This window comes from Brevundimonas sp., from assembly GCF_036402095.1.
In the GTDB taxonomy this organism is placed as follows: domain Bacteria; phylum Pseudomonadota; class Alphaproteobacteria; order Caulobacterales; family Caulobacteraceae; genus Brevundimonas.
In genome coordinates this window covers 1-52,824 of the sequence record NZ_DASWTO010000055.1, presented here as the reverse complement: position 1 = coordinate 52,824, position 52,824 = coordinate 1, and the positions used below count along the sequence as shown (strand labels likewise).

Genomic DNA, 52,824 nt, shown 5'->3' with positions numbered 1-52,824 from the left:
TCCAGTCGAGCCCCCCTTCGAGAAGCATCGGACGCCCCGCGTTGATTGTGCCGGCGTGGCTCTCGTTGATCTGTGACCGGAGGGTCTCGAACTGCTCAGCCGACAGCCGCTCACCATCCTTGGAGCCGTAGACCAACGCCCCGCTGGGCCGCGCCGCATTGTCCAGCAACGCCTTGTTCCACGCGCTGGATGCGTTGTGCACGTCGATCGCCGACGCCGCCGCCTCGAGCGGTGAAAAGCCGTAGTGATCGTCTGTCGGATGAAACAGCTTCAGCTGCATCACCGGCATCCAGCCGTCCGCCTGCCGACCGATCCGCAGAGAGCGGCCGTCGACGGAATACTCATAGGCTTCGGCCCAGCCCGCGCGCCCCGGGACCACCTTCACCCGATCCGGCCGCAGCGCCCAAAGCTCTGCGGGCGCGTCTTCCCCCACGGCCTCGGCATAGGCGTTTCCCGCCGTTTGCAGGCCGCCGTACAGCGCCTCCAGCCATTCCGTGCCCGACTGCTCGGGGTTTGGCTGCGCCAGCAATCTCGCCAGCGGATGATCGTCGCGTCTGGCCCCGTCGATGAAGACGGTCAGGGGCGTCGACGCCGCGGCTTCGGCGACCATTCGCACGCAGCGGTAGGCCACGGCGTTCCGGGCAAAGCCCTCGTTCGCCAGGTTGGCGTAGTCTCTCGGCGTCCACCGCGGACGCCCTGCGCTGGTCAGGGCGATCAGGGGGCCGACCCGGCTATCCTTGATCTCGGGCGCAACGACGCTCCGCCGCCCCCCGAAGGGGCGCCGCCAGTTCAGCATGGTGATCTCCGGTGTGGCGCCCGCGCGCGGGGAGGGCTCAGCTCAGGTCGGCCCCAGGCGCGCCCCTCCCCTACGCGATGGGGACGCTCACCTGTCTCTCCGACGTTCCCACATTATGCGCCCACAGCGTTCTCAGGATGAAACATTGACTCGAGAAATCGCTAAGTGACTGATTTTGCGAAATTTCATCTCGCCAATCCGACTATAGATTCCCGAAAGGTAAGCACAGCGTCACGGTCAGGCGCCGTGGCGCCGTCCCGGTCCGCCGCCCGCTGTCCCAGCCGTGCAGCGATCACCCGCAACAGCTCCGCCACCTGGATGGGCTCCCGACATGATCGTCATGCCCCCCCGCCAGCGCCGTTCGACCTGCTCCCGTTGCACGTTCGCGGGCGGAGGTTGCGATCCCGGCATTGTGCGGATGAACAACGAGACTTCGGTTAGCGCGGCTTTCCGCCCCGTTCGGCCGCCCATTCCGGCGCCTCGAAATCGAGCGCATCCTCGGGGTCCCGCAGCGCCAGTTCCGAAACCGTCTGCCCGCGTACCGATACGCCGGCTTCATGCACGCTCTCCGGATCGCCCGACACCAGCGGATGCCAGTCGGCCAGGGGCCGTCCCTCGTGGATGCGACGGTAGGCGCAGGACTTCGGCATCCACTCGAGCGCCTCGATGTTCCAGGGGGTCAGCTTGATGCAGTCAGGCACATGCTCCCGCCGGTTGGCGTAGTCTGAGCAGGTGCAGCGCACGGGATCGAACAGCCTGCAATGTACGCGGGTCGGCACGACCTCGCCCGTGTCCTCGTCCTCAAACCGTACGAGACAACACAGACCACAGCCGTCGCACAGGCTTTCCCATTCCTCGCGCGTCATCTGCTCAAGGCGCTTGGTTTGCCAGAAGGGTCGTTCCATCGGCGGCGTCATACGCCCAATGACAGAGCGTGTCGCCAGCGCACTTCCACCCGTCTTCCCATCAAGCTAGGGAATAAAGCGAGTGGCGTTCGGGGGATACGCGTGATTATCGGCATCGATCTGGGCACGACCAACAGCGCGGTCGGCATTTTTCGCGACGGCAAGGCGGAGCTGATCCCGAACAGCCTCGGCCATGTCCTCACGCCATCGGCGGTCAGTTTCGATGAAACCTCCGGCGAGCTGATGGTCGGCCTGTCCGCTCGCGAGCGGCAATCAACCCATCCCGAGCTGACCGCCACCGCCTTCAAGCGCTACATGGGCTCAAGCCGGATCACGAAGCTGGGCAAGAGGAGCTTCACGGCCGAAGAGCTTTCGGCTCTGGTGCTCGCCCGGCTCAAGGCGGATGCGGAGGCGTTTCTCGGAGAACCGGTCACCGAGGCCGTCATCACCGTCCCCGCCTATTTCAACGACAAGCAGCGCAAGGCGACCCGACGCGCGGGCGAGCTCGCCGGGCTGAAAGTCGAGCGCCTGCTGAACGAACCCACCGCCGCGGCCCTCGCCTACGGCATCCACGAGCTGGGCGACGCGAGCCGGTTCCTCGTCTTCGACCTCGGCGGCGGGACGTTCGACGTCTCGGTGCTGGAAATCTTCGAGGGCATCATCGAAGTCCGCGCCTCGACCGGTGACAACCGTCTCGGCGGAGAGGACTTCAACGACGTTCTGACGGAGGAATTCCGCCGGACAGCCGGAAAAGATGTCCCGGAGAAGGATCGGTCCGATCCCCTGTTGCGCGAGCGGATCCGGGCCGCCGCCGAACGCGCGCGCCGGGCCCTGAGCGAGCATCCTTCGGCGACCATGACGGTCATCTGGAAGGACAAGGCCCTCGAACGGCAAGTGACCGCCGATGATTTCGAGGCCCTCTGCCAAGGGCTGCTGACCCGCCTGCGCGACCCGGTTCTTCGGTCTCTGCGCGACGCCAATCTGCGGGCCGAGGACCTGTCCGAGATCATCCTCGTCGGAGGGTCAACGCGGATGCCGATCGTGCGCCGCGCCATCACGCGCATGTTCGGCCGCTTCCCCGCCAACGCCGTTAACCCGGATGAGGCCGTCGCCGTGGGCGCCGCCGTGCAGGCCGGTTTGAAGGCCCGCGACGTGGCGTTGAAGGAAGTCGTCATGACCGACGTCTGCCCCTACAGCCTGGGGGTCGGCGCGAGCGAGCATGATGCCGCCGGTCGCTCGCTGGGGATCGCCTTTTCCCCGATCATCGAGCGCAACACCGTCATTCCCGCCAGCCGGGTCCAGTACTACCAGAACGCCGCCGCCAATCAGCGCATGGTCAATATCCCGGTCTACCAGGGTGAGTCCCGTAACGTGGCGGACAACATCCTCCTCGGCCAGTTGGAGGTGCCGATCCCGGCCGGCCCGCTGGGCAGCGTGCAGATCGAAATCCGTTTCAGCTACGACATCAACGGCCTGCTCGAAGTCGATGTCCACATCCCGAAGACCGGGGAAAAGCGCGAGCTCGTCATCGCCGATGAGGCCGTCATGGCTGACGCCGATTTCGAAAAGCGGCGCCTGGCCCTGGCCGCTCTCAAACAGCACCCGCGCGACAGCGACGCCAACAAGGCGGCCATGAGCCGCGCCAACCGCTGTTACGAGGAGTCCCTCGGGGACCAGCGGGCCTTCATCGCCGACCAGATCCGCGAGTTCGAAAGCGTTCTGGACCGCCAGGACCCGCGCGACATTGAGCATGCCCGAAACCGGCTGACCCAGGTCCTCGATCGCTTCGAGGGCGAGACCTGGCTGTGAGCCGATCCATCTGGACCACGCTCGGGATCACCTCGACCAATGACGTGGATGAAATCCGCCGCGCCTACGCCCGGCGTCTGAAGCAGGTCCATCCCGAAGATGATCCGGAGGGCTTCCAGGCCCTGCGCGCCGCCTATGACCAGGCTTCCAGCCTTGCCCGGAACGGCTGGGCCGCGCCGCGGCCGCTCCCGCCTGGAGGCGAGGACGATCAGGACGACCCCTACGATGACGCCGATGACGTCTGGCCGGACGAGGCGGGCGATCGCTGGCGCCCGGCGGCAGGCTACACGCCACGCGGTTGGGCCCCGCCTGAGGGAGATCGCTGGACCCGCCCCGAGCCGGTCGAACAGGCCGCCGCCGAAGCCGATCTGCCCGACGACATCCGCGCCGAACTGGCACGCGAGCGCGACCTCGCCGAAGCTCACCAGGCCCTGTGCGACCAGCTGACGGCCCTCGTCGCCCGGGCCGACGGCGATCGGCACGAGGCGCTGTCGGCGATGATCCGCATCTTCCGATCGCCGGCCATGGACTCACTGACCACCTACGCCCGCACCGAGCAGTGGCTTGCTCAGGTGGTCGGCTTCGGCGGCCCCGTCGTCGACGAGATGGTCGAGCCGGCGATCCAGTTCTTCGGTTGGGAATCCAGCCGTGTCGGTATCGACCTTCGCCACGCCGAGCCCGTATTGCGGCGGCGCGAAGCAGGTCTCCTTCTGCGCCGTCTTGAACGGCGCAGCGCACCGGAAAACGAGGCCTGGCGAGCGCTTACGGAGCGGCCGACCCCGATCAGCCGCGTCCGTGAACGCCTGACGCCTCGGCTCGCCGGCCGCATTGAATCGCTGCTCCAGCGCCTCGAGCACGAACACCCCGAGATCATCGAGCGCATGAACCCTGAGGCGCTGGCGCGCTGGCGGGCGCGGCAGACGCGACCGGTGCTGGCTCCGGTGTTCCTCTGGATTCTCATCATCGCCCCACCCGTCGCGGCGATGATGTTGAACAGCCTCGGCGACTTCGGTCCGCCGACCCTGCCGACCTTTTTCGCCTTCTGGACCGTTATCGGCTCGACCCTTCTCGCGGCGGGCGCGGGCTATGTGTACGGCGTGAGCCGGCCGCGGGCGGCCTGGTCGTCATCGGCTCCCTGGCATCGTCCGCTATGGCAGCGGTTCGGCTGGGCCCCCGCGGCCCTGCTTCTACCAGTCGTCGCGGGCGTCGCGCCCCCGGCCTGGTGGTTGCCCCTGTGCCTCCTGCCCATATCGCTCGGCTTGTGGGCCTGGGTGCGGATCACCACCAGCCATGTCCTGCTTCCCTATGGATCGCCCCGCGACTGGAGCCGGTATGCGGGCATTGCGCCCGTACTGGGCTATCTGATGGTGCAGGGCGACGTGGTCGGACAGGCGGGGACCGCCCTGCTGGTCGCCTTTGTTGGAGCCGCTCTCGTATTGCAGATCGGCGCCGAGGCCATCGCCGACGAAATCGCCCAGTGGGGGCCGGTCGGCCGCCGGCGCATCGGAGCCGCCGGGATGGCGGCTGTGGCGATCACCGCCGTTGCTGTCACGGCAAGCGCTTCGTCCGGCCGGGGCATGGCCGCCGCCTGCGGCCTCGTCATCGCCGTCGCCCTTGCTGACCGGGCCCTGATCTGGAGCCGAACCGGTCCATTCGTGGTCCCGAGGCGCTTCCTCATGCTTGGCGGGTGGCTCGGAGCATTGGCTGTCGCCGCCTTCCTGCCGTTCACCGACTTCGCCGTACGGGCGTTCATCGGCCTGAGCTTCTGGCTGCTGGCGGCGGCGGTTCTGACAGCGGTCGACGGTCTGTTCGACGGCAGGACCATCCTCCCGCACTGGTTCGGGCGCAGAAAAAATCGGCGCGCGCCGGGCGACCTCGCCTGACGGGCCGGGTGGCGGAGCGCGGTCGCCCGGTCTATAGCCCGCGCCTCATGGCCGCCAAGTCCCCCGGAAGACCCCCTCTCGTCGCCCTCAAGGACGTCCGCCTGCAGGACGGACCGCGGCCGCTGTTCGACGGCGTCGACATCGCCATCGAGCCCCGCACCCGGGCCGCGCTGGTGGGTCGGAACGGCGCCGGCAAATCCACCCTGATGAAGCTGGTCATGGGTCTGATCGAGCCGGACGCCGGCGAGCGGTCTGTCCAGGCCGGGACGCGCTTCGCCTATGTGCCGCAGGAACCGGTCATCACCGGCGAGACCCTGCTCGACTACGCCGTGTCGGGCGGCGCCCAGCCGTGGACCGCCGAGGCCTGGCTGACCACCTTCGGCCTCGACCCGGCCAAGCCCGCCGTGAACCTGTCGGGCGGCGAAATCCGCCGCGCCGCCCTGGCCAAGGCTTTCGCCGAAGAGCCGGACCTCCTTCTGCTCGATGAGCCGACGAACCACCTCGACATCCTCGCCATCGAATTGCTCGAGAACGAACTGCTCGCCGCCCGCTTCGCCGTGCTGGTGGTCAGCCACGACCGCGCCTTCCTGAACCGGGTCACCCAGTCCTGTCACTGGCTGGAAGGCCGGCGCGTGCGCACGCTGAACAAGGGCTTCGCGGCCTTCGACGAATGGGCGGCCAAGGTGATGGAAGAAGAGGCGGAATCCCTTCGCCGCCTGACCAAACGGATCGAGAGCGAAACCTACACCTTCTACCGCTCCATCACCGCGCAGCGGACCCGCAACGAAGGCCGCGCTCGCGCCCTTCAGGCGATGCGCGCCGACCGCGCCGAACGCGTCCGCGATCTGCCGCGCGAGCTCAACCTCGGCGTCGACTCCGGCGTCGCCTCCGGCAAACTGGTCGCCGAGTTGAAGGGCGTGACCAAGAGCTTCGGCGACCGCATCGTCATCGAGCCCTTCACCACCCGGGTCATTCGCGGCGACCGGCTCGCCATCGTCGGTCCCAACGGCGCCGGCAAGACCACCTTGGTGAAGATCCTCCTCGGCCAGCTCGAACCCGATGGCGGCACCGTCCGGCTCGGCGCCAACCTCGACCCGGTTTACCTTGACCAGTCCCGCGAGGGCCTGCGATCCGACATGACCCTGTGGGACGCCCTCACGCCGGGCGGGGGCGACTCCATCCTCGTGCGCGGCGTGTCGAAGCACGTCGCCGCTTACGCCAAGGATTTCCTGTTCCAGGAAGGCCAGCTGCGTCAGCCGATCTCCACCCTTTCCGGCGGCGAGCGCAACCGCCTGCTGCTGGCCCGGGCGCTGGCAAAACCGGCCAACATGCTGGTCCTCGACGAGCCGACCAACGATCTCGACATGGATACCCTCGACAGGCTTGAGGAGTTGCTCGAGCAGTACGACGGCACCCTCATCCTGGTCAGTCACGACCGGGATTTCGTCGACCGGCTCGCCACCTCGACCATCGCCATGAACGGCCGCGGCGACATCGTCGAGACCCCCGGCGGCTGGACGGACTTCATCCGCCAGAACCCTGGCTTCCTCCAGCCCGGCGCCAATCCGCGCCCGCAGGACAAGGAGGCGGCCCGCCGCGCCGCCGACAACCCCGCTCCCGCCGCCGCCCCGCCGCCCGCGCCGAAAAAGCCCGCCAAGCTCAGCTTCAAGGACGCCCACAGGCTCAAGGAACTCGAGAGTCTCCTGGAGAGCCTTCCCGCCGACATCGCGCGCCACGAAGCGACCCTTGCCGACGCCGATCTCTACGCCCGTGACCGCAAGGCCTTCGACCGCGCCACCGCCAATGCCGACCGCGCGCGCGCCCTGCTGGCCGCCGCCGAGGAGGAATGGCTGGAGCTCGAGGCGAAGCGGGAAGCGCTGGGCGGCTGACCTGTCGCATGGCGTCGCCCGCGCCTGGGCCTAGGCTCAGCCCATGACCCTGACCGTTCACACCCTCTCGCTGACGCCGCCCCAGAAGCGGGCCGCGCGGCGGGTGAACGCGGCTCTGGCGCTGACTCCGCGTCTCAAACCCGCCGGATGGCGCCTCGCTATCGGGCAGCGGCTCAACGGCGTGCTCAGCCAGGCGGCGGGCGTGGTCACCGAGGCTGCACTGAAGCGACGCGGGGTTCGACTCTCGGCCGCGACAATCCCGGGTCCGGGCGGAGCGCTGGGGGTCAGGCTGCTTCAGCCTCCCGGGCCTGCCCGGGCTCTCGTCGTTGACCTGCACGGGGGCGGCTGGGTCGTCGGCAGCGCGGCCCTGAACGACCGGTTGACCGGCCATCTGGCTGAGGCCGGTTTCGCCGTCGCCTCGATCGACTATCGACTGCTGGACGAAGGGCGCGGCGTCTGGATGCCGGACGCGGTGGCCGACTGCGTCGCGGCGCTGCGCTGGGCGCTCGGTGAGGGCGCTCGCCAGTTCTCCACGAACCGGGTCTTCGTGATCGGCGAGTCCGCCGGCGCCCATCTGGCGGCGCTCGCCATGCTCGCATTGCGAGACAGTATCGCCGTCGCCCTGCCTGCGGGATGCATATTTGTTCAGGGCGTCTTTGACTTGTCTGGCACGCCTTCGGTCAGATCGGCCGGGCCGGAGACGCTTCTGTTCGACGGGCCGAATTTGGAGCGCGATCTGGGTCGGCTGACGCCGGAGCGCGACGAAGCGGCCCGCAAGCAGCCGGATGTCTCCCCGCTCTATGCGGACCTGACGCGCATGCCGCCGGCCCTGTTCGTGATCGGCGATATGGATCCATTTCAGGATGACAGCCGCCTGATGGCCGAGCGATGGGCGGAAGTCGCATCGACGACGCGGCTGGATGTGCCCGACGCTCCGCACGGCTTCCAGCACTTCGGCGCCCCGACCGCGGCGCTCGCCCAGGCCTTCATCCGCGAATGGATCGCTGCACAGCTTGGGAATGAACCGCTTTCTGTGGAAAACCCAAGCGCCTGATTCGCTTTCACGAAATCCAGCCGCCCACAGATATGCACAGGGTTATCCACCGGGGCCGGGGCGGTTCCGCACAGCCGGCCGGATTCGGGCGCTTGCCGTCTAACGGATTTGGCGCGAACGTCAACAGGCCGAGGGACACGGCGGCGCGGAAATCCGGGGAGACCCGGGGCTCAAAGCGGACCGGCCCGGCTCTCTGACCTGACGCACCGGGGGGTTTCGACCTTAACGGACGGGGGGCAGGATCAAGGCCCAAAGGCTCCTTCGAAGGCTTCGGCCCCAGAAGACCGGCGGGAACCGGATCAGGATCGATGGACGGCGCGGGGCTCGACCTCGTGGAACGCCGGAGACCAGGAGCGCGACAGAATACAGCCGACCATCACCGGGGTTCGCCTCGCTGATGCTGAGGCCAAGGTTCTGAACCTCAATGGCCAAGTCCAACCCGGACTTGGCGAGGGGACGAGGAAAGCCGCTTGCGGTGATCTTCGTCCCCTCGCTCAATTCCGGCGCCCGTTTTGGCCTTTCCTCCGCATCGACATTCCCCGCCGTCGCGGTAAGCTTCAGCATCCCTGTGCTGGAGTCCCGCCGATGCGTCCGTTCCTCTTCGCCTGCGCCGTTCTCGCGGCGGCCGCGGCCACGACGTGCGCGGCGGCCCAGGAGCCTCCTCCCCCGGCGCTCAAGGGCGCCGAGACCTGCATGAGGGACAATGCCGGCCTGGCGGTTCAGTCCAGTTCCGGCGCCGCCGACGCGGCCGCCTTTCTGGTCGGCTATCTGTGCGCAGGACCGGTCGAGACCGCCGCCCTCTACGATCGCAACAGCGCCACCCTCCGAAACCTGCGCCTCATGCTGGAGAGCTCGGACGAAGCGAACGAAGACGCCGACTGGATGGCCGGCATGGTCGTCGACCCGGTCACCGGTGAACTCGATCTGAAATCGGCCAAGGGAGAGGACGCCCAGTCCGGCCTGATGGCGATGCAGATGTTGTCGGGCATGGGCATTTTCGGCGGCCGCTCGGGCAATGAGGCTCCGGCCTTCATCCGCGAGACCGCGGCCCGTTTCGTGATGGAGCATCGGCGCTGAGCCCGTCGCGTCCCTCCCGCCGCGCCCTTGTGGCCGGCGCCGGCGCCATGGCGGCGACGGGCGCGCTCGCCGCCTGCGGCCGCTCCGAGGCGCCGGTGGACGACGACGGCCGGGTGCGGCTTCGCTTCGCCACCGACTGGCGCGCCCAGGCCGAACACGGCGGCTTCTACCAGGCGCTGGCCTCCGGCGCCTACGAGAAGCGCGGCCTCAACGTGCAGATCATCCAGGGCGGGCCGGCCGTCAACGTGCCGCAGTTGCTCGCGTCGGGGGCCGTCGAGCTCGGCATGGGCTCCAACAGCTTCATCCCGATGAACCTGGTCGCCGAGGGCGCGCCAGTGAAGGCGGTCGCCGCCTTCTTCCAGAAGGACCCGCAGGTCCTGATCGCTCATCCCGACCCGTCCCTGAGCTCCATCGCCGATTTGCGCGACCGGCCCATCCTGCTCGCCGACGCCTCGATCAACGCCTTCTGGGTCTGGCTGAAGGCGAAATACGGCTTCACCGACGACCAGGTGCGCAAATACACCTTCAATCTGGCTCCGTTCCTGGCCGACGAGCGGGCGGTGCAACAGGGCTATCTGACCAGCGAGCCCTACACCATCGAGAAGGAGGCCGGCTTCACGCCCAAGGTCTTCCTGCTGGCCGACGAGGGCTATCCCTCCTACGCCACCATGGTGCTGGCCCCGAACGCGTTCGCCCGCGACAACGCCCGGGCCCTGCGCAGTTTCATCGCCGCCTCAGCTGAGGGTTGGCGCGACTACATCCAGGGCGACGGCAAGGCCGCCGACGCCCTGATCCGCCGCGACAATCCGGACATGACCCAGGACGTCCTCGATCAGGCCCGGGCCAAGCTGAAGGCCAACGGGATCGTCGACGGCGGCGACGCGGCCCTTTACGGGCTCGGCGCCATGACGCCGGAGCGCTGGCAGGCCTTCTTCGAGGTCACCTCGGCGGCCGGCGTCTATCCGACCAGCCTCGACTGGCGTCAGGCCTTCACGACCCAGTATCTGCCCGGCCGTGGCTGACGCCGGACCGGCGTTCGCGGCTGCGCTCCGGGACGTCGTCGTCCGCTATCCTGGCCGGGCGCCCCTCGGGCCCGTCGACCTGGGCGTCGCACCCGGCGAAATAGTGGCTGTGGTCGGCGCTTCGGGCGCTGGCAAGTCGACCCTCCTGCGGCTCCTGGCGGGACTCGAGGTTCCTTCCCGGGGCGCGGTGATCCGGGGCGCCGGCGGCGGTCGCACCGGCTTTGTTTTCCAGGCCGCCACCCTGATGCCCTGGGTCGACGTTCGGGCCAACGTCGCCCTGCCTCTCGAACTCGCCGGAGTTCCCCGGGCGGAGGCGCTGCAACGCGCCTCGGCGGGTCTGGCGGCGGTCGGCCTCGGCGACCGCCTGTCCGCCCGCCCCCGGCAGCTGTCGGGGGGCATGGCGATGCGCGCGTCGCTGGCCCGGGCCCTGGTCACGGAGCCGGATCTGCTGTTGCTCGATGAGCCGTTCGCCGCCCTCGACAGCGTCACCCGCCGCCGCCTCATCGAGGATTTGCACCATCTCTGGTCCGGACGCGCGCCCCGTCCGGCGGTCGTCTTCGTCACCCATGACGTCGAGGAGGCCGTCTATCTGGCCCAGCGCGTGGTCGTGCTGGACGCCGCAACCGGCCGGGTGGCGGTGGAGCTCCCCTCCCCGGGCAGCCTGCCCCGGCCCGCGGGCTGGCGAACCGACCTCGGCTATCGCGCGGCCGTCGAAGAGCTCGCCGACCAGCTGGCCCGCAGCATGACCCCGCCTCCCTTCCCGGCCGCCGAAGAGGAGGTTTCATGAGCCGCCTTCTTCCGCCGCTGCTGCTGACCGTGCTCCTGCTGGCCGCGTGGGAGATCGCCTGCCGCGCCCTGCAGACGCCTGTCTATCTGCTGCCGCCGCCAAGCGCCGTCGGTCTCGCCCTCGTCCAGCGTGCGCCCCTGCTACTCTCGTCCGCGGCGGCCACCTTCTGGATGGCCTTCCAGGCTCTGGTCGTCGCGTTCGCCCTCGGTGGAGGACTCGCTCTCGCTGTATCTCTCCACGAGACGGCCGAGCGGGCGGTCCGACCGCTCGCCGTCGCCCTGCAGGTCACGCCCGTGGTCGCCATCGCGCCGCTGGTGCTCATCTGGACCGGCCTTGACCATGCTGACCGGGCCGTCGTCGCCCTGGCCGCCGCCGTCGCCTTCTTCCCGCTGTTCTCAGGCGTGCTGACCGGCCTCAGGTCCGCCGATGCGGATCTGGAGCGGTTGTTCGATCTCTATGGCGCCTCGCCACTGCAGCGGCTGATCCGGTTGCGACTGCCGGCCGCGCTTCCGTTCGTTCTCGAGGGCCTGAGGGTCGCCGCCGGCTTGTCGATTATCGGGGCTGTCGTGGCCGAGTTCGTCTCTGGCTCGGGCGCGACGCAAGGGCTGGCCTGGCGGCTGCTTGAGGCAGGCAACCGCCTGCGCACGGCGGACATGCTCGCCGCCCTCTTCTGCCTGATGTTCATGGGTCTGGCGCTGCACGCCGTCGTCGGTGCGTTGGAGCGCGCCGTGCGCCGCCGGTTGGCCTGAACCGACGCCGCCCGTTAGCGGCGGGTTAAGTCCCGCACGGCTACCGTGGCGCTCCAGTTTCCGCGTCCGGAGCCCGCCCTTGCGTCGCGCCTCGACCCTCGCCGCCGCCGCCCTCGCCGCCTCCGGCGTGATGGCGCTCGCCGGCCCGGCCTCCGCCCAGTCGCCCGGCCAGCCCGCCCCGACCGCGGGCCAGGCGCAGGGTCTTCGCTACCTGTCGTGGCAGGGTCGCGGAGAGGCGATGCCCGCGGCCCGCGACACGGCGCAGCCTGAACCGCCCCGCGCCGATCTTCGCCGCCCAAGCCGCGTCATTCCCCATGGCGGCTTCGCGGCGTCCGGGCCGCCGGCGCCCCGCCGCCTGTCCGATGCGCCCGAACCCGCGCGCCGCACCCTGACCCCCGCCAACGCCTGGCTGCAGCCGCGGCCCGTCGCGCCTGAACCTGCGCCCGTTCCGGTCTCCGCGGCCGTCGCCCCCGACGCTCCGTCAGCGCCCCCGCCGCCGGCCGCCGGACCCGAATACCTGCCGGATCAGGGCCGGCGCGGCCAGCCGGCTCCCGCCGAAGCCGTCTATCCCGCTGCGGCCCCGCCTGCGGAAGGCTCGTCCGCCCCGGACCCCATGGCCCCGCGCCGCGACGCGCCTGTCTTCCGGATGCAGCAGGCGTCCCCGCCGCCACCCGCTGCTGCTGCTGCTGCTGCTGCACAAACGGCGCCGCCCGCCCTGTCTTCCGCCGAGGCGCCGCAGCCCGACCGGTTGACCCCGGCGACCGATCCCGACGCCGCTGCGCCGCGTCAGGGCGGGCGCTACTACTCCGTGCATCGCCAGAATGGACGTGAGCCGGACGCCCTGACCATGCCGGCGCCGACCGTCGTCGACGCGCTTGTCGTCAGCGGCATCGACACACTCGCCTCCCAGGATCTCGCAGAACCGGCGCAGGGCCCGACCCTCATCCGGGATCGCAACGGCTCGATCCGCCCCGCGCCGGCCGCCTCCGACGGGGACCACCAGTGAGCGAGGCGACCACCCTGTCCCGCCTGCCCGATCTGATCGCCCTTGCGGAGGAGGACTCCAGCGAGAAGCGCCGGACCCTGCTGCGGGAACTGACCGATCATTTCTTCGGCGGATCGCCGCGCTCCGCGACCGAGGACACCCTGTACGACGCCGTGCTGGTCAAGCTGGCGGACGACATGGAAACGGCCGTGCGGGCCGAATTGTCCGCCCGTTTCGCTAACGCGCCCGACGCGCCGCACACCCTGATCCGCCGCCTCGCCCATGACGAGGCCGCCGTCGCCGGCGCCGTTCTCGCCGCTTCGCCGGTCCTCACCGACGAGGACCTGCTGGGCGTGGTCCGTCGGCACGGTCAGGACCACCTGCGCGCCGTCTCGGCCAGACCCTCGGTGTCGGAAGCCGTCTCCGAGGTTATCGTCGAGCGCGGTGACGATGAAACCCTCGGGACCCTTCTGCGCAACGACGGCGCACGCCTGTCGCGCAAGGCTTCAGAGGCCGCCGTCGAGCGCGCCAAGGTCAATCCCGCCCTGCACGAGGCCACGGTCTCGCGCGCCACCCTGCCGCCCGACCTCCTCAACGACATGTATTTCGTGGTCGAGGCGAGGCTGCGGAGTCGGATTCTCGAACAGAACGCCAGTCTCGATCCCGCCTTGCTGGAAAGCGCGCTCGCCGCCGGCCGCGCCCGCATCGCCACCGACGACGGCGCCCTGCCCGCCGACTACGCCGAATGCTCGGCCTACGTCGAGGAACTGAAGGCCGCGGGGCAGCTCACACCCCAGATGCTGGCGCGCTTCCTGCGGTCCGGAGATCGCACGGGCGGCCGGACCGCCTTCCTGATCGCCCTGGCCCAGCTGGCCGACGTCGATTTCCACACCGCGCGCCAGATCGTCGAGCGGCGTGAGCTGGACGCGCTCGCCGTGGTCTGCAAGGCCGCCGATCTCGATCGGGCGCTGTTCCTGACCTATGCGGTGGTCCTGCTCAACGATGACGGCGACGCCATGGCCAAGGCGCATTCCTACGCCCGCATGTATGCCGAACTGACCCGCGAGGCTGCGCTCAGGACCCTGCGTTTCTGGCGCATGCGGCGCGGCGCCCAGGCCGCCTGACGGCAACAGCAAAACGGCCGCCCCGTCACCGGAGCGGCCGCTTCAGCCCATCGTTCTGGCCGGCTTATTTCTTGGCGCGTCCCGCGGCGCGGGCCGGTTTGCGGCCGCCTTGGCCCAGGCCCATCTGCTTGGCCAGGTCCGAACGCGCCTTGGCGTAGTTCGGCGCGACCATCGGATAGTCCTTCGGCAGACCCCACTTGGCCCGGTATTCCTCGGGGCTCATGTTGTATTTGGTGCGCAGGTGGCGCTTCAGCGACTTGAACTTGCGGCCGTCTTCCAGACAGATCAGGTAGTCCGGCGTGATCGACTTGCGGACCGGGACGGCGGGCTCCTTGGGCTCGGGCTCGGGTTCGACGGCCCCGCTCGAAACCTGCGACAGGGCGGCGTGAATGCTGGAAATCAGCCCCGGCACTTCATTGGCCTGAACGTTGTTGTTGCCCACATAGGCCGACACGATGTCGGCGGTCATCTCGAGCAGTTGCGAGTTGTCTTCCATACGCGCGGCCTCACCTTTTGATCTGGTTGTCTTGGCTGAACGTTCGCCGGCAGCCTGTGGCGCGCTCAATATAGACCAAGCCTGATTCACGCAATAGCGTATTCAGGGACGACAGCGCGGCCGATTATCAGACTAGCGACACTCTACTTGAGGCGCAGATCAGCGACCGAAGTTTTCCGCCAACGCCAGCATGGCCGCGCGTTCAGGCGCCGAATAGTCGTCCACGCCGTCTTCCTCGCCATCCCGGATGGCTCTCAATAGAGCCGGCGTCAGGGCCGAAGACAACGACCAGTTCCAGTAGCGCAGCACCGTCTGCGCCCGGTCGACGGCCAGCATGTCATAGGTGATCTGGACCCGCTCCCAGGTGCGATGCGGAGAGCCGTCGGCTTCGGTCTCGGGACGCCGCATCGACCGCCACAGGCCGGTCAGATCAGACTTGGCCAGGCCGGTCGCCTTGCACAGGATAGCCAGGGGCTCGCCGCCTGCGTCGCCCAGGATCTTGGCCCCGGTGATCGGTTTGACCCCGGACAGATAGGCGATTTCCGTCGCCACCTCGCGGGTCAGGCCGTGGCGGGCGGCCGCCTCGACAGCCTGTTCGAGACCGCCGTAGGGGCTCTTCTCTATCGCCGCCCGGTTTCTCTGCCGGCGCTCGATGAACTGCAGGGCCTTGCGCGACACCGGGTCCTGCCAATTCTCTTCGGCCGCCATCGCGAACACATCCTCCGCGACCTCCTGCATCACTTCGCGCGAGACGGCGAACCGTTGCAGGATGGTCCGGCGATCGTCCGGCTCGCACCACCAGAACATCACATACGCCCCGGACGGCCGCAGCTCGGGCCGCCTCAGCAGATGGGGGCACAATCCGCGCTCGGTGCGGCTGAGGCTGACCACACCCTCGACCGCGACCTGGCTCAGCCGGGCGGTCGTGTTCCTCAGGACGGCCTCGATGACTTGGCTCTCACCGAAGCTCATCAGGGTCTCGGTGACCACCTCCGACAGACCGCGCCGGTTGGCCATCAGGAACCGGTGCTCGACTCCCGCGTCCCGGGCGCAGGCGACGAGGTCGGCGTCCGACAGCGACGCACACTGTTCAATGAGCAGGCCCGCGATATCGGGTTCGTCCCGCAGCAGCATCCGCGCCAGCGCGTTGGGCAGTTCGGCCAGCGGGGCCAGCCGGGCCGCCACCCGTTTCCGGTCCTCGTGCGACGCCAGCCGCAGCATTTCGACCAGAAGATCGCCAGTCACGGCCCGTTCGAACGAGTTGATCCGGCTGGTCGGCAACGACACCACGTCGGCCAGACGCTTCAACAGCGCATGGCGCGCGCGGAAGCCGCCTTGCGGCGCGACCTCCTCTGGCGTGGGAGCGGACTCGGACATGTCGCCCGAAAGGCTAAGGCGCGCCGGTTAACCGCCTGTGACGGACATGCGCGCCGGCCTAGCTTCCGAGCGCTTCGAGCAACTCGGCCTCCGGGAGATTCGGATCGGCGAGAGGGTTGGCGCTCACCTGACCGTACCAGTCCTGCCGGACACGCGGCAGCGGGCGAGCGAACCGGATCCAGTCCACCTCAAGCACCATGTCGACCCGGGCGTCGACGTTCACGGTGCGGTTGATGGCTTCCGCATTCTCGGGCCCCGGTGGCACGTCGTCGCTGGTGGTGTAGGCGATGAGCCCCACCTGCATCACCGGATTGTTCTCCATCCGGTAAAACCGGTCGCGCACCTGCCAGAGCGTCTCGCCTTCCGGTCGAGCAAGCGCGATCAGCACCATTCCGACCCGCACCAGCCGGAGTTCGACCCAACCAGTTGGAAACGGTCGCAGCTTCAGCGATGAGTAGCTGTTGAATGTTGACTTCGTCTCGGTCATCGGCTCGCCCGCGACCTGGCCGACGCCGGTGGTGAGGAAGTGCCAGTTCTCGTATCTCGGGGCCCATCGTTCCGCAGTGGTCCGGCCCGGTACGCGCGCCATCAGCCCACCCAGCGACCAGGTGCCGCCCGGTATGTCGCTGTCGCGCCCCCGGACCCGGACCCGCGCTCTGACGTCGAAGTCTCCGGCCACGTCCCTGTACAGGAACGGGGCGTTCAGATCCCGCACCCAGGCCGAATGGTAGGGCTCGATGTGCAGGGCGCCCGGCGTGGTTTCGCCGACATCCAGCGCCTTGATCTTGTCGGGCCAGCCGAACACCTCGTCGAAACGCGTCCAGCCAGTCAGGGCGCCGCCGTTGAATTCGTCCGAGAGGGCGGTCAGGTCATCCTGCGCCAGAGCCGGCGTGGCGGCGAACAGACTCAGGCAAGCGATCAAGGCGCGCATGGCGGCTCCGGGGGTTGAAGCCTCAATCCGCCGCGTCCCGCCGGCCCTGTAAAGTTAAGCTTCCTTAAGCCGGGGCCTGGGCCCGGCCACACCTTCGAAATACGCTGGCAACAAACCCGTGCCTAAAGCCCTTCGAACAGCGCCGTCGACAGATAGCGCTCGGCGAAGCTGGGAATGATGGCCACGATCATCTTCCCCGCATTCTCGGGCAGGCCCCCCTGACGGAAGGCGGCGACCAGCGCGGCGCCCGAGCTGATGCCGACGGGAACGCCCTCCATGCGCGCGGCCTTGCGCGCCATGTCGAAGGCGTCCTCGTTACTGACCTGCTCCACCCCGTCGATGACCGAGCGGTCGACGTTGGCGGGAATGAAACCGGCGCCGATGCCCTGGATCTTGTGCGGCCCGGGTTCGCCGCCGGACAGCACCGGCGAGGCCGTCGGCTCAACCGCGATCATCCGCACCGATGGCTTGCGGGCCTTCAGCACCTGGCCGACGCCGGTGATGGTGCCGCCCGTGCCCACACCCGAGACGACGATGTCGACCTCGCCTGCCGTATCGTTCCAGATTTCTTCGGCGGTGGTGACCCGGTGGATGGCGGGGTTTGCGGGATTGTCGAACTGCGAGGGGCTGACGGCGCCCGGGGTCCGGTCGAGCAGATCCTGGGCCATGGCGATCGCCCCCTTCATGCCCTTTTCGGCGGGGGTCAGGACCAGTTCGGCGCCTAGCAGGGCCAGCATCTTGCGGCGTTCCATCGACATGCTTTCCGGCATGACCAGGATCAGCCGGTAGCCCTTGGCCGCCGCCACGAAGGCCAGGGCGATCCCGGTGTTGCCGCTGGTGGGTTCGATCAGCACCGAATGCGGCCCGATCCGGCCCGCCTGTTCCAGAGCGTCGATCATGGCCACCCCGATCCGGTCCTTCACCGAGCCGATCGGATTGAAGAACTCCAGCTTGGCCAACACCGTCGCCTTCGGCCGGTATTCGGCCGACAGCCGCGGCAGCCCGACGACCGGCGTGTCGCCGATGGTGTCGAGAATGGACGGATAGATCTTTCCGCGACCGGATTTCAGTTGGGCGGAAGCGTCATAGGCGGGGGCGGCGTCGGACATCGCTAGGTCTCTCGACGGAAGGGCGGAACGCTACAGATAGGCGTTTCGGCGCGTCCGCAAGGGCTGCGGTCGAAATGACGACGAGACGCCGGGACGATGTTGATCGCCCCGGCGTCGTCGCCAGCCGGACCGCGCCAGACTACATCCAGTCGTCCAGACCGTCGATATGCCGCAACAGGCCCGCCGGCTCCGCCACGAACGCGTCGTCCATGTCGAACAGGCTGAGCATCCGATCGGATGCCCCGCCCCACCGGCCCTGCGGGACCAGATCGGCCGACAGCCCGTCGTCGGGCAGGATCAGCGGTTCGTCGCCGCCCTTCACCATGATGAAGTCGTCGTCCGTCAGGCCCGGCAGTATCTGGGCGTCGTAGGACTTCGCCGACAGCGTGGGGGCTGCGGCCGGAGCGGGGGCCGGCGAGGCGGCGACCAGGTCGGACAGCAGGGCCGTCGTCCCGTCGCTGAACCGCACGCGCTCGACGCCGGTCAGAAGGTCGACGCCGTCCCGCGCCGCGACCGCGTCGGTGACGCGGAAAGCGCCGCCCGCCTCGGCCGTCACGGTGTAGTCGGCCCGAACCCCGGCCAGAAGAACCAGGTCCTGGCCGGCGCCGCCGTTCAGCGTGTCGTTTCCGCCGCCGCCGGTCAGGGTGTCCGACCCCGCGCCGCCGGTGATCACATTGGCCGAGGCGTTGCCGACTCCGGCGAAATTGCCGGACCCGGTGTAGAGCAGGTTCTCGACATTGGCCTTCAGGGTAAAGCCGCCCAGCGTGGTCTCGACGGTGTCAAGGCCCTCGCCGGCGTTCTCGACCACGGTGTCGCCAATGGCGCCCACGACATAGCGGTCATCTCCGGCGCCGCCGTACATCTCGTTGGCCGCGCCGCCCCCGCCGCTCAGAACGTCATCGCCGGCCAGGCCGATCAGGGTGTCGCGTCCGGCGCCGCCATCTAGCCGGTTGGCGACCGCGTCCCCGGCCAGCATGTCGTCGAAGGCGGAACCCACGACATTCTCGATGCTCGTCAGCAGGTCCTGGGAGCCGTCGCCGTCCGAGGTCGCCACGCCCCCGGCCAGCTTGACCGTGACCGCGGCCGCGGCGGCCGCGTAGCTGGCCGTGTCGCGCCCGACTCCGCCACGCAAACTGTCCGCGCCGCCCCGACCGATCAGGATGTCGTCTCCCGCTCCACCGGTCAGGACGTTGGCGAGCGCATTGCCGGTGCCGGTCGCTCCGCCGGCGGCGGTCAGGACCAGATTCTCGATGTTGGCGGCCCTGAGTTCATACGCGGCGAGGCTGGTCTCGACGGTGTCGGTCCCTTCGCCGGCGTACTCGATCAGAGTGTCGCCCATCACATCCACCAGGAAGCGGTCGTCGCCGAGGCCGCCGTACACGGTGTTCGCCTCGCCAAGGCCGCCGCCCAGCACGTCGGCGCCGGCGTTGCCCATCAGGGTGTCGCGTCCGGCCCCACCGAGCAGCACGTTGGCGGAGGCGTCGCCGAACAGGGTGTCGGCGAAGGCCGAGCCCGTGACGTTCTCAACGCCGTTCAGCACATCGACCGCGCCGGATCCGTCATTCAGAACCCGTCCGATCGACAGCCGGGCGCTGACGCCGGCCGCCGCCGAAGCGTAGTTTGCGGTATCCGAACCCGCTCCGCCGGTCAGCGTATCCGCACCGTCGCCGCCAGCCAGGGTGTCGTCACCGAGCCCGCCGTCGAGGACGTCCGTCCCCAGGCCGCCGGACAGGATGTTGGCGGCGTCGTTGCCGGTGAGAGCGTCGTTCCCGTCCCCGCCGGTCGCCCGTTCGATGGTCACGCCATTGGCGATGGTGAAGCCGGTCCAGGCGCCGAGGGCGTAGGACACCCGGCCGCCGCCGCCTTCCTCATACTGGAGCGTGGCCGCCCGCAGGTCGATCGTGGCGTTCCGCGAGCCGGCATAGCGAATCTCGTCGTCGCCGCCGCCGTCCCAGATAGCGCGGTAGTAGTGGCCGGCCCCGTTGACGTCGTCGATCGTGTAGACGTCGTCACCGGTCGCCCACTCCTCGTTGACGCCGTACTTGTCCTGCAGCAGCGCGATGTCCAGCGCGCCCAGAGTGCCCATCCAGCCGAAGTGGTCGGCCTGCATCTCGAGGCCGCCCGAGCTGGGGCCGCCGTGGCCGGCCGGGCGGCCGCCGACGCCGCCGGTCTCGTTCCAGCCGTCGTTGTACGACATGATCGTGTACATTTGCTGGCTCAGGCCGAAGTCGCCGTATTGGCCGCCGATCGCACCCTCGACCGGGTCCTCGCTGGGTCCGGCGCCGCTCATGACGGGGCCGCCGCCGCCGGTGTCATGCGGGTGCTTCATGCCGTGGCCGTGACCGAATTCGTGCAGCAGGGTCGGGAAGAAGAAGCCGCCGGGGCTGACGCCTTCCTCGGTCCAGCGGTAGTCGCCGGCGTTGATCTCCATCTGGCCTTCATTCTGTTCGCCGGGAGGGCTCATGCGGCCAAGCAGACTGGCGCCGGCGCCCGGCGTGCCCTGATAGATGATGATCTTGATGTCGGCATCCGCGCGGTTGTCGACCTCGACGTACTGCAGGTCGGTGACCTGTTCGTAGAGGTCCATGCTGGCGCGGAAGGCGTCGATCTCCCACTGGAGCATGTTGCGGGCCTGGAGGGAGGTTTCGAGCCCGGGATTGAGGGGATCGTCGCTCAGGAAGACGTCGCCCTGCTTGGCAAAATACACCTTCATCACGTTCTTGCCGACGATGCCGTATTCGGTGTTCGTGATCGGCGTCCCGCCGTCGGCGACGCCATTGTCCGTGCGCGTGCCATTGTCGCCGTCAGGGTTACGGACGGTGTGGTCCCAGGTGCTGCCCCAGTCCAGCGAGTCGAGCAGGGGGTTGGGCGCCTGGCCGGCGGCCGAATAGAAGCGCGGCAGGGGGGCTTCCGAAGCCGCCACGGCCTGGACGGTCAGGGTGTAGTCGCCAACGTGGTCGCCGTCCGTCCCATTCGTCCCGTCCTGGTCGAAACTGCGGGCGTTGATGTAGTAGGTGCCCGTGGTCGTCGCAGTGAAGAACAGCTTGGCGTCCAGGCCCGAGGGCGTGGTGTTGCTGCCGCCGTCCGCTGAGGCCAACAGGGTCGTGCCATCCGCGCCGTAGAGCTCGATGAAGGCGTCGGCCAGCGGAACGCCGCTCAACAGGGTTCCGTCGCCCGTGGCGGTGCCGCCGACATGCAGCAGCTGGGAGATCGCATAGGTCTGGCCCGCGACCAAGGTGACGGAGAAGAAGTCCTGGTCGTTGAAGTCCTCGATCACACCATAGGTCGTCGAGCCGACGGTGATGGCCTGGGCCGCGCCGGCGCTGTCGCCGCCGACAGTGTCCAGCAGCAGGGGATTGGTCACCGTGTCCACCCCGACGGTTCGAACCCGGTCGCCGACCCCGTCGCGGAAGAAGTCCGTCCAGCCCTTGCCGCAACCGCAGCCGCAACTCAGGCTCCACGACGCCACAGCGGTCTCGCCCTCGCGATTGTCGTTGGCCGCGAAGGCAAGGGGCGCGGGAGACGCGCTGTGCAGCGCCGCGGACAGATCGAGTTCGGCGAAGGCCAGCGGAGACACGAGACGCGTGTCGGACACAGCCGCGCGAGCGGCTCCGGAAGAAGCAGCCATGGGAACAACCCTCCTGATGCGAGCGACGGCCCCGCGCCAGTCGCGGGCCTCGCCCCTGATGGTCTCAACGACCGGCGTTCCAGGTTTCATCCCGGACGGGCCGATTGAGCGTGAGACGTCCGGGGAGACGGACGCACGCCGGGGCTCCCGATCGCCGCCCCTCCCAGGCGGTTGGTCGATCAGTGTGATCCGGCGGCCAGATTAACTTGAAGCGTGAAGCTTGGTTCCAGCGAACCACGCCCGCGCCCTCCGCAAGCCGATTTTCACCCCCCGTTAACCACGATGGCGCATCCCTGAACGCCTGTTCCCGGGGCTTTCCGCTTGCGCAATCTCGCCGCCGCCGTCGAAGCGATCGATCCGCTGGTCGTGACCGGCAAGGTCGCCGGCGTAAACGGCCTGCTGATCGAATCCAGGGGCGGCCTCTCCCGCCTCGCCGTCGGCGCCCGCGCCGAGATCGATCGTCGGCATCTCTCGCCCCTCCCGGCCGAAGTGGTCGGCTTCCGCGACGCGAAGGCCTTGCTGATGCCGTTCGGCCCGGTCGAAGGAGTCGCCCCCGGCGCGGACATCCGCATCATCGCCGCCGCCGCCGCCGTGCGTCCCACCACGGCCTGGCTCGGTCGGATCATCGACGCGTTCGGCAATCCGATTGACGGCAAGGGCCCGCTGCCGACCGGACCCGCCGCCTATCCCCTGCGTGCGCCGCCGCCGCCGGCCCATTCGCGCGGGCGGGTCGGCGAGCGACTGGATCTCGGCGTGCGCGCCATGGACGTCTTCACCACCACCTGCCGCGGCCAGCGCCTCGGCATCTTCGCCGGCTCCGGCGTCGGCAAGTCTGTGTTGCTTTCCATGCTTGCCCGTCAGGCCAGTTGCGACGCCGTCGTCGTCGGTCTGATCGGCGAACGGGGCCGTGAGGTTCGCGAATTCATTGAGGAAACTCTCGGTGAAGAAGGCCTGAAGCGCGCCATCGTCGTCGTCGCCACCTCCGACGAACCGGCCCTGAAGCGCCGTCAGGCCGCCTACATGACCATGGCCTGCGCGGAGTTCCTTCGCGACCAGGATCTCGAGGTTCTGTGTCTGATGGACTCGGTCACCCGATTCGCCATGGCCCAACGCGAGATCGGCCTCGCCGCGGGCGAGCCGCCGACGACCAAGGGCTATACGCCGACGGTCTTCACCGAGTTGCCCAAGTTGCTGGAGCGGGCCGGGCCCGGTCCGATCCGTCCCGACGGCACCACCGCCGGACCGATCACCGCCCTCTTCACCGTCCTGGTCGACGGCGGCGATCACGACGAGCCCATTGCCGACGCCGTCCGGGGCATCCTCGATGGTCACATCGTCATGGACCGCAGGATCGCCGAACGCGGCCGCTTCCCCGCCATCGACGTGCTCAAGTCGGTCAGCCGCACCCTGCCCGGCTGCCAGACTCCGCCCGAGCGCGAGCTGAACCGGCGGGCCCGCCAGTGCCTGTCGGCCTACGCCAACATGGAAGAGCTGATCCGGATCGGAGCCTACCGCACCGGCGCCGATCCGATCGTCGACCGCGCCATCGCCCTGAATCCTGCGCTTGAGGCCTTCCTCGGACAGGATCACCATGACGTGACGCGGCTGACCGATTCCTTTGACCGTCTGGAAACCATTCTGAACCAGGGAATGGTGCAGTGACCGGAGACGCAGCATGACCGCCTGGGCCCAATCCCTGATCCGCATCTCCAGCTACGAGGTCGAGACGCTGCAGAAGCGCCTCGCCGAGATCACCGCCCGCCGGGCCTCCGCCGAGATGCGGGTCGCCGTGCTGGAGGCCGAGGCCGAGATCGAACAGGGACGCGCCCGCGAGGACGCCGAGGCCGCCCTGCTTCTGCAGGCCTATCTGAACGGCTGGAAACTGCGCAAGTCCGCCGCCGAGGCGGACGTGGTCGAGATCGGCGCTGAGGAGGAAGGGGCCCGTGACGCTCTCAGCGGCGCCTTCGAGGAGCTCAAGAAGTTCGAGCACGTCGCCGAGACCACCCGGCTCAACCGCCTGATCGCCGCCGGCAAGCGCGAGACCGCCGCCTTCGACGAACTGGGCCTGAGGCGCCGTGCGGGCTGACCCGCCCCACCTCAATCGCCGCGCCCTCCTCGCTGCGCCCATAGCGCTGGCCGCCTGCGACCGCTTCGCGACCGCCCAGCCTTCCGTCGGCGCCGCAGCCCCGCCCCTGAAAGCCCTCGCGCCCTTCCCGTTCGGCGCCGCCGCCATGACCTGGCAGCTCGAACAGCCCGGATGGGTCGCGCAGGTTCTGCGCCACTGCTCCCAGCTGACACCCGAGTGGGAGCAGAAGATGGAGCGCACGCTCGGCGCCGGCTTCACCCATGACTTCTCCGCCTCGGACCGGGTCGTGGCCTTCGCCGGCGACAACGGCCTGCGCGTCCACGGCCACACCCTGATCTGGTACTCGCAGGGCGCCGAGGTCTTCGACGACCGGACGGTCCCCCGCAACCGCTTCGCCGCCGAGTACGACCGCTACATCTCCGCCTTCGTCGCCCGGTATCGCGGACAGATGGCCGGCTGGGACGTGGTCAACGAGCCGGTGGCCGAAGACGGCGACGGTCTGCGCGATTGCCACTGGAGCCGGGCCCTGGGAACGGAGGGCTACATGGTCCGCGCGTTCGAGCAGGCCAAGGCCGCCGACCCGGACGCGGTCCTGTTCCTCAACGAATACAATCTCGAGAACATACCGGCCAAAGGTGCGACCTTCCTGCGGCTCGTCGAGCGCCTGCTCAATCTGGGCGCTCCGATCGGCGGGATCGGAACCCAGTCGCACCTGAACATCGAGATTCCCTCCGGCCGGATCAGCGCCTTCATGCGCGACGCCGCCTCGCTGGGCCTGCCCATCCACGTCTCCGAGCTCGATTTCCCGCTGCGGCGCGACGGCGGCGTTCGGCCGGACCTGCGTTCCACCCCCGAGCGCCGCGCCCAGCAGGTCGCCCGCGTCGGCGAACTGGCCGAAGCCTTCATGGGCCTGCCCGAACGCCAGCGCTACGCCTTCACCACCTGGGGTCTGCGCGATGTGGACAGCTGGCTGGTCCGAGAGGAAGGCAAGAACCGCTCTGACGAAAGCCCGCTGCTGCTCGACGCGGCCGGACGGCCCAACCCGGCGTTCCACGCTCTCGCCGACGCCTTCACCGGCCGGGCGGGCGGCTGATCGGGTCTAGAGCCGCGCCAACTCCCGGTCCTTGCCGGCCCTGAAGATCTGGACGGCGCCGGTCAGGAACATCCCCGCCCCTCCGAGCGCCGCGGCGTAGGTGTAGACCAGAAAGCCGCCCTCGATCATCAGCCAGAGGGACGCCGCGGTCCCGATCGCGAAGATCAGCAGACCGAACATCAGGTTGGTGAAACCCCGCTTGCGGTCCCGGCTGCGGATCCGGTTGTGAACGCGCATGACGGCGTCCTCGGCGGCCTTCGGCTCGCAACCCTCGATGATCAGCTGATCCATCAGCGCCTGCACGTCCATGCCGCGCCGGTAGCGTACCATCGCCTCGAAATTCGCGTCCATGAAAGCCCCCTCGCCGACCACCCACACAAGCGCAGGTCCGCGCTCCGGTCTATGGGGCCTGGACGGTGACCGCCTCGATCCCGGCCATCTCCAGCTCAGCCAGCAGGGCGACCACGGCCTCGTCGACCGCCTCTAGGTCGCGCCCGCGCACCACCAGATTGGTTCCGATCTCGCCCACCGTCCCGGCCCCGAACGGGTAGCTGCCGAAGCTGAGGTCGCGGTTCGCGCGCGCCGCCGCCGTCAGGATATCGGCGACCGCGCCCTCCCCGACGCCCGACACCCGCACCGTGCGCGCGTGCACCACCGCGCCCCGCCTCAACCGCGGCGCGACGTCCTCCAGCATGGCCGTCATGATCTTCGGCACGCCTGCCATGACGAAGACATTGCCGATCTGGAACCCCGGCGCGTCCGTGACGGGGTTGGCGATCAGCGTCCCGCCCTCCGGGATTCGCGCCATCCGCCGCCGCGGGGCGTTGAACTCCGCGCCATAGCGCCGCTCAAGGATGGCCAGGGCTTCCGGATGTTCCGGCAGGGCTGCCCCGAACGCCGTCGCCACGGCGTCCGCCGTGATGTCGTCATGGGTCGGCCCGATGCCCCCGGTGGTGAAGACATAGTCATGACCGGCCCTCAGGGCGTTCAGCGACTCGACGATCTGCTCCTTTCGGTCGCCGATCGTCCGCGCCTCAAGCAGCTCGATCCCCAGCGCCGCCAGGAACCGGGCGATGGTGTTCAGGTTGGTGTCCTGCGTCCGGCCGGACAGTACTTCGTCGCCGATGATCAGCACGGCGGCGGTCGGCGGCGATTCGGTCATGGGTCTACGCTAGGCTGTCTGAGACGCTCCGTCATCGTAACGCCTTGAGCTTGTGTGCTATGATCGCCATCTGAACGCGCCGACCGAGACGCCCCGAAAGCCCCGCCTGATGTACGAGACCCCGGAACTGGACGACGACGCCTTCGTCCGCACCCATGAAATCCGCGTCCACGACGCCGAAGCCTTCGAGGGAATGCGCAAGGCCGGTCGCCTGGTCGCAGAGGCGCTCGACATGATCACGCCGTTTGTCGTTCCCGGCGTGACCACCGGCGAACTCGACGACCGCATTCGCGAATTCACCCTCGATCACGGCGCCCTGCCGGCCTGCCTCGGCTACAAGGGCTATGAGAAGACCATCTGCACCTCGATCAACCATGTCGTCTGCCATGGCATTCCCGGCGACAAGGTCTTGAAGGATGGCGACATCGTCAACGTCGACCACACCGTCATCGTGGATGGCTGGCACGGCGACTCCAGCCGCATGTTTGCGGTCGGCCAGATCAACGCGCGCGCCAAAAAGCTGATCGACGTCACCTATGACGCGCTGGAGGCCGGCCTCGCCGTCATCAAGCCCGGCGCGACCTTCGGCGACATCGGCTACGCCATCCAGCAGGTCGTCGAGGCGAACCGCATGTCGGTCGTGCGCGACTTCTGCGGCCACGGCATCGGCCGACTGTTCCACGACAGCCCGAACGTCCTGCACTACGGCCGCCGCGGCGAGGGCGCCACGCTCCGCACCGGCATGTTCTTCACCGTCGAGCCGATGGTGAATCTGGGCAAGCCGCACGTGAAGGTGCTGTCCGACGGCTGGACGGCCGTCACGCGGGACAAGTCCCTGTCGGCCCAGTGCGAACACACCATCGGCGTGACCGAGGACGGCGTCGAGATCTTCAGCGCCAGTCCGGCGGGGCTGTTCCGCCCCAAACTCTAGCGTCTCGCACCGCTGGACGTTCCTCTTACGTTCTGACATGGTCCGGCGCTGAGCTGGAGGTCGCCATGTCCGCCGTGCTGCCCTTTCCTGTTCCCCTGTCACAGCGCGTCGCGCCCCCGAAGCCGATCGCCCGCACCGGAGCCGGGGTCGAGACGGGGCTGTCCGGCCATCGGGCGCGTCTCCGCAACCGCGCCCGCGGCGCCGGCCTGCATCACCTCCCGGACTACGAACTGCTCGAACTCTTCCTGTTCCGCAGCCAGCCGCAGGGCGACGTCAAACCGATCGCCAAGGCCCTGCTGGCCCGCTTCGGCTCGCTGGCGGCGGTGCTGGCCGCTTCGGTCGAGGATCTGATGACCGTCAGGACAGCGGACACGCGCGGGCGGACCAGGGGTATCGGGGCCGAAACCGCCCTCGACCTCGCCGCCCTGCATGAGGTCGCCCGCCGCGTGACCCGCGAGGAGGCCGGCAAGCGCACCGTCATCTCCTCCTGGACTGCCCTGCTGGCCTACGTCCGCCTCTCGCTCCAGCATGAGCCGCGCGAGCAGTTCCGCGTCCTCTACCTCGACAACCGCAACCAGCTGATCCTCGACGAAATCCAGAATCGCGGCACCGTGGACCACGCCCCGGTCTATCCGCGCGAGGTGGTGCGCCGGGCGCTGGAGCTGTCGGCGAAGTCGATGATCATCGTCCACAACCATCCGTCCGGCGATCCCACGCCGTCCCGACCCGACATCGAGATGACCCGCCAGGTCATCGAGGCCGCCCGGGCGCTCGATCTCTCGGTGCACGATCACCTGATCGTCGGCCGCGACGGCGTCGCCAGCTTCAAGCAACTGGGGCTGATGTGAGCGGGCCTTCGCGCCGGGCCGTCCTGGGCGCCGCCCCTGCCGCCGCCCTCGCCGGAGCCGCGGTGGCGCAAGACGCTGTCCCGGCCGTCATGGTCTCGACCTGGGACTTCGGCGCCGCCGCCAACGCGGCGGGGATGGCCGTGCGGGCCGCGGGCGGCTCGGCTCTCGACATGGTCGAGGCCGGCGGCCGGGTGGCGGAAGCGGACGAGAGCAATTCCTCCGTCGGGCTGGGCGGCCTGCCCGACCGCGACGGACGGGTCACCCTCGACGCCTGCGTCATGACCTGGGCCGGCGACATCGGCGCCGTCTGTGCGCTGGAAGACGTGGTCCACGCCGTCTCCGTGGCCCGGCGGGTGATGGAGAAGACGCCTCACACCATGCTGGTCGGCGAGGGCGCCCGGCGCTTCGCCGTCGACCAGGGCTTCGACACCCGCAACCTGCTGACCCCGCGGGCCGAGGCGGCGTGGCGCGAGTGGCTGAAGACCGCCGACTACGCCCCGCGTCCCAACAGCGAGAACGCCGACTGGCGCTCGACGCCCGGCGGCCCGGGCAACCACGACACCATCGGCCTGCTCGCCATCGACGCCGCCAATCATATGGCCGGCGCCTGCACCACCTCGGGCATGGCTTTCAAGTTGCGCGGCCGGGTCGGCGACAGCCCGATCATCGGGGCCGGCCTCTATGTCGATGACGAGGTCGGCGGGGCCACCGCCACGGGCGTGGGCGAGGACGTCCTCCGTGTCGCCGGCTCGCACGCGGTGGTCGAGGCCATGCGCGCCGGTCTGGATCCGGCCGCCGCCTGCCGCCGGGTGATCGAGCGGCTGGCCCGGCTGCGCGGGGCAAAGGTCGCCAACTCCCAGGTCGCCCTGCTGGCGCTCGACAAACAGGGCCGCGCCGGAGGCTTCGCGCTTCAGCCCGGCTTCACCTACGCCGTCACCGGCGCGGACGGCCAGACCCGTATCGAACGCGCCGGAGCCCTGTTCGCCTCCTCATGACCAGCACCCTGATCACCGAACGCCTGACCCTGACCCCGGTCGCCGTCTCCGACTACGACGACCTGCGCGCCCTGTGGGCCGACCGGGCCTTCATCCGCCACATCTTCCCCGAACCCCTGACCGGCGAGGACGTCTGGTTCCGCCTGCTGCGGGACATCGGTCACTGGGAGGCGCTGGGCCACGGCAATTGGACCATCCGCCTCAAGGACACCGGCGAGCACGTGGGCAGCGTCGGCGTGCTGGACTTCCACCGCGTCCTCGAGCCCGCCTTCGACGCGCCCGAACTCGGCTGGGGCGTCCACCCCCGCTTCCAGGGCCGGGGTCTGGCCTTCGAGGCCCTGTCCGCCGCCCTGGCCTGGTGCGACGATGCCCTCAACGCGCCGCGCACAGTCTGCATGATCTCGCCCGACAACGGCCCCTCGATCGCCTTGGCGCGTCGGGCCGGCTACACGCCGTACGTGGAGACGACCTACAAGGGCGAGGCCGTGACCCTGTTCGAGCGCACCGCCGCCTGAACCGCCGGTTACCCAGAGGAGGCGAGCGATGACCGCACCCGACTACGACGCCTGGTTCCGGTCCTATGCCGACGCCTACACCCGCTCGCTGAAGGGGGACGTGGAGGTGGATCTCATCCGGAGCTTCTTCGCCGAAACCGTGCTGGCCCTCGGCGTGGACGGCTCGCTCAATGCGGCCGCCACGGGCGATCAGGCGTTCGGCGACATGCTGATCGGGATGTACGGCTTCTACAAAGCCATGGGTACGCGCCGGATGACGGTGGACCGGGTCGACGTTTCGCCGCTGTACCAGAACCACGACCGGGTCCAGGTCTTCTACCGGGCCGACTTTCTCAAGCCGGACGGAAGCGCCGTCACCATCCCGTTCGACCTCGTCTACCTGGTCCAGCGGCGCGACAGCGGTCCAGCCATCTTCGCCTTCATCAGCGCCGACGAGATGGCGCTCTACCGCCGCCACGGGCTCGTCGGCGACGACGGCCAGTCCCCAGCGGGCCCGTAGCCAGCCATTAAGGTTTACGCGGCATTCTGGCCGGTGAAATCGAGAGAGACCGCCCGCCCCATGCCCATGCCCGTCGAAGAGCTTCGCGGCTGCCTGACCGAAGCCTTTCCTGACGCCGAGATCGTCATCGACGATCTGGCTGGCGACGGCGACCATTATCGCGCCCGCATTGTCTCTCCGGCTTTCGCCGGCCTGCCGCGCGTGCGCCAGCACCAGCTCGTCTATGCGGCGTTGAAGGGCAAGATGGGCGGCGAACTGCACGCGCTGGCGCTCGAGACTTCGGCCCCGGCCAATCCCTCCCCGGCAGGAGACTGAACCATGCGCTACCGTCCCTTTGGACAGGCGGGTCAGGCGGTGTCGGCGCTGACGCTGAGCCTCGGCCCCCGCGACATCGCCCAAGGCCCCGAGGCCGGCCGCGAACTGATCTATTCGGCGCTGGAGGCCGGCATCAACAGCTATCGGCTCGAAACGGCCGATCCCGTGCTGGCCGAGATTCTCGGTCAGGCCCTGAAGCACGTCGACCGCAAGCTGGTCCAGGTCGCCCTGACCCTCGGGGCCGGCGATGGCCGCCGCGGATCGGATCGCGACTTCTCGGCCGAGGGCATCACCTCGGCCATCGACCGGGCCCTCGGCATCTCCGGTCTCGGCTGGTTCGACCTGGCGGTCCTCGACGAGCCCGCCGAACACGAACTGCCGCAGTCGACGCTCGGCGCCCTCAAGGCCTTGCGCGCCACCGGACGGGTTCGTCTGCTGGGCATCTCCGGCGAGGGCGAGGTGATGGATACCTACGTCTCGACCGGCGCCTTCGACGTCCTGACCACGCCGTTCCACGTCAACTCGCCGTGGCAGATCCGCTCACGCCTGCGCGCCGCCCGCGAGGCGGACATGGCCATCTTCGTCTACGACTACTTCCCCGAAAGCCTCGACACCGCGAAGAAGGCGGCGGCCGTGCACCAGCCGAAGAAGAGCTTCTTCGGCTTCGGCGGCGGCTCCAGGCCGAAGGAGGGGCCGCTGGCCCATGCCGGCACCTTCGCCTTCCTGCACCGGACCAACAACTGGCCGGCCGAGGCGATCTGTCTGGCCTACGCCCTGACGGACCCCGCCGTGTCCAGCGTCCTGATCCGCGCCAGCGACCTCGAGCGGCTGAACATGCTGGCCATGGTGCCCGACCGCGACATGCCGCCAGGCCTCGCCGCCCAGATCGAGATGGCCCGGGTCGCGGGCGCCAAGGCGGCCTGACCGGTCGCCCTGAGACCTTTCGGCGCCTTGACCCCGCCCTCCCGGGCGCCTAGCTGACGGCCTTCACCGAAAGGCCAGTTCCAGTGACCGATCAAGCCGTCGCCAATCCCGTCCAGACCTTCATCGCCGATACGGTGAAACAGCATGACGTCGTGCTGTTCATGAAGGGCACGCCGGACGCGCCGCGCTGTGGCTTCTCCTCGCTGGCGGTTCAGATCCTCGATCACGTCGGCGCGCCCTTCGTCGGCGTGGACGTGCTGCAGGACGAGGCCCTGCGCGACGGCATCAAGATCTTCAGCGACTGGCCGACCATCCCCCAGCTCTACGTCAAGGGCGAGTTCGTCGGCGGTTCCGACATTGTCCGCGAGATGTTCAACGCCGGCGAGCTTCAGACCCTGTTGACCGACAAGGGTGTGTCCCTCGGCGACGCCGACGCCTGATGGCCAAGGCCCAGCTCGAGCCCCGGGCCGACCGCGAAATCTTCGTCGTCCCCCTCGAGGTCAGGCCCGAGCACATCGACGACAACGGCCACGTCAACAATGTCGTCTATGTCGGCTGGCTGCAGGACGCCGGCACGGCGCACTGGAACGCCCGCTTCGACGCCGAAACCCGCGCCCGCTGGTCCTGGGTCGCGGTGCGGCATGAGATCGATTATTTCCGCCCCCTTCTCCCCGACGCCACGGGCGTGAAAGCCCGCACCTGGGTCGGCGATCCCCAAGGCCCGCGCTTCAACCGTTATGTCCGCATCGAGGACGCAGAAGGGCGGCTGTGCGCCCAGGGCGTCTCGGAATGGGTGCTGGTCGACGCCGCCACGATGCGCCCGCACCGCATTCCGTCCGATATGCTTCCGGCCTTCGAGGTCCGCTGAGCGGCCTCAGCCCTGCGGCAGCTGGTAGGGATTCTCGACCGAGACGCGGCTGCCCGGCGCCAGTCCCATTTCCTGGAACGTCCAGCGCATCTCCACGCCTTCGGCGCGTGGCTGCAGGCAGCGATCTTCCTTGATCCGGCGCAGGGTGATCACCGAGGCGTCGCCGGTGCGGCGGATCACCGGCGTCAGATCGGACTTCTGCGTGCAGCCGTTCGAGCTGACCCAGAACACCGCCTGGTCCTGAACGATGGCGGCGGCGTGGACGGGCTCGATCTGCCCCGGAGCCTCCGCGGTTTCGATCGGGGCGTCCGGCATGAACCGCTCCACCAGCGCGCACCCCGGCAGGGCGGCGGCCAGCATGGCGGTCCCGGCCAGCGTGACGATCCGTTTCATTCCCGGCCTCCCGCGCCGAAATCCTGAACCCGTCCAGTGTGCGCCTGTTCGCCCGCGAGGGGAACCCGTCGCAGGCGATGCGAAAAGGGCCCCGGATCGCTCCGGGGCCCTCATTTCGCGTCGTGGTCGCGTAGCGCTTACGAGGAGTAGTATTCCACGACCAGGTTCGGCTCCATCTTCACCGGGAACGGAACGTCGGCCAGTTCCGGCACGCGGACGTAGCGGACCGAGAAACCGCGGTCGCCCAGCTCGAGGTAGTCGGGCACATCGCGCTCCGACGACTGCTGGGCTTCCAGCACCAGCGCCATCGAGCGGGACTTTTCCTTGACCTCGATGACCTGGCCCGGCTTGACCCGGTACGAGGCGATGTCGACCTTCTTGCCATCGACGGTCACGTGGCCGTGGTTGACGAACTGGCGCGCGGCCCAGGGGGTCGGCACGAATTTGGCGCGGTAGACGATGGCGTCCAGACGCGATTCCAGCAGGCCGATCAGGTTCTCCGAGCTGTTGCCCTTGCGGCGCGCGGCTTCCGCATAGGTCGCGGCGAACTGCTTCTCGGTGATGTTGGCGTAGTAGCCCTTCAGCTTCTGCTTGGCCTTCAGCTGCAGGCCGAAGTCCGAGACTTTCGACTTGCGGCGCTGGCCGTGCTGGCCGGGGCCGTAGGAACGCTTGTTGACCGGGGATTTCGAACGGCCCCAGAGGTTTTCACCCATGGCCCGGTCGAGCTTGTACTTGGCGCTGTGGCGCTTGGACATAAGTCACTCTCTATATGATGCGGCCCGGTCCCTCCCCAACTGGAGGGACGATCTCAACGGCGGTCCACGCATCGTCCGTAGTGGATCACGCAACGCGGCGAGCCGGTGGCGTGAAGGCGGGGCTTATGACGACAGAAGCCGGTCAGGTCAAGGCTCCCGGGCCAGAAGGTCGTTCAGGAACGCCTCCTCCGGGTGCAGGAAGATGCTGTCGATCCGCCACGCTCCATCGTGGCATCCCAGATGCAGTCGGCGATAGACGGTCTCGCCCTCGGCGTTTGTGAACCCCAGACCCATGACGATGTCGTCCACCCCGCTGCGGTTCAGACTGTAGAGTCTGACGTCGGTCACCGCGTCCATGCGGCCGCCTCCGCTCAGCCATTCGCGGGACAATCTCGGGACCTCGCCCCGCTCGCGCCGCCGCTGCTCGTCCGCGAGAGCGGAGGCCAGCGGCTCCGCGAAGAAGCGGGATGCCGGTTCGCCGTCGTCCCCCGTACTCCCGATCATGCCGTTCACCACCGCATAGGCGGCCTGGTCGATGTGCGGCAGGTCGGTTGCGCCGCAGTCCTGGGATGTTCCGATCAGGGCGATGAGGAAGGCGGCCGGATGCATGCCCGGAGGGTCGCCGACCGACGTTCCCCAAGCAAGCGTCAAAATCTGACGCCTATTCTTCCTGGCCCCAGACGAAGCCGTCGTCGCGACGCCGGAACTCACCGAGCCCGGGGAACGGGAAGTGGACCCCATAGATGCGCAGGCTCCCCGAGGCCCCGCGCTCCAGCAGGCCCTGCCGGGTGCGGATCGCGGCCGCGCTGTCGCCGTCCCAGGCGTTGACCAGCTCAGGCCGCTGCACCGACACCAGCGAACTGTGCAGGGCGTCGCCGATATAGAGCAGGCGATCCCGGCCGGAGACGATCTCATAGCCGCTATGCCCCGGCGTATGTCCCTCCAGCGCCACGGCCCGGATCGAGGGCGTCACCTGCGCACCCGGCGCGAACGTCTCCACCTTCGGCGTGATGGCCGCCAGCAGCGGCCCCGCCCCCGCCTCGGCGGCGCCCGCCTTGGCGTACTCCCACTCCGCCGCGCTCATCCTGATCACCGCATTGGGGAAGGCCAGGGCGCCGTCCTTGCCGGCGAGACCGCCGACGTGGTCGCCGTGGGCGTGCGAGATCAGCACGTCCGTGATCTGTCCCGGCTCCACGCCCGCGGCGCGCAAGGAGGCCAGCAGATTGCCCTCCGTGCCCATCTGGCCGCCGGCGCCGGCGTCGATCAGAACCACCCGGTCGCCGTCCCGCACCAGCAAGGGCTGGATCGACAGATGGATCTGGCCCTCCGCCTGTCCGGACGTCGTCAGCAGCGCCGACACTTCGGCGGTGTCGCTCCACGGGCTCATCTCCCGGTCCGCCGCCGGAAAGGTCAGCTCGCCGTCCCGAAGCGCGGCCGCCTGCAGCTCACCGATACGGAAGGTATGAACGTCAGGGTTCGCATCGACCGCCGGCGCTTCAGCTGGCGTCACGGCCTTCTCGGCGGGCGGGGAGCAGGCGCCGAGAACGGCGGCGAGGATGAGGCTGGTCACGGCGAGGCGGGCATAGAAGGTCATGACGACTCCGGCGGTGGCTTGGCTACGCTCAAGCTGGGAAGCCATGGCGCCCGGCGCCACCACCCCGGGCGCCTTTTCGGCTCAGGCCGTCGCCGCCGCGAACAGGTCGTTGGCCTTGTTCCAGTTCACCACGGACCAGAACGCCTTCAGGTAATCCGCCCGGCGGTTCTGGTACTTCAGGTAATAGGCGTGCTCCCAGACGTCGGCGGCCAGCACCACTGCGCCCCGCTCATCCGCCACATCCATCAGCGGATTGTCCTGGTTCGGCGTGGAGGTGACCTTGAGCTTGCCGTCCTGGACGATCAGCCAGGCCCAGCCCGAGCCGAACTGGCCGGCGCCCGCGGCGTTGAAGGCCTCCTTGAACTTGTCCATCCCGCCCAGGTCGCGGTCGATGGCGGCGGCCAGTCCGGCCGACGGTTCGCCGGTCTGGTCCTGCGGCGCGAGCAGCTCCCAGAACAGGCTGTGGTTCCAGTGCCCGCCGCCGTTATTGCGCACGGCCTTCGGGGCCTTCGAGATATGGGCCAACAGGTCTTCCAGCGACTTGCCCTGCAGCGAGGCGTCGGCGTCCACGGCCTCGTTCAGCTTGTCGACATAGGCCTGGTGGTGCTTGTCGTGGTGGAAGGTCATCGTCTCCTTGTCGATGGCCGGCTCCAGCGCGTCATAGGCGTACGGGAGAGGCGGAAGCGTAAAGGCCATGGGGGAGGCTCCTTCGACTGGGATTTCGGGGGAGCCCTCATCTAGGCGCCCAACCGCTGAACCCAAGTCCGGCAGCCGAATTCCGTTCCGGTCACGCCTCGGGCAGATTGGCCTTCAGGCAGTCCCGAACCGCCCGCCGCAGGTCGCCGGACGCCGAGACGAAGTCCACGCCTTCGGCCTCGAACACCGCCCGCGTCGCGGCGTCCAGCCCGTTCGGCAGGGCCGCCAGCACCCGCTTCTCCCCCTTGGGATGCAGGCAGAAGCCGAGCTCGACACAGAGGGCCGCGAACAGGGCGTCGTAAGACTTGTCGGAAACGTCGGTCATGGCCGTCCCATAGCACGGCTTCAGGGCAGCAGGCCGGTCAGCCAGTGCAATATGTTCAACCCGAACCGCGCGTTGCCCGGCGCCGCGTTCATGCCGAAGCGGCGGTCGGCCTGACCGCTCTCCGGCGGAAAGCGGATCAGCTGCGCCGACAGCATCCCGGCCTCGCCCAGCACCACGACCCGTCCCCGACCATGGTCGAAGGCCAAGCCCTGGGCCGGAAGCGCGGGCGCCGACAGCTCCTCCACGGCCTCTGCGGCGCCGGCTCCCGTCTCGCCGGCCTGTTCCAGCCGGCCGGCCAGGGCCTGCAGCGTCGGCAGGTCGCGAGACTCGCGCGCGCCCGCCGGCATCCGCAGCAGCATCGTCGCCCCGGCCGGTCCCTCCAGCGACTGGCCGGTGAACGCCGTCACACCCGTGACCCGTTCGTCGGCGCTCCGCCCCGTCAGGATCGCATGAGCCCCCAACGCCTCGGCCGGATAGACCAGGGTGGTGGTCAGATTGAGCTCGTCAGGCATCGCGAAGGCGTAGCCCGTTCCCATCCTCACCCCGAACCGGGCCGCCAGCGCCTCGGCGGCGGCCCCGAATGGCGTGTGGTCGGCGATCAGCAGCAGCCTGCCGCCGTCCCGCACCCAGGCCTCCAGCGCGGCACCCTCGGCCTCCGTGAACGCCGGCGGCGTCGGCCGCTCGCCGGTCGCGCCCGCATTGGCGATCACCAGCACGTCCACGCCGTCCAGCCCGCCGGCGTCGAACGCCAGCGTTCCGGCCCGTACGCGGTAGCCGTCGGCCCTCAGCAGCGCCGCGAAAGGCGCGTACTGCCCCTCCATGCGATGGAAATTGGCGTGCGCCTCGTCGATCGCGACGACCGGCCCCTGCCCCCCCCGCATACGCCGGCCGCTCTACCGTCGGCCGGAAGTCGGGATCGACCATCTGCTGCTGCGCCACGGCGGGCGCGGCCGCCAGCAAAAGCGCCGAAGCGCCGGCGGCGAAGACGGATCGGAACATGGCGGGCCTCCTCCCATGTGGAGCCGCCACCGTAGCACGTTCGGCTCAGCCCTTAAGCCGCGCCGCATGGAAGGCCACGTGATCGGCGATGAAGCTGGCCATGAAGAAGTAGGAGTGGTCGTACCCCGGCTGCATCCGCAGCGTGACCGCCTGCCCCGCCGCCTCCGCCGCCGCCGCCAGAAGCTCCGGCTTCAGCTGTTCGGCCAGGAACGGATCGGCGTCGCCCTGGTCGATCAGGATGTCGTCGTAACAGCCTGCCCCGACCCCCGCCTCGATCAGGCGCGCCGCGTCATGCTGAGCCCACGCGTCGCGGTCCTCGCCCAGATAGGCCGTGAACGCCTTTTCCCCCCACCGACAGCGGGTCGGTGAGGCGATCGGCGCGAAGGCCGACACCGAACGGAACAGATGCGGATGCCTGAGCGCCAGCGTCAGCGCCCCATGCCCGCCCATCGAATGCCCCGAGATCGACCGTGCCCTCGTGGTCGGGAACTCCGCGTCGACCAGGCCGATCAGCTCGTCGACGACATATCGCTCCATGCAGAAATGCGGCGCCCACGGCGCCTGCGTCGCATCGACATAGAAGCCGGCGCCCTGCCCGAGGTCATACGCCGGATCGTCAGCCACCCCCTCTCCGCGCGGCGAGGTGTCCGGCGCCACGACGATCAGGCCGTGCTCGGCCGCCGGCCCGTAGGCCCCGGCCTTGGTGGTGAAATTATCCTCGGTACAGGTCAGTCCGGACAGCCAGATCAGGACCGGAAACGGCCCCTCCCCCGGCGGAACGAACACCGACAGCGTCATCGCCGTGCCGGTCGCCCGGCTGTCGTGCCTGAGATAGCGCAGCGTTCCGCCGTGGACGGCGTGGGTCTTCAGGGTTTCCATGCCCGCCTCCTACCCCTCTCCCGGAGGGAGAGGGAGGGGTCCGCCGCGCAGCGGTGGGAGGGTGAGGGGTTCCGGTGGAAACCGTGCTCTATCCCATCCGGTGCAGCGCGCAGACCTTGTTGCCGTCCGGATCGCGCAGATAGGCCAGATACAGCTTGCCGAACGCGCCCTCGCGCAGCCCGGGCGGGTCCTCGATCGAGCGCCCGCCGGCCGCCACGCCCGCGTCGTGGAAGGCATGCACCATCTCCGGGGTCTTCGCCGCGAAGCCGATCGTGCCGCCATTGGCGTGGCAGGCGGCCTCGCCGTCGATGGGCTTGCCGACGGCGAAGGCGCCGCGCGCCGTCCGCCACCAGTACCGCCCCTTCGGGTCCGGCCCGCTCGCCGGCTCGAGTCCCAGCGCGCCCAAGGCCGCGTCATAGAATTTGCGCGACGCCTCGACGTCGTTCGCGCCGACGGTGATGTGGGTGAACATGGCGGCCTCCCTGCCGGTGAATCCTCAGTCCGTTTCTTTAACGAACTGACATGGGAAGGCAAGGCCGTCACATGTCACCGGGGTCTTCCGGGTCGGGGAAGAACAGCTGGTTGCCGTCGGGGTCGTCCACGATCAGCACCGGATACCCCCAGCGCCCCCGTGTGAACGCGACGTCGTTCCGGGCGAAGGCGTCGGGCAGGGCCTTCCAGTCGGCCGCGGTCAATTCGATGAACAGCATGCCCATGCCGGTCTTCTCCGGTCGCTGGCTGCTGACGATGATCTCGCACTCGTCGCGATCGACCTGCGCCACCTCGTCGGCGAAGCGCCACTTTTCGCTGAAGCCGAGCTTGCCGACGTAGAAGTCCGCCGCCCGCTGGACGTCGGCCACGAACAGAACGGGACGCGAATACCATTTGCCCATGTCAGGCCTCCCTCCATCGTCGTCCGGGGAGCACGCGGGCCGTCCCCCGGAACGCCTGTCGTCAGAACACCACCACGCTGCGGATGCTCTCCCCCGCATGCATCAGGTCGAAGGCCTCGTTGATCCGCTCCAGCGGCAGGGTGTGGGTGATCATCGGGTCGATCTCGATCTTCCCGTCCATATACCAGTCGACGACCTTCGGCGTATCGGTGCGTCCCCGCGCGCCGCCGAAGGCCGAGCCGCGCCACACCCGGCCGGTGACCAGCTGGAACGGCCGCGTGGCGATCTCCTTGCCCGCCTCGGCCACGCCGATGATGACGCTCTCGCCCCAACCGCGGTGACAGGCCTCCAGCGCCTGGCGCATCACCGTGGTGTTGCCGGTGCAGTCGAAGGTGTAGTCCGCCCCGCCCCCGGTCAGCTCGACCAGATGCGCCACCACGTCCGGCACGTCCCTCGGATTGACGAAATGGGTCATGCCGAAGCGCCGGCCCCACGATTCCTTCGACGGATTGATGTCCACGCCGACGATCATGTCGGCCCCGACCATCTTCAGCCCCTGGATGACGTTCAGCCCGATGCCGCCGAGGCCGAACACCACGCAGTTGGCCCCCGGCTCCACCCGGGCCGTATTGACCACCGCCCCCACGCCCGTGGTGACGCCGCAGCCGACGTAGCAGGCCTTGTCGAACGGCGCGTCCTTGCGGATCTTCGCCACCGCGATCTCCGGCAGGACCGTGAAATTCGAGAAGGTCGAGCAGCCCATATAGTGGGCGATCGCCTGCCCCTTGTAACTGAAGCGCGAGGTGCCGTCGGGCATCAGCCCCTTGCCCTGCGTGCCCCGGATGGCGGTGCACAGGTTGGTCTTGCGGCTCAGGCAGCTTTTACATTGCCGGCACTCGGGCGTGTACAGCGGGATCACATGGTCCCCCACCGCGACCGAGGTCACCCCCGGCCCGACCTCGACCACCACACCGGCGCCCTCGTGCCCGAGGATCGACGGGAAGATCCCCTCGCTGTCCAGACCGTCCAGCGTATAGGCGTCGGTGTGGCAGATGCCCGTCGCCTTGATCTCGACCAGCACCTCCCCGGCGCGCGGCCCCTCCAGATCGAGCTCGACGATCTCCAGCGGCTTTTTGGCCTCAAAGGCGACGGCGGCGCGGGTTTTCATGGGCGAGGCTCCGGTGCGTTGCCGCTCTTCTAGGACAGACCGCCGATGCTATGGAACCGCATGGCGCACCGAAACCTCGTCGTCCTCACCGGCTCCGGTATCTCCGCCGAGTCCGGCGTGCCCACCTTCCGGGCCGCCGACGGCCTGTGGATGGGCCATCGCGTCGAGGACGTGGCGACGCCCCAGGCCTTCGCCCGCGACCCGGCCCTGGTGCAGGACTTCTACAATCGCCGCCGCCGCCAGCTCGCGGATGTTCACCCGAACACCGCCCACCACGCCCTCGCCGACCTCGCCGCCCGCTGGGAGGGCGATTTCCTGCTGGTCACCCAGAACGTCGACGACCTGCACGACCGCGCCCATGCCGAGACGCCGCCGGCCTCCGGCTTCGAACTGATCCACATGCACGGCGAACTGCTCAAGGCGCAGTGCACGGCCACCGGCCGCGTTTGCGACTGGCCCGTCGACCTCGCCGCCGTCGAGCCCTCGCCTTTCCACCCCGTCGGCCGCCTGCGCCCGCACATCGTCTGGTTTGGCGAATTTCCGCTGCACATGGACCGGATCGAGGCCGCCCTCGCCCGCTGCGACCTGTTCGTCTCGATCGGCACCTCAGGCGCCGTCCATCCCGCCGCCGGCTTCGTCCAGCTCGCCAACCACGCCGGCGCCCGGACGGTCGAGCTCAACCTTGAGCCGTCGCTCGGCAGCCGCCTGTTCGATGAGACGCGCTACGGTCCGGCGACCGACGTGGTGCCGCAGTTTTGTGGGCAGCTCTAGCGTCCCTCTCCCGGCGGGAGAGGGTTACTTCTCAGCCGCCTTCTTCGCCGCCAGCTTGGCCAGCACCCGGCCGCGCCCTTTGGCCAGCGCGTGGATCACGCCCCTGAACGTCGCCACCTCCTGCTCCGAGAACCCGGCCCGGCCCAGCATCACCCGCAGATTCTGGCTCATGGACCGCTTCTTTTCCGGCGGATGGAAGAAGCCGCCCTCGTCCAGCTCCTTCTCCAGATGCTCGTACATCCCGACCAGCAGCTCGTTGGACGCCGGCGGATCGCCCTCCCGGAACCGCGGAGGGGGCGCGTCGAGGATCAGGGTGCGCCACTCATAGGCATTGATCGCCACCGCCTGCGCCAGGTTCAGTGAATGGTGCTTCGGGTCGATCGGGATGGTGACGATCCCCTGCGTCAGCGCGATGTCTGTGGTCTCCAGCCCGGCCCGCTCGCCCCCGAACAGCAGCCCGACGGTCAGCCCCGAGGCCCGGTCGTCGTAGAGCAGCCGCATCGACTCTCGCGGCGTGCGCACCGGCATCCGCGTCTCGCGCGGGCGGGCCGTGGTCGAGAATACGGTGTTCAGGTCGGCGACGGCCTCGGCCACCGTGTCGAACACCCTGACCCCGTCCAGCACCCAGTCGGCCCCCGAGGCCGTGGCCCAGGCCCGGTCCTGCGGCCAGCCGTCGCGCGGGGCGACCAGCCTCAGCTCGGACAGGCCGAAATTGGCCATCACCCGCGCCACAGCGCCGATGTTGTCGGCCAGCTGCGGCTTGTCGAGGATGATGACGGGCGGTGCAGGATCGGACATCAGAGGGGAGCCGGACCCTTGCCCGTGACTGCGCGTACCGCCTCGAGCCAATCCGACATCATGGCCGGGTCCATGGTGATGCCATCGGAGGATAGCGCCATGCCGCCCAGAAGCATGGCGATCTGGTCATCCGACTTGCCACCCCGCTCCCAGTAGCTGTCGAGAAAGCGGAACATGCATTGGTAGGCCTCCCTGATGGAAAGCTCCTGAACGCCCAATGTATCCGTGACCGTCATCAGTCGTCGCCGTACATGGCCAGCCACGGGTCGGCCGTCCCCGCCTCGACCTCGGCCACCTTGACCTTGGGCCAGCCGATCTCGTCGTCCGCCGAGTCCCGCCACGCCAGAATGAACAGGTCGCGCAGTTCGGCCGCCCCCGCCGCTAGCCGCGCCGTCACGAAGGCGCCGCCGCGCGCGTCGCTCTCGCCGAAGCCGCCCGCCTTCTCCAGCTGATAGAACGGCAGCACCTCGGCCAGCGTGGTCTTCAGATAGGCGGGCACGCGCGCGCGCAGATCGAATCCGTCCAGCCGGGGCGCCGCCATCGCCGCCTCGACCGCGTCCAGCCGCGCCACCCGCGCCGTGAACGCCCCCTCGAACGCGCCGTGCGTCTGCCGCGAGGTGGTGAAGCCCTCCGGGTTCGGAACGTCCCGCGACCAGCCGTTGTAGTGGATCGTCGTATGGTGCGGCTGGCTGCCGTCGCCGACGTAATGTCCCAGATAGCCCATGTCGCGCAGGATCAGCGCCTCGCGCCGCAGCCGGTCCTCGCGGTACCAGGCGCGCTTGCCGGGGTCGCTCTCGCGCGCCTCGGCGGCGTTCAAGACCCGCCAGGTGGCGAAGTCGCGCACCAGCTGCTGATAGCCGTCCATGATGGCGTAGGGCAGGTAGCCGGCGTCGTCGACGTCGAGTCCGGCCGCGACCAGGGCCGCGTCATACTCCGACTTCAGCCGCGGCAGGGCGTCGATCGACGGCCCGGCGGCAGTGATCACCCGTCCGCCGTCGTCCATGTCGATGAAGTGCGCGGTGTCGCGCTCGCGGTCGTGCGGCTGGCCGCCACCCTTGGTGCGATCCGGCTCGCGCGCCAGCTCGCCGACCTCGGCCGCGGCCCCCGGCGTACGCAGGAAGGCCGGCAGCTCATCCGTCAGGCCACGCACGGCGGCGACCCCGATCAGCCGGTGGCCCGTATTGCCCCAGGCGGAAACCAGGGCGGGAACCGACAGGGTGGCGACGCCCAGCGTCAGGGCGGACAGGGCGATGGCGAGGCGCTTCATGGCGAACTCCAAAAGGAACGCCGTCGGTTAAATCCACGCTGCGATGGCGTCCAGCGGCTTCTTGTCCAGCGCCGCGGTCGGCACGGTCGCACCTTCGGCTGGATGCCCCGCAACCAGCAACAGGAAGGGCTTCTCCCCCGCTGGCCGGCCGCAGATCTCGCCGAGGAAACTCATCGGGGCCGGGGTGTGGGTCAGGGTCGCCAGTCCGGCAGAATGCAGGGCCGCGATCAGAAAGCCGGTCGCGATGCCGACGCTCTCGGTGACGTAGTAGTTCTTCCGGTCGTCACCCGGCCTCGGCCCGCCGCGCTTCTGGCCGAAGACGGCGATGAGCACCGGCGCCACCTCCAGGAAGCCCTTGTCGGGGTCGGTGCCCAGCGGCGCCAGCGCATCCAGCCACTCCTGCGGGGCCTTGGTCGCGTAGAATTCCCGTTCCTCGGCCTCGGCCGCCGCGCGGATGCGGGCCCGGGCCTCAGGGCTTTCGATGACGCTGAAGAACCAGGGCTGGTGGTTGGCTCCCGACGGCGCCGATCCGGCCGTCAGCAGCGCCTGCTCGACCACCGCCCGCTCGACCGGCCGGTCGGAGAATTCCCGCACCGTCCGGCGACCGGCCATCAGCGTGCGGAAGGCGGTCGCCCTCGCCAGCCGCCGGGCGTCGTCCATGGACTCATAGCCCGTCAGAGGCTGGCAGGGATGATCGCGCATGCGGCCTCCGGATTCGCCCCGCAGGCTTAGCTTATGCCGAACGCCGCCTCCACCCGCCCGATCCACCGCCGGATCGCCGGGAACGACCCAAGGTCGAAGCCGCCCTCGTGCGCCCACCGGGTGTAGGCGACCAGCGCCAGATCGGCCAGCGTCGGCCCGTCCCCGACCAGCCAGTCCGCCTGCGTCAGCGCCGCCTCCATCCGCGCCAGCGCCGCCTCACCCCGCTCCATCAGCCGCGGCTCGATCTCGGAGGCCGGCTTGCCCAGGAAGGCCCGCTGGAACCGGACGACAGCGATATAGGGTTCGTGGCTGTACTGCTCCCAGAACAGCCACTCGTACATCTTCGCCCGGTCCCACGGATCGGCCGGCACATACGCCGTGCCCTCGCCGAGATAGCCGATGATGGCGTTGGACTGCGCCAGCGCCCGACCGTCCCCGAACAGCACCGCCGGAACCTGTCCGGCCGGATTCATCTCGAGGAATTCTGTGGACCGCGTACGGCCCGACATGACGTCGGTTTCGGCCCAGCGATAATCATGGCCGAGTCGATCCAGCAACCACTTGACCTTCAAACAGTTTCCGGAGCGAACATCTCCATAGACAGTAAGCATCTCGCCTCAGCAAAGTGTTTCTGATCTGCGAATACAGCTTACAGGTTCGGGCCGGTTGGCCAAACGAGATTCGGCTTAACCATCACAAGCCCCACTTATCCACCGTTCGACCGGACAGGAGGTCGCACTCGGGCTGGAATGTCTGGTTTTCGCCGCATTTGTTGACGACAAGCCCCCCGCCGGACGGACAGGGGCCGGCGCCTACGCGAGTCGAATCATGCTCGGCAGTGCCGCTGCGTTCGCCCTTTTCTGGGCGATGGCCTTCCCCGCCCATGCGGCGGTTCAGGGTGATCCCGTATCCTACGAAGCCGCGGTCGCAGCCGATCCGGTCGTGGAATCAACGGAGGCCCCGGAGGAAGGTTCCGACAGCGGCATGGCGGGCCTGAACCCCGAACAGCAGGCGCTGATGGAAGCGGACCCGCGCTGGACCGCCCGCGTCAACCTCTACCATGCGGGCGGCGGCGGAGCGACGGGCAACGACAGCCTCGGCTGCCGGCCGATTCCCATGCGCACCATCGCCACGGACCCGCGCTACATCCCCCGCCGCACCCGTCTGTTCATTCCCGAGACGGTCGGCATGCGCATGCCCGACGGCACGCTGCACGACGGCTACTGGTACGCCTCGGACACCGGCGGCGCGATCAAGGGGCAGAAGATCGACCTCTACACCGGTCACGGACGCGGTTCGATGCAGCCGGCCATGCGCTTTAACCAGCGCCGCCTGACGCTCGTCGACGCCGGGCGTTTCGACGGCTGTCCGCCGTCGTGGGACGCCCAGCCCAGCCAGACCCTGATGGCCTCGGCCGGAACGGACGCCGGTTCGCGCTAGAGTCCGGCGGGCGGCCCCGCCTCTGACCGATTGCCGTTCTGCGAAACGGGCGTAGTCTTCTCCCCGATCGAGGGAGGGGCCGATGAGACTCGCCAACCTGTTCGCCGCCGCCGCTGCGCTCGCCGCGGCCACCGCCGCCGCGTCCCAGACCGCTGCGCCCACCGCTCCAATGACCGAGCGAACCGACCGCATCGGCCTCGAGGGCCGGCGCGGCCCCAGCCTGTTCCGCCCCGGATTCGCCGTGGCCGAATACGTTGGCTCGGCGACGTCCCGCAGTTCCAGCAGCCGTCTGCCGTGGCAGTCGCGCGACATGGCCCGGGCCGAGTTCGATCTTTCGACATCCGCCGGAACGGTCGAGGGGGATTGTGGCGGCGGCCAGAGCCATCGTCAGATCCTCTGGATCACCTTCGACCGCGAGCCCCTGTCGTATGAATGCCAGTACGGCGGGGCGGCGCCCGCCGGCGCGCGGCTCACCCTGGCCCTCTCGCGCGGCAGCCTTCTCGGCCGGCTGCAGCAGCCCCAGCGCGCCGGTGAGTTCGTCTGGGGCGATATCGTCCTGCGCGCCGAGACGAAGCGGATCGGCGGCCTGCCCTTCGGCGGCGGCCGGGTCATGGGCTACGTCTTCACGCGGGACGGCGTCGAAATCGGGGGCCTCGACCTCAACGGCTTCCGCCCGACCTTCTACCTGCCGCGCGCAGGCTCGCCGGATCGCGACGCCGCCGCCGTCCTCGCCGTCAGCCTGTTCGCCTTCCAGGACCCGGGGCGCGGCTAGAACCGTCGCCGGCCGGTCACCGTCTCGAAAAACATCCGCCAATCGCCCATCAGGCTCCACAGCGGATATCTGAACGTGGCCGGCCGGTTCTTCTCGAAGAAGAAATGCCCCACCCAGGCGAAGCCGTAGCCGACCAGCGGCATGGCCAGCAGCCACCAGGGGTTCCGCGTCGCGATCGCCACCGCCAGCACCACCAGCACCAGCGCCGACCCGACCACATGAATGCGGCGGCACGTCCGGTTGGAGTGCTCGTGGATGTAATGCGGATAGAAGGCGGAAAAGCTCTGGAAGCGTCCGCCCGCCGGCTCCTGAATGCTCATGCGCCCGACGATGACTCCGCCGCCCGCGCGCCGCAAGGGCGTGTCCGGCGCCGAACCTTCCGGGCCCTGCGCGGTTCTCCCGGCAAAGGAGTCTCCGCCATGGCCCAGCATCAAAAACCCGAGCATTCCGGCGCCGCCATCACCTCCCTCAAGGTTCAGCCCTACCAGTCCGCCGCCATCATCGTGACCTCGCCGGCCATCGACGCCGACGGCTGGCTCTCCGCGGACCATTCGCAGGCCGGCGACGAGACCTCGCCACCCGTGTCGTGGAGCGGTCCGCTCGAGGTCGTGACCTGGGCCCTGGTGGTCGAGGATCCGGACGCCCCGCGCGACGAGCCGGCGCTCCACTGGCTGGTGTGGAACATCCCGGGCGCCTGGACCAGCCTGCCCGCCAACCTGGACAAGACCGCCCACCCGGAGGGCGGCCACGATCTGGTCCAGGGCCTCAACAGCCGCGGCCGGCCCGGCTGGCTCGGCATGGCGCCGCCGCAGGGGCACGGCCCGCACCGGTATTATTTCCAGCTCTTCGGTCTCGACCGCCATCTCGACCTGGCCGAGGACATTCCGCTGGTCGAGTTCGTCAATGTGCTGCGGAGCGCCACCATCGCCCGGGGCGAACTGGTCGGCCGGTTCGAGAACCCGCACCCGACCCTCGACGCGCCCTCGACCGCACGCACCGGCGCCTACGGCCGCGACGAAGGCGCGCCACGAGCGCCGACCGACGCAGAGGCCCGCGCCGGGCGCGGCGGGCTTGATCGCGACGATCCCGACCGCCACGCGCCGCACGACCCCGACCGCGTGGTTCGCCCCCGCTGAGTCCGGACTGTCACCATCCGTGATCCCCGGCGCCGGCGGTGCGAGGCTAACGTCGCCGGATGCGCCTCACACTGCTCGTCCCGCTCCTGCTCGCCGCTCCGGCCGCGGCCCAGACCCCCGCCGCCGAAGGCCCGTCCGGTCACCACCTCGTCTGGGCCGACGAGTTCGAGCGCGACGGCCTGCCCGATCCGGCCCTGTGGACCTACGACACCCAGGCCAACCGCACCGGCTGGTACAATAACGAGCGCCAGTATTACGCCGCCGACCGGCTGGAGAACGCCCGGGTCGAAGATGGCCGCCTGATCATCGAGGCCCGCCGCGAGCGGCTCGAGACCGCCGCCGACTGGGGCGGCCAGGACTACACCTCCGCCCGCATGCTCAGCCGCGAGGGCTGGACCTACGGCGTGTTCGAGGCCCGCGCGAAACTTCCCTGCGGCCGCGGGACCTGGCCGGCGGTCTGGATGCTGCCGGTCGACCTCCAGGACTGGCCGGGCGACGGCGAGATCGACATCATGGAGCACGTCGGCCACCGTCCGGGCGTCGTGCACGGCACCGTTCACACCGGCCGCTACAATCACGTCGCCAGGACCCAGCGCGGAGCGGAGATCGCCGTCCCCGACGCCTGTGAGGCCTTCCACATCTACCAGGTCCGCTGGACCCCGGACACCGTCGACTTCATGCTCGACGGCCGGCCGTACTTCAGCTTCCCGAACGAGCGCACCGACCGCGACGCCTGGCCGTTCGACCGCCCCTTCCGGCTCATCCTCAACGTCGCTGTCGGCGGCGACTGGGGCGGAGCCGAGGGCGTCGACGACGCCGCCCTGCCGCAACGGCTGGAGATCGACTGGGTCCGCGTCTGGCGCCCCGATCAGACCGGACCCGCCGGCCGTTGACTTACCCATAGCCATCTGGTTATACGTCGACCCATAGCCCAACGGTTATCGGTTCCCGGATGCAACACGCCCCCGACCTGCTGTTCAGAACGCTCGCCGATCCCACCCGCCGGGGGATCTTCGAGCAGCTGTGTCGAGAGGGTGAGCAGACTGTCGGGGCCCTGACCGTCTCCGCGGGGATTTCGCAGCCGGCTGTCTCGAAGCATCTCGGGGTTCTGAAACAGGCCGGGCTGGTGCGCGACCGTCCCGCCGGCCGCCAGACCCACTACAGCGCCCAGCTCGACGCCCTCGCCCCGCTCGCCGACTGGACCAGCCGGATGACCGGCTTCTGGGACGCCCGCGTCGACCGTCTCGAAGACCTGCTCAAAAGGATGGACCAATGACCGATGCCTCGACCCGGACGCGCTCCGTCGTCGTCGAACGGGAGATCGCCTGGCCCCCCGAGAAGATCTGGCGCGCCCTGACCCAGCCCCACCTGATCGAGGAATGGCTGATGAAGAACGACTTCAAACCGGCGGTGGGCCACAGTTTCCAGCTTCGGGGCGACTGGGGCGGCGTGCTGGACTGCGAGGTCCTGGCCGTCGAACCGAACCGCACCCTGTCCTACACCTGGAACCATGCTCACGATGATCCGGCCTTCAACCTGGAAAGCGTCGTGACCTTCACCCTCACCCCGACGCCCGCCGGCACGCACCTGCGCGTCGAACAGGCCGGCTTCCGGCCCGACCAGCGCCAGGCCTTCGGCGGCGCCATGGCCGGCTGGCCGCGCTTCCTTGAGAAGCTGGAAGAGATCGTGGCCGGCGCGGACTGACCCCGCCCAATCCCCATCGCAAGGAGGTCCCCATGAACTGGAGCTCAGGCATACGGCAGGCCCACCGCTGGATCGCCATGGCCTTCACCGTCCTGGTCGCCGGCATCTTCATCACCCTCGGCATGGGCCGGCCGCCCCCCGAATGGGTGTACTACCTGCCGCTGTTCCCGCTCGCCCTGCTGACGCTCAGCGGCCTGTACATGTTCTTCCTGCCCTACGCCCTCCGGCGGAGGGGTGGGCGCGAGGCGGCCCGATGACCGGCGGCAAGGCGGGGCGGCCCGTCCTCCTCTCCGGCGGCAACCCGCAGATTCCCAAGGGCTACGGCGACGCCCCTGTGCAGGCCTGGATCGCGGCCGCACCGGGCTGGAAGGGCGAGGTCGCGCGCCGGCTCGACGCCCTGATCGGACGCACCGTCCCCGGCGTCAGGAAGGGCGTCAAATGGAACACGCCGATGTACGGCGTCGAGGAGGGGACGTGGTTCATGAGCTTCCACGCCTTCGACCGCTATCTGAAGCTGGCCTTCTTCCGCGGCTCCGCGCTCGATCCCCTCCCGCCCGTCGGCTCGAAGCACAAGGACGTGCGCTATTTCCACATCCACGAAGACGACACGATCGACGAGGCCGGACTCGCCGACTGGATTGGGCAGGCCAGCCGCCTCCCCGGCGAGCGCATGTGAGCGGAGACACGCCATGAGGAAGTCAGATATCGATCCCGCAGAGGCCGGCCTTCCCGCCCCGCAGCGGATCGACGCGAAGATCGCGGCTCTCGGCGACTGGCGCGGCGAGACCCTCGCCCGCATCCGCGCGATCATCCACGAGGCGGACCCCCACGTGGTCGAGACGGTCAAATGGGGCGGCGTCCCGGTCTGGGAGCATGCCGGCATCCTCACCACCGGCGAGACCTACAAGGCCGCCGTCAAGATGACCTTCGCCAGGGGCGCCGCCCTGCCCGATCCCTCCGGCCTGTTCAACTCCAGCCTCGAGGGCTCGACCCGCCGCGCCATAGACTTCCACCAGGGCGACCCGATCGACGCCGAGGCCCTCAAGGCCCTGATCCGCGCCGCCGTGGCGCAGAACCTCGCCGGCAAGTCGTCGCGCGCCTGAATCCGGGCCGGGGCCTCAGCTCTCCGTCGCCGGCTCCGGCCCCAGCAGCCGCTTCAGCATCGGCCACACCTTCGCCAGCGCCGACAGGAAGCCGACCAGGGTCGACACCCACTGGAAGGCGCTCCACACCCAGCCGAACAGGTCCCCGTCGCCCAGCGCCTGCCCGATCGGAAACAGCACCCGCGACACGCCGATCTGGAAGCCCGCATAGGCTTCCGAATACTCGATCGAACGGTCGGCGAAGAAGGCGATCGCCACCGCCGCCGACACCGGCGCCCACAGCAGCGGCAACACCAGCAACCCGGCCAGCAGCAGCACCAGCAGCTTCGTTCCCACCGTCTCGCGCGACATCAGGCTGGCGACCACTCCCGCCCCGAGCGTCAGCGCCGTCAGCGCCAGCCCGACCGGCAGCACCGCGTCCGCCGCCGCCATCAGATCGGCGAACCACAGCCCGACGAGGATCGCGGTTCCCGACAGCAGGAAGGCGGATACCCAGACGGCGGCGTACTGCCCCAGGCGGCGTTTCAGGTGGGCGAGGCTGACCATGGCGACCGTCCCGTTGGCGCGATCCGGAGCGACAGCCAATCATGTCCGGCCCGGCCTGTCGATTCAGCGAACGGTGATCGCGCGGCCTGTTCACCAGTTTTGTTGGCGCGGCCTTCAGCGTCCCGCCCCAGTCTGCCGCGAGCCCCCGGGAGACGCTCCATGCAGGCCCACGCCATAGCCGCCGCCGGCATCGCCGCCGCCTCAGCCCGTTTCGAGGCCAGCGCACGGCGCACCGCCGCCGAACCGCTCGCCGACCTGGCCGGCGAAACCGTCGAACGCATCGGCGCCCGGATCGCTCTCGAAGCCAACGTCTCTGTCCTCAGGACCGCCGACGAGATGACCGGGACCCTGCTGGACATTCTGGCCTGACCGCTGTTCCCTGCCCCCGCTTCAAGTCGCGACGGACCGCGTCCCGAGCGTCAGTCTCCACCCCGGGCCCAAGCAGGCGAGCCACCGCGTCGCGCGCATCAGCCCCCAAAATGCGGAGCGTAAAACATGTCCTGGATCACCGGCTTCCTCATCCCTGTGCCGGCCGCCAAGAAGGAGGCCTACATCGAGTCAGCCCGCAAATCCTGGCCGCTGTTCCAGAAATACGGGGCCGTCGAACAGGTCGAGACCTGGGGCGAGGACGTCCCGCCCGGCAAGGTCACCGGCTTCGACCTGGCCGTGAAGCTCGAACCCGACGAAGCCGTCGTCTTCTCCTGGCTGCGCTGGCCCGACCGCGCCACCGCCGACAAATGCTTCGCCGAGATGATGAACGACCCCGACTTCGACGGCATGGACATGCCCTTCGACGGCAAGCGCATGATGTGGGCCGGCTTCGCCCCCATCTTCGAAGGAAAGTAGACCGGCCAGAACGAAGAAGGGCGGCTCCGCCGGGAGCCGCCCTGTGTCGTATCAGCTGTCCAGGAAGCTCCGCAGCTTCCGGCTGCGGCTCGGATGCTTCAGCTTCCTCAGCGCCTTGGCCTCGATCTGGCGGATGCGTTCGCGGGTGACCGAGAACTGCTGGCCGACCTCTTCCAGGGTATGGTCCGTGTTCATGCCGATGCCGAAGCGCATGCGCAGCACCCGCTCCTCGCGCGGCGTCAGGCTGGCCAGAACCCGCGTCGTAGTCTCGCGCAGGTTCGACTGGATGGCGGCGTCGATCGGCAGGACGGCGTTCTTGTCCTCGATGAAGTCGCCCAGATGGCTGTCTTCCTCGTCGCCAATCGGCGTCTCGAGGCTGATCGGCTCCTTGGCGATCTTGAGGACCTTGCGGACCTTCTCCAGCGGCATAGCCAGCTTCTCGGCCAGCTCCTCCGGGGTCGGCTCGCGGCCGATCTCGTGCAGCATCTGGCGGCTGGTGCGGACGATCTTGTTGATCGTCTCGATCATGTGCACCGGGATGCGGATGGTGCGCGCCTGGTCGGCGATCGAGCGGGTGATGGCCTGACGGATCCACCAGGTGGCGTAGGTCGAGAACTTGTAGCCGCGGCGGTACTCGAACTTGTCGACCGCCTTCATCAGGCCGATGTTGCCCTCCTGGATCAGGTCCAGGAACTGCAGGCCGCGGTTGGTGTATTTCTTGGCGATGGAGATGACGAGGCGCAGATTGGCCTCGACCATTTCCTTCTTGGCCTGGCGGGCCTCGCGCTCGCCCTTCTGCACCGTCTGGACGATGCGGCGATAGTCGTCGATCGGCAGGCCGGCCTCGGTGGCCACGGCGGCGACGTCGCCGCGGATCTGGGCGATCTGGGCGGCCTCGTTCTCGCTGAACTTGGTCCAGCGCACGCCCATCTCCTTGATCCGGTCCGACCAGGTCGGGTCCAGCTCGGCGCCGAAATAGGCCTTGAGGAATTCGGGGCGCGAGATGCCGTAGCTGTCGGCGAGGCGCAGCAGCCGGCCTTCCAGCCCCATCAGCCGCTTGTTGATCGCATAGAGCTGCTCGACCAGCGCCTCGATGCGGTTGTTGTTCAGCTTCATCGTCTTCAGGCGGCCGGAGATGGTCGCCGTCAGGGCATCATAGGCCTTCTGCTCCTTGGCGTTGAGGACCTCGCCCTTCAGACGGGCCTCGACCAGCTTGTCCTGCAGCTTGCGGAAGGCGCCGAAGTCGCCGGCGATGGCGTCCAGCACTTCCATGACGCCGTCGCGCAGCTCGGCCTCGAGCGCCGAGATCGACATGCCGCCGCCGTCGTCGAAGTCCTCGTCCTCCTCGTCGTCCTCGGACTTCTCGGCCGCGCCTTCCTCGGACGCCGCCGCCTCCTTGGCCTCCGGCGAGCCGGGCACGGGCTGCGGCGGCTGATTGTGCGGCAGGGACGACGGGTTGAGCACGCCGTAGGTGGCGTCCAGGTCGATGACCTCACGCAGCAGGATGCGGTTGTTGGCCAGCTCGTCGCGCCAGACCATGATCGCTTCAAAGGTCAGGGCGCTCTCGCACAGACCCGAGATCATTGCATCGCGGCCGGCCTCGATGCGCTTGGCGATGGCGATCTCGCCCTCGCGGCTGAGCAGCTCGACCGAGCCCATCTCGCGCAGATACATCCGCACCGGATCGTCGGTCCGGTCATAGGCGGCCTTGGCCGGCGTCTCGGCGACAGACGTCTCGGCGGCGGCGGCGACTTCGCCGCCCTCGCCTTCCTTCGGCTCGGCGTCCTCCTCGGCCTCGACGACGTTGACGCCCATCTCGGACAGCATCGCCAGCGTGTCCTCGATGGCGTCGGGCGTGACCTCCTCCGAGGGCAGGACCTTGTTCAGGTCCTCCATCGTCACATAGCCGCGCGCCTTCGCCTGCTTGATGAATTTCTTGACGCCGGCGTCGGTGAGGTCGAGCAGCGGGCCGTCGCTCTGGGCTTCGGCTTCCTGCGTCTCGGTCTGCGCACTCATTCAGTCTGTCTCCGGGGCGGAGGGCTGATCAGGCCGTCCGCCAATACAACGTGTGGCGGGGTCGTTTGTTACGAACCCGCGCTGTCTTCCCATATTTCGCCGGTTTTGATCGCGCGACGCAGGACGTCGCGCTCGGCCTTCAGCCGGCGAAACGCCTCGTCCTG

General features: G+C 69.0%; 62 protein-coding genes (1 of these 62 only partly in view). 34 read left to right on the top strand and 28 right to left on the bottom strand.

Translation table 11 applies throughout. The features are described from left to right. Positions 1-796, bottom strand: the 5' portion of a protein-coding gene (locus VGD32_RS04545; RefSeq protein WP_331030718.1) for a phage portal protein. 365 nt of this gene lie to the left of the window's left edge; 796 of the gene's 1,161 nt are visible here — the first part of the coding sequence; the start codon lies at positions 794-796; its stop codon lies off the left edge, out of view. A 437-nt stretch (positions 797-1,233) separates the two neighbouring features. After that, entirely contained in the window at positions 1,234-1,713 is a 480-nt protein-coding gene (locus VGD32_RS04540) for a YcgN family cysteine cluster protein (RefSeq protein ID WP_331030717.1), read from the bottom strand. Between VGD32_RS04540 and VGD32_RS04535 the strand changes: the two genes are divergently transcribed. The 10 genes from VGD32_RS04535 to VGD32_RS04490 all read left to right on the top strand — a co-directional run bounded on the left by VGD32_RS04535 (position 1,681) and on the right by VGD32_RS04490 (position 14,080). Continuing rightward, positions 1,681-3,510 carry a molecular chaperone HscC gene (locus tag VGD32_RS04535; RefSeq protein ID WP_331030716.1) on the top strand — a complete coding sequence of 610 codons (1,830 nt, stop codon included), beginning with the start codon at positions 1,681-1,683 and terminating at the stop codon, positions 3,508-3,510. The two genes, VGD32_RS04540 and VGD32_RS04535, sit on opposite strands and share 33 nt — an antisense overlap. Beyond that, positions 3,507-5,393 (top strand): hypothetical protein, encoded by a 1,887-nt coding sequence (locus VGD32_RS04530; RefSeq protein ID WP_331030715.1) that lies wholly within the window; start codon positions 3,507-3,509, stop codon positions 5,391-5,393. Before VGD32_RS04535 ends, VGD32_RS04530 begins: the two co-directional genes overlap by 4 nt. Positions 5,394-5,440: 47 nt before the next feature. Then, a complete protein-coding gene (locus tag VGD32_RS04525; protein ID WP_331030714.1) occupies positions 5,441-7,282 on the top strand; it encodes an ABC-F family ATP-binding cassette domain-containing protein in 1,842 nt (613 codons plus the stop codon). A 43-nt stretch (positions 7,283-7,325) separates the two neighbouring features. Continuing rightward, positions 7,326-8,336, top strand: a complete 1,011-nt coding sequence (locus VGD32_RS04520) for an alpha/beta hydrolase (protein WP_331030713.1) — start codon at positions 7,326-7,328, stop codon at positions 8,334-8,336. 585 nt (positions 8,337-8,921) lie between these two features. Further along, entirely contained in the window at positions 8,922-9,413 is a 492-nt protein-coding gene (locus VGD32_RS04515; protein WP_331030712.1) for a hypothetical protein, read from the top strand. Between the two features lie 47 nt (positions 9,414-9,460). Beyond that, positions 9,461-10,435, top strand: a complete 975-nt coding sequence (locus VGD32_RS04510; RefSeq protein WP_331030711.1) for an ABC transporter substrate-binding protein — start codon at positions 9,461-9,463, stop codon at positions 10,433-10,435. Then, positions 10,428-11,222, top strand: coding sequence for an ABC transporter ATP-binding protein (locus VGD32_RS04505; protein WP_331030710.1), 795 nt, complete (start codon positions 10,428-10,430; stop codon positions 11,220-11,222). The genes VGD32_RS04510 and VGD32_RS04505 overlap by 8 nt, the downstream gene beginning before the upstream one ends. After that, the gene (locus VGD32_RS04500) at positions 11,219-11,971 is read left to right on the top strand and encodes an ABC transporter permease (RefSeq protein WP_331030709.1); all 753 of its coding nucleotides are present in this window, start codon (positions 11,219-11,221) and stop codon (positions 11,969-11,971) included. Before VGD32_RS04505 ends, VGD32_RS04500 begins: the two co-directional genes overlap by 4 nt. Before the next feature lie 79 nt (positions 11,972-12,050). Next, positions 12,051-12,977, top strand: a complete 927-nt coding sequence (locus VGD32_RS04495) for a hypothetical protein (protein WP_331030708.1) — start codon at positions 12,051-12,053, stop codon at positions 12,975-12,977. Continuing rightward, positions 12,974-14,080 (top strand): DUF2336 domain-containing protein, encoded by a 1,107-nt coding sequence (locus VGD32_RS04490; RefSeq protein WP_331030707.1) that lies wholly within the window; start codon positions 12,974-12,976, stop codon positions 14,078-14,080. Before VGD32_RS04495 ends, VGD32_RS04490 begins: the two co-directional genes overlap by 4 nt. A gap of 64 nt (positions 14,081-14,144) precedes the next feature. On the opposite strand, the gene VGD32_RS04485 is transcribed toward VGD32_RS04490, so the two are convergent. From VGD32_RS04485 to VGD32_RS04465, 5 genes are all read right to left on the bottom strand, one after another. After that, positions 14,145-14,576 (bottom strand): MucR family transcriptional regulator, encoded by a 432-nt coding sequence (locus VGD32_RS04485; protein ID WP_331030706.1) that lies wholly within the window; start codon positions 14,574-14,576, stop codon positions 14,145-14,147. Between the two features lie 159 nt (positions 14,577-14,735). Then, positions 14,736-15,953, bottom strand: coding sequence for a DUF2336 domain-containing protein (locus tag VGD32_RS04480; protein ID WP_331030705.1), 1,218 nt, complete (start codon positions 15,951-15,953; stop codon positions 14,736-14,738). Positions 15,954-16,011: 58 nt separating this feature from the next. Beyond that, positions 16,012-16,884, bottom strand: coding sequence for a hypothetical protein (locus VGD32_RS04475; protein WP_331030704.1), 873 nt, complete (start codon positions 16,882-16,884; stop codon positions 16,012-16,014). A 122-nt stretch (positions 16,885-17,006) separates the two neighbouring features. Next, the gene (gene cysK / locus VGD32_RS04470; protein WP_331030703.1) at positions 17,007-17,993 is read right to left on the bottom strand and encodes a cysteine synthase A; all 987 of its coding nucleotides are present in this window, start codon (positions 17,991-17,993) and stop codon (positions 17,007-17,009) included. 139 nt (positions 17,994-18,132) lie between these two features. Further along, entirely contained in the window at positions 18,133-21,570 is a 3,438-nt protein-coding gene (locus VGD32_RS04465) for a M10 family metallopeptidase C-terminal domain-containing protein (protein ID WP_331030702.1), read from the bottom strand. Between the two features lie 372 nt (positions 21,571-21,942). On the opposite strand from VGD32_RS04465, the gene fliI reads away from it, so the two are divergent. Genes fliI through VGD32_RS04450 form a run of 3 tightly spaced genes read left to right on the top strand, consistent with a single transcriptional unit; the run spans position 21,943 to position 24,800 of the window. After that, positions 21,943-23,283, top strand: coding sequence for a flagellar protein export ATPase FliI (gene fliI / locus VGD32_RS04460; RefSeq protein ID WP_331030701.1), 1,341 nt, complete (start codon positions 21,943-21,945; stop codon positions 23,281-23,283). A gap of 13 nt (positions 23,284-23,296) precedes the next feature. Continuing rightward, on the top strand, positions 23,297-23,707 hold the full coding sequence (locus VGD32_RS04455) for a flagellar export protein FliJ (RefSeq protein ID WP_331030700.1): 411 nt from the start codon (positions 23,297-23,299) through the stop codon (positions 23,705-23,707). Further along, positions 23,697-24,800 (top strand): endo-1,4-beta-xylanase, encoded by a 1,104-nt coding sequence (locus tag VGD32_RS04450; RefSeq protein WP_331030699.1) that lies wholly within the window; start codon positions 23,697-23,699, stop codon positions 24,798-24,800. The genes VGD32_RS04455 and VGD32_RS04450 overlap by 11 nt, the downstream gene beginning before the upstream one ends. A 6-nt stretch (positions 24,801-24,806) precedes the next feature. Here the strand turns inward: VGD32_RS04450 and VGD32_RS04445 are convergent, their stop codons facing one another. Beyond that, positions 24,807-25,151 carry a hypothetical protein gene (locus tag VGD32_RS04445; RefSeq protein WP_331030698.1) on the bottom strand — a complete coding sequence of 115 codons (345 nt, stop codon included), beginning with the start codon at positions 25,149-25,151 and terminating at the stop codon, positions 24,807-24,809. 49 nt (positions 25,152-25,200) lie between these two features. After that, positions 25,201-25,962 (bottom strand): competence/damage-inducible protein A, encoded by a 762-nt coding sequence (locus VGD32_RS04440; RefSeq protein ID WP_331030697.1) that lies wholly within the window; start codon positions 25,960-25,962, stop codon positions 25,201-25,203. Between the two features lie 109 nt (positions 25,963-26,071). Here VGD32_RS04440 and map point away from each other — a divergent pair, with 109 nt between their 5' ends. From map to VGD32_RS04395, 9 genes are all read left to right on the top strand, one after another. Next, a complete protein-coding gene (gene map, locus VGD32_RS04435; protein WP_331030696.1) occupies positions 26,072-26,893 on the top strand; it encodes a type I methionyl aminopeptidase in 822 nt (273 codons plus the stop codon). A 65-nt stretch (positions 26,894-26,958) separates the two neighbouring features. Further along, positions 26,959-27,741, top strand: coding sequence for a RadC family protein (radC, locus tag VGD32_RS04430; RefSeq protein ID WP_331030695.1), 783 nt, complete (start codon positions 26,959-26,961; stop codon positions 27,739-27,741). Between the two features lie 62 nt (positions 27,742-27,803). Beyond that, complete coding sequence (locus tag VGD32_RS04425) at positions 27,804-28,736, top strand: N(4)-(beta-N-acetylglucosaminyl)-L-asparaginase (RefSeq protein WP_331030694.1); 933 nt, start codon at positions 27,804-27,806, stop codon at positions 28,734-28,736. After that, entirely contained in the window at positions 28,733-29,251 is a 519-nt protein-coding gene (locus VGD32_RS04420) for a GNAT family N-acetyltransferase (RefSeq protein WP_331030693.1), read from the top strand. The genes VGD32_RS04425 and VGD32_RS04420 overlap by 4 nt, the downstream gene beginning before the upstream one ends. A gap of 28 nt (positions 29,252-29,279) precedes the next feature. Continuing rightward, positions 29,280-29,750 carry a hypothetical protein gene (locus tag VGD32_RS04415; protein ID WP_331030692.1) on the top strand — a complete coding sequence of 157 codons (471 nt, stop codon included), beginning with the start codon at positions 29,280-29,282 and terminating at the stop codon, positions 29,748-29,750. 60 nt (positions 29,751-29,810) lie between these two features. Continuing rightward, the gene (locus tag VGD32_RS04410; RefSeq protein WP_331030691.1) at positions 29,811-30,065 is read left to right on the top strand and encodes a BolA family transcriptional regulator; all 255 of its coding nucleotides are present in this window, start codon (positions 29,811-29,813) and stop codon (positions 30,063-30,065) included. 3 nt (positions 30,066-30,068) lie between these two features. Continuing rightward, positions 30,069-30,989, top strand: coding sequence for an aldo/keto reductase (locus VGD32_RS04405; RefSeq protein ID WP_331030690.1), 921 nt, complete (start codon positions 30,069-30,071; stop codon positions 30,987-30,989). Positions 30,990-31,072: 83 nt separating this feature from the next. Beyond that, positions 31,073-31,429 (top strand): Grx4 family monothiol glutaredoxin, encoded by a 357-nt coding sequence (gene grxD / locus VGD32_RS04400; RefSeq protein ID WP_331030689.1) that lies wholly within the window; start codon positions 31,073-31,075, stop codon positions 31,427-31,429. Next, positions 31,429-31,857: an acyl-CoA thioesterase gene (locus tag VGD32_RS04395; protein ID WP_331030688.1), complete on the top strand. Its 429-nt coding sequence runs from the start codon at positions 31,429-31,431 to the stop codon at positions 31,855-31,857. Before grxD ends, VGD32_RS04395 begins: the two co-directional genes overlap by 1 nt. 6 nt (positions 31,858-31,863) lie before the next feature. On the opposite strand, the gene VGD32_RS04390 is transcribed toward VGD32_RS04395, so the two are convergent. The 11 genes from VGD32_RS04390 to VGD32_RS04340 all read right to left on the bottom strand — a co-directional run bounded on the left by VGD32_RS04390 (position 31,864) and on the right by VGD32_RS04340 (position 39,559). Further along, entirely contained in the window at positions 31,864-32,250 is a 387-nt protein-coding gene (locus VGD32_RS04390) for a hypothetical protein (RefSeq protein ID WP_331030687.1), read from the bottom strand. Between the two features lie 137 nt (positions 32,251-32,387). Next, a complete protein-coding gene (gene rpsD, locus VGD32_RS04385; RefSeq protein WP_324776938.1) occupies positions 32,388-33,005 on the bottom strand; it encodes a 30S ribosomal protein S4 in 618 nt (205 codons plus the stop codon). A 147-nt stretch (positions 33,006-33,152) separates the two neighbouring features. Then, a complete protein-coding gene (locus tag VGD32_RS04380; RefSeq protein ID WP_331030686.1) occupies positions 33,153-33,614 on the bottom strand; it encodes a hypothetical protein in 462 nt (153 codons plus the stop codon). A 52-nt stretch (positions 33,615-33,666) separates the two neighbouring features. Continuing rightward, positions 33,667-34,599 carry an MBL fold metallo-hydrolase gene (locus VGD32_RS04375; RefSeq protein ID WP_331030685.1) on the bottom strand — a complete coding sequence of 311 codons (933 nt, stop codon included), beginning with the start codon at positions 34,597-34,599 and terminating at the stop codon, positions 33,667-33,669. Between the two features lie 81 nt (positions 34,600-34,680). After that, positions 34,681-35,295, bottom strand: coding sequence for a superoxide dismutase (locus VGD32_RS04370; RefSeq protein ID WP_331030684.1), 615 nt, complete (start codon positions 35,293-35,295; stop codon positions 34,681-34,683). A 91-nt stretch (positions 35,296-35,386) separates the two neighbouring features. Further along, positions 35,387-35,620, bottom strand: a complete 234-nt coding sequence (locus VGD32_RS04365; protein ID WP_331030683.1) for a hypothetical protein — start codon at positions 35,618-35,620, stop codon at positions 35,387-35,389. A gap of 20 nt (positions 35,621-35,640) precedes the next feature. Then, on the bottom strand, positions 35,641-36,501 hold the full coding sequence (locus VGD32_RS04360) for a DUF4350 domain-containing protein (RefSeq protein ID WP_331030682.1): 861 nt from the start codon (positions 36,499-36,501) through the stop codon (positions 35,641-35,643). Between the two features lie 163 nt (positions 36,502-36,664). Next, positions 36,665-37,498, bottom strand: a complete 834-nt coding sequence (gene fghA, locus VGD32_RS04355) for an S-formylglutathione hydrolase (protein ID WP_331030681.1) — start codon at positions 37,496-37,498, stop codon at positions 36,665-36,667. An 88-nt stretch (positions 37,499-37,586) separates the two neighbouring features. After that, positions 37,587-37,970 (bottom strand): VOC family protein, encoded by a 384-nt coding sequence (locus VGD32_RS04350; protein ID WP_331030680.1) that lies wholly within the window; start codon positions 37,968-37,970, stop codon positions 37,587-37,589. 67 nt (positions 37,971-38,037) lie between these two features. Beyond that, positions 38,038-38,391: a VOC family protein gene (locus VGD32_RS04345; protein ID WP_331030679.1), complete on the bottom strand. Its 354-nt coding sequence runs from the start codon at positions 38,389-38,391 to the stop codon at positions 38,038-38,040. 61 nt (positions 38,392-38,452) lie between these two features. Then, positions 38,453-39,559, bottom strand: coding sequence for an S-(hydroxymethyl)glutathione dehydrogenase/class III alcohol dehydrogenase (locus VGD32_RS04340; protein ID WP_331030678.1), 1,107 nt, complete (start codon positions 39,557-39,559; stop codon positions 38,453-38,455). Between the two features lie 60 nt (positions 39,560-39,619). Here VGD32_RS04340 and VGD32_RS04335 point away from each other — a divergent pair, with 60 nt between their 5' ends. Then, on the top strand, positions 39,620-40,330 hold the full coding sequence (locus VGD32_RS04335) for an NAD-dependent deacylase (protein WP_331030677.1): 711 nt from the start codon (positions 39,620-39,622) through the stop codon (positions 40,328-40,330). A 24-nt stretch (positions 40,331-40,354) separates the two neighbouring features. Here the strand turns inward: VGD32_RS04335 and VGD32_RS04330 are convergent, their stop codons facing one another. From VGD32_RS04330 to VGD32_RS04310, 5 genes are read right to left on the bottom strand one after another with little or no spacing between them, the layout of a single operon-like run. Beyond that, positions 40,355-41,128, bottom strand: a complete 774-nt coding sequence (locus VGD32_RS04330; protein WP_331030676.1) for an RNA methyltransferase — start codon at positions 41,126-41,128, stop codon at positions 40,355-40,357. Further along, positions 41,128-41,364: a hypothetical protein gene (locus VGD32_RS04325; RefSeq protein WP_331030675.1), complete on the bottom strand. Its 237-nt coding sequence runs from the start codon at positions 41,362-41,364 to the stop codon at positions 41,128-41,130. Before VGD32_RS04325 ends, VGD32_RS04330 begins: the two co-directional genes overlap by 1 nt. Continuing rightward, positions 41,364-42,395, bottom strand: a complete 1,032-nt coding sequence (locus VGD32_RS04320; RefSeq protein ID WP_331030674.1) for a S1/P1 Nuclease — start codon at positions 42,393-42,395, stop codon at positions 41,364-41,366. The genes VGD32_RS04325 and VGD32_RS04320 overlap by 1 nt, the downstream gene beginning before the upstream one ends. A gap of 27 nt (positions 42,396-42,422) precedes the next feature. Then, positions 42,423-43,097, bottom strand: a complete 675-nt coding sequence (locus tag VGD32_RS04315; RefSeq protein ID WP_331030673.1) for a nitroreductase family protein — start codon at positions 43,095-43,097, stop codon at positions 42,423-42,425. 26 nt (positions 43,098-43,123) lie between these two features. Further along, positions 43,124-43,708: a glutathione S-transferase family protein gene (locus VGD32_RS04310; RefSeq protein ID WP_331030672.1), complete on the bottom strand. Its 585-nt coding sequence runs from the start codon at positions 43,706-43,708 to the stop codon at positions 43,124-43,126. A 217-nt stretch (positions 43,709-43,925) separates the two neighbouring features. Between VGD32_RS04310 and VGD32_RS04305 the strand changes: the two genes are divergently transcribed. Together VGD32_RS04305 and VGD32_RS04300 are read left to right on the top strand one after the other, a co-directional pair. After that, the gene (locus tag VGD32_RS04305; protein ID WP_331030671.1) at positions 43,926-44,537 is read left to right on the top strand and encodes a 3D domain-containing protein; all 612 of its coding nucleotides are present in this window, start codon (positions 43,926-43,928) and stop codon (positions 44,535-44,537) included. A gap of 82 nt (positions 44,538-44,619) precedes the next feature. Further along, on the top strand, positions 44,620-45,309 hold the full coding sequence (locus VGD32_RS04300) for a hypothetical protein (RefSeq protein ID WP_331030670.1): 690 nt from the start codon (positions 44,620-44,622) through the stop codon (positions 45,307-45,309). Here VGD32_RS04300 and VGD32_RS04295 read toward each other — a convergent pair. After that, the gene (locus VGD32_RS04295) at positions 45,306-45,629 is read right to left on the bottom strand and encodes an Mpo1-like protein (protein WP_331030669.1); all 324 of its coding nucleotides are present in this window, start codon (positions 45,627-45,629) and stop codon (positions 45,306-45,308) included. The two genes, VGD32_RS04300 and VGD32_RS04295, sit on opposite strands and share 4 nt — an antisense overlap. Positions 45,630-45,728: 99 nt before the next feature. Here VGD32_RS04295 and VGD32_RS04290 point away from each other — a divergent pair, with 99 nt between their 5' ends. Genes VGD32_RS04290 through VGD32_RS04260 form a run of 7 tightly spaced genes read left to right on the top strand, consistent with a single transcriptional unit; the run spans position 45,729 to position 49,252 of the window. After that, the gene (locus VGD32_RS04290; protein ID WP_331030668.1) at positions 45,729-46,445 is read left to right on the top strand and encodes a YbhB/YbcL family Raf kinase inhibitor-like protein; all 717 of its coding nucleotides are present in this window, start codon (positions 45,729-45,731) and stop codon (positions 46,443-46,445) included. A gap of 59 nt (positions 46,446-46,504) precedes the next feature. Beyond that, positions 46,505-47,338: a glycoside hydrolase family 16 protein gene (locus VGD32_RS04285; RefSeq protein ID WP_331030667.1), complete on the top strand. Its 834-nt coding sequence runs from the start codon at positions 46,505-46,507 to the stop codon at positions 47,336-47,338. 59 nt (positions 47,339-47,397) lie between these two features. After that, positions 47,398-47,721 (top strand): metalloregulator ArsR/SmtB family transcription factor, encoded by a 324-nt coding sequence (locus VGD32_RS04280; protein ID WP_331030666.1) that lies wholly within the window; start codon positions 47,398-47,400, stop codon positions 47,719-47,721. After that, on the top strand, positions 47,718-48,149 hold the full coding sequence (locus tag VGD32_RS04275; RefSeq protein ID WP_331030665.1) for an SRPBCC domain-containing protein: 432 nt from the start codon (positions 47,718-47,720) through the stop codon (positions 48,147-48,149). The genes VGD32_RS04280 and VGD32_RS04275 overlap by 4 nt, the downstream gene beginning before the upstream one ends. Before the next feature lie 32 nt (positions 48,150-48,181). After that, positions 48,182-48,406, top strand: a complete 225-nt coding sequence (locus VGD32_RS04270; RefSeq protein WP_331030664.1) for a hypothetical protein — start codon at positions 48,182-48,184, stop codon at positions 48,404-48,406. Continuing rightward, positions 48,403-48,825 carry a DUF1801 domain-containing protein gene (locus VGD32_RS04265; RefSeq protein ID WP_331030663.1) on the top strand — a complete coding sequence of 141 codons (423 nt, stop codon included), beginning with the start codon at positions 48,403-48,405 and terminating at the stop codon, positions 48,823-48,825. The genes VGD32_RS04270 and VGD32_RS04265 overlap by 4 nt, the downstream gene beginning before the upstream one ends. Positions 48,826-48,838: 13 nt before the next feature. After that, positions 48,839-49,252, top strand: coding sequence for a DUF1801 domain-containing protein (locus VGD32_RS04260; protein ID WP_331030662.1), 414 nt, complete (start codon positions 48,839-48,841; stop codon positions 49,250-49,252). Between the two features lie 15 nt (positions 49,253-49,267). Here VGD32_RS04260 and VGD32_RS04255 read toward each other — a convergent pair whose 3' ends face one another. Next, positions 49,268-49,837, bottom strand: a complete 570-nt coding sequence (locus tag VGD32_RS04255; RefSeq protein ID WP_331030661.1) for a hypothetical protein — start codon at positions 49,835-49,837, stop codon at positions 49,268-49,270. Between the two features lie 120 nt (positions 49,838-49,957). Between VGD32_RS04255 and VGD32_RS04250 the strand changes: the two genes are divergently transcribed. Then, entirely contained in the window at positions 49,958-50,167 is a 210-nt protein-coding gene (locus tag VGD32_RS04250; protein ID WP_331030660.1) for a flagellar hook protein FlgE, read from the top strand. 126 nt (positions 50,168-50,293) lie between these two features. Continuing rightward, positions 50,294-50,644, top strand: a complete 351-nt coding sequence (locus tag VGD32_RS04245; protein ID WP_331030659.1) for a DUF1428 domain-containing protein — start codon at positions 50,294-50,296, stop codon at positions 50,642-50,644. A gap of 51 nt (positions 50,645-50,695) precedes the next feature. On the opposite strand, the gene rpoD is transcribed toward VGD32_RS04245, so the two are convergent. After that, on the bottom strand, positions 50,696-52,660 hold the full coding sequence (gene rpoD, locus VGD32_RS04240; protein ID WP_331030658.1) for an RNA polymerase sigma factor RpoD: 1,965 nt from the start codon (positions 52,658-52,660) through the stop codon (positions 50,696-50,698). Between the last annotated feature and the right edge of the window lie 164 nt (positions 52,661-52,824).

What these genes read in the sequence shown, in the direction of transcription:
- VGD32_RS04405 (WP_331030690.1), top strand. Translation starts at nt 30,069, where the DNA reads ATGCGCTACCGTCCCTTTGGACAGGCGGGTCAGGCGGTGTCGGCGCTG.
- VGD32_RS04370 (WP_331030684.1), bottom strand. Translation starts at nt 35,295, where the DNA reads ATGGCCTTTACGCTTCCGCCTCTCCCGTACGCCTATGACGCGCTGGAG.
- VGD32_RS04515 (WP_331030712.1), top strand. Translation starts at nt 8,922, where the DNA reads ATGCGTCCGTTCCTCTTCGCCTGCGCCGTTCTCGCGGCGGCCGCGGCC.
- cysK (WP_331030703.1), bottom strand. Translation starts at nt 17,993, where the DNA reads ATGTCCGACGCCGCCCCCGCCTATGACGCTTCCGCCCAACTGAAATCC.
- VGD32_RS04455 (WP_331030700.1), top strand. Translation starts at nt 23,297, where the DNA reads ATGACCGCCTGGGCCCAATCCCTGATCCGCATCTCCAGCTACGAGGTC.
- VGD32_RS04250 (WP_331030660.1), top strand. Translation starts at nt 49,958, where the DNA reads ATGCAGGCCCACGCCATAGCCGCCGCCGGCATCGCCGCCGCCTCAGCC.
- VGD32_RS04500 (WP_331030709.1), top strand. Translation starts at nt 11,219, where the DNA reads ATGAGCCGCCTTCTTCCGCCGCTGCTGCTGACCGTGCTCCTGCTGGCC.
- VGD32_RS04260 (WP_331030662.1), top strand. Translation starts at nt 48,839, where the DNA reads ATGAGGAAGTCAGATATCGATCCCGCAGAGGCCGGCCTTCCCGCCCCG.
- VGD32_RS04310 (WP_331030672.1), bottom strand. Translation starts at nt 43,708, where the DNA reads ATGCTTACTGTCTATGGAGATGTTCGCTCCGGAAACTGTTTGAAGGTC.
- VGD32_RS04280 (WP_331030666.1), top strand. Translation starts at nt 47,398, where the DNA reads ATGCAACACGCCCCCGACCTGCTGTTCAGAACGCTCGCCGATCCCACC.
- VGD32_RS04350 (WP_331030680.1), bottom strand. Translation starts at nt 37,970, where the DNA reads ATGTTCACCCACATCACCGTCGGCGCGAACGACGTCGAGGCGTCGCGC.
- VGD32_RS04325 (WP_331030675.1), bottom strand. Translation starts at nt 41,364, where the DNA reads ATGACGGTCACGGATACATTGGGCGTTCAGGAGCTTTCCATCAGGGAG.
- VGD32_RS04360 (WP_331030682.1), bottom strand. Translation starts at nt 36,501, where the DNA reads ATGCGGGGGGGGCAGGGGCCGGTCGTCGCGATCGACGAGGCGCACGCC.
- VGD32_RS04300 (WP_331030670.1), top strand. Translation starts at nt 44,620, where the DNA reads ATGAGACTCGCCAACCTGTTCGCCGCCGCCGCTGCGCTCGCCGCGGCC.
- VGD32_RS04510 (WP_331030711.1), top strand. Translation starts at nt 9,461, where the DNA reads ATGGCGGCGACGGGCGCGCTCGCCGCCTGCGGCCGCTCCGAGGCGCCG.
- VGD32_RS04245 (WP_331030659.1), top strand. Translation starts at nt 50,294, where the DNA reads ATGTCCTGGATCACCGGCTTCCTCATCCCTGTGCCGGCCGCCAAGAAG.
- VGD32_RS04520 (WP_331030713.1), top strand. Translation starts at nt 7,326, where the DNA reads ATGACCCTGACCGTTCACACCCTCTCGCTGACGCCGCCCCAGAAGCGG.
- VGD32_RS04315 (WP_331030673.1), bottom strand. Translation starts at nt 43,097, where the DNA reads ATGCGCGATCATCCCTGCCAGCCTCTGACGGGCTATGAGTCCATGGAC.
- VGD32_RS04485 (WP_331030706.1), bottom strand. Translation starts at nt 14,576, where the DNA reads ATGGAAGACAACTCGCAACTGCTCGAGATGACCGCCGACATCGTGTCG.
- VGD32_RS04445 (WP_331030698.1), bottom strand. Translation starts at nt 25,151, where the DNA reads ATGGACGCGAATTTCGAGGCGATGGTACGCTACCGGCGCGGCATGGAC.
- VGD32_RS04290 (WP_331030668.1), top strand. Translation starts at nt 45,729, where the DNA reads ATGGCCCAGCATCAAAAACCCGAGCATTCCGGCGCCGCCATCACCTCC.
- VGD32_RS04270 (WP_331030664.1), top strand. Translation starts at nt 48,182, where the DNA reads ATGAACTGGAGCTCAGGCATACGGCAGGCCCACCGCTGGATCGCCATG.
- VGD32_RS04330 (WP_331030676.1), bottom strand. Translation starts at nt 41,128, where the DNA reads ATGTCCGATCCTGCACCGCCCGTCATCATCCTCGACAAGCCGCAGCTG.
- VGD32_RS04295 (WP_331030669.1), bottom strand. Translation starts at nt 45,629, where the DNA reads ATGAGCATTCAGGAGCCGGCGGGCGGACGCTTCCAGAGCTTTTCCGCC.
- VGD32_RS04395 (WP_331030688.1), top strand. Translation starts at nt 31,429, where the DNA reads ATGGCCAAGGCCCAGCTCGAGCCCCGGGCCGACCGCGAAATCTTCGTC.
- VGD32_RS04540 (WP_331030717.1), bottom strand. Translation starts at nt 1,713, where the DNA reads ATGACGCCGCCGATGGAACGACCCTTCTGGCAAACCAAGCGCCTTGAG.
- rpsD (WP_324776938.1), bottom strand. Translation starts at nt 33,005, where the DNA reads ATGTCCAAGCGCCACAGCGCCAAGTACAAGCTCGACCGGGCCATGGGT.
- VGD32_RS04420 (WP_331030693.1), top strand. Translation starts at nt 28,733, where the DNA reads ATGACCAGCACCCTGATCACCGAACGCCTGACCCTGACCCCGGTCGCC.
- fghA (WP_331030681.1), bottom strand. Translation starts at nt 37,498, where the DNA reads ATGGAAACCCTGAAGACCCACGCCGTCCACGGCGGAACGCTGCGCTAT.
- radC (WP_331030695.1), top strand. Translation starts at nt 26,959, where the DNA reads ATGTCCGCCGTGCTGCCCTTTCCTGTTCCCCTGTCACAGCGCGTCGCG.
- map (WP_331030696.1), top strand. Translation starts at nt 26,072, where the DNA reads ATGTACGAGACCCCGGAACTGGACGACGACGCCTTCGTCCGCACCCAT.
- VGD32_RS04320 (WP_331030674.1), bottom strand. Translation starts at nt 42,395, where the DNA reads ATGAAGCGCCTCGCCATCGCCCTGTCCGCCCTGACGCTGGGCGTCGCC.
- VGD32_RS04410 (WP_331030691.1), top strand. Translation starts at nt 29,811, where the DNA reads ATGCCCATGCCCGTCGAAGAGCTTCGCGGCTGCCTGACCGAAGCCTTT.
- VGD32_RS04375 (WP_331030685.1), bottom strand. Translation starts at nt 34,599, where the DNA reads ATGACCTTCTATGCCCGCCTCGCCGTGACCAGCCTCATCCTCGCCGCC.
- VGD32_RS04365 (WP_331030683.1), bottom strand. Translation starts at nt 35,620, where the DNA reads ATGACCGACGTTTCCGACAAGTCTTACGACGCCCTGTTCGCGGCCCTC.
- VGD32_RS04525 (WP_331030714.1), top strand. Translation starts at nt 5,441, where the DNA reads ATGGCCGCCAAGTCCCCCGGAAGACCCCCTCTCGTCGCCCTCAAGGAC.
- VGD32_RS04305 (WP_331030671.1), top strand. Translation starts at nt 43,926, where the DNA reads ATGCTCGGCAGTGCCGCTGCGTTCGCCCTTTTCTGGGCGATGGCCTTC.
- VGD32_RS04440 (WP_331030697.1), bottom strand. Translation starts at nt 25,962, where the DNA reads ATGACCGAATCGCCGCCGACCGCCGCCGTGCTGATCATCGGCGACGAA.
- rpoD (WP_331030658.1), bottom strand. Translation starts at nt 52,660, where the DNA reads ATGAGTGCGCAGACCGAGACGCAGGAAGCCGAAGCCCAGAGCGACGGC.
- VGD32_RS04390 (WP_331030687.1), bottom strand. Translation starts at nt 32,250, where the DNA reads ATGAAACGGATCGTCACGCTGGCCGGGACCGCCATGCTGGCCGCCGCC.
- VGD32_RS04340 (WP_331030678.1), bottom strand. Translation starts at nt 39,559, where the DNA reads ATGAAAACCCGCGCCGCCGTCGCCTTTGAGGCCAAAAAGCCGCTGGAG.
- VGD32_RS04475 (WP_331030704.1), bottom strand. Translation starts at nt 16,884, where the DNA reads ATGCGCGCCTTGATCGCTTGCCTGAGTCTGTTCGCCGCCACGCCGGCT.
- VGD32_RS04480 (WP_331030705.1), bottom strand. Translation starts at nt 15,953, where the DNA reads ATGTCCGAGTCCGCTCCCACGCCAGAGGAGGTCGCGCCGCAAGGCGGC.
- VGD32_RS04335 (WP_331030677.1), top strand. Translation starts at nt 39,620, where the DNA reads ATGGCGCACCGAAACCTCGTCGTCCTCACCGGCTCCGGTATCTCCGCC.
- VGD32_RS04415 (WP_331030692.1), top strand. Translation starts at nt 29,280, where the DNA reads ATGACCGCACCCGACTACGACGCCTGGTTCCGGTCCTATGCCGACGCC.
- VGD32_RS04345 (WP_331030679.1), bottom strand. Translation starts at nt 38,391, where the DNA reads ATGGGCAAATGGTATTCGCGTCCCGTTCTGTTCGTGGCCGACGTCCAG.
- VGD32_RS04380 (WP_331030686.1), bottom strand. Translation starts at nt 33,614, where the DNA reads ATGCATCCGGCCGCCTTCCTCATCGCCCTGATCGGAACATCCCAGGAC.
- VGD32_RS04265 (WP_331030663.1), top strand. Translation starts at nt 48,403, where the DNA reads ATGACCGGCGGCAAGGCGGGGCGGCCCGTCCTCCTCTCCGGCGGCAAC.
- VGD32_RS04285 (WP_331030667.1), top strand. Translation starts at nt 46,505, where the DNA reads ATGCGCCTCACACTGCTCGTCCCGCTCCTGCTCGCCGCTCCGGCCGCG.
- VGD32_RS04275 (WP_331030665.1), top strand. Translation starts at nt 47,718, where the DNA reads ATGACCGATGCCTCGACCCGGACGCGCTCCGTCGTCGTCGAACGGGAG.